This window comes from Haemophilus parainfluenzae, from assembly GCF_003252755.1.
Lineage (GTDB): Bacteria > Pseudomonadota > Gammaproteobacteria > Enterobacterales > Pasteurellaceae > Haemophilus_D > Haemophilus_D parainfluenzae_N.
Window position 1 is genome coordinate 1 of the sequence record NZ_QEPT01000002.1, and the last position, 56876, is coordinate 56876.

Annotated in this window: 60 protein-coding genes and 2 rRNA genes (1 of these 62 running past the window's edge); 35 read left to right on the forward strand and 27 right to left on the reverse strand. The window is 40.0% G+C overall.

The window, feature by feature from the left end; genetic code table 11:
• The 5 genes from DPV95_RS02210 to hemN all read left to right on the forward strand — a co-directional run.
• Positions 1 to 238, forward strand: a 23S ribosomal RNA gene (locus tag DPV95_RS02210); the annotation flags it as partial.
• A gap of 150 nt (positions 239 to 388) precedes the next feature.
• Positions 389 to 504 (forward strand): 5S ribosomal RNA (gene rrf, locus DPV95_RS02215).
• Positions 505 to 682: 178 nt separating this feature from the next.
• Positions 683 to 1240, forward strand: coding sequence for a Der GTPase-activating protein YihI (gene yihI / locus DPV95_RS02220; RefSeq protein WP_049384079.1), 558 nt, complete (start codon positions 683 to 685; stop codon positions 1238 to 1240).
• Positions 1241 to 1245: 5 nt separating this feature from the next.
• The gene (locus DPV95_RS02225) at positions 1246 to 1689 is read left to right on the forward strand and encodes a DUF2489 domain-containing protein (RefSeq protein ID WP_049384078.1); all 444 of its coding nucleotides are present in this window, start codon (positions 1246 to 1248) and stop codon (positions 1687 to 1689) included.
• Positions 1689 to 3056, forward strand: a complete 1368-nt coding sequence (hemN, locus tag DPV95_RS02230) for an oxygen-independent coproporphyrinogen III oxidase (protein WP_049384077.1) — start codon at positions 1689 to 1691, stop codon at positions 3054 to 3056. The genes DPV95_RS02225 and hemN overlap by 1 nt, the downstream gene beginning before the upstream one ends.
• Positions 3057 to 3108: 52 nt before the next feature.
• Here hemN and lysA read toward each other — a convergent pair whose 3' ends face one another.
• On the reverse strand, positions 3109 to 4359 hold the full coding sequence (gene lysA / locus DPV95_RS02235) for a diaminopimelate decarboxylase (protein WP_111406596.1): 1251 nt from the start codon (positions 4357 to 4359) through the stop codon (positions 3109 to 3111).
• A gap of 27 nt (positions 4360 to 4386) precedes the next feature.
• The gene (lptM, locus tag DPV95_RS10590) at positions 4387 to 4512 is read right to left on the reverse strand and encodes an LPS translocon maturation chaperone LptM (RefSeq protein WP_005697346.1); all 126 of its coding nucleotides are present in this window, start codon (positions 4510 to 4512) and stop codon (positions 4387 to 4389) included.
• A 95-nt stretch (positions 4513 to 4607) separates the two neighbouring features.
• Between lptM and cyaY the strand changes: the two genes are divergently transcribed.
• Both cyaY and recQ read left to right on the forward strand, forming a co-directional pair.
• Entirely contained in the window at positions 4608 to 4913 is a 306-nt protein-coding gene (gene cyaY / locus DPV95_RS02245; protein WP_070868500.1) for an iron donor protein CyaY, read from the forward strand.
• Positions 4913 to 6778: a DNA helicase RecQ gene (gene recQ / locus DPV95_RS02250; protein ID WP_111406597.1), complete on the forward strand. Its 1866-nt coding sequence runs from the start codon at positions 4913 to 4915 to the stop codon at positions 6776 to 6778. Before cyaY ends, recQ begins: the two co-directional genes overlap by 1 nt.
• Before the next feature lie 44 nt (positions 6779 to 6822).
• Here recQ and DPV95_RS02255 read toward each other — a convergent pair whose 3' ends face one another.
• The gene (locus DPV95_RS02255; protein WP_111406598.1) at positions 6823 to 8364 is read right to left on the reverse strand and encodes a YjjI family glycine radical enzyme; all 1542 of its coding nucleotides are present in this window, start codon (positions 8362 to 8364) and stop codon (positions 6823 to 6825) included.
• 190 nt (positions 8365 to 8554) lie between these two features.
• Between DPV95_RS02255 and yczE the strand changes: the two genes are divergently transcribed.
• The gene (gene yczE, locus DPV95_RS02260) at positions 8555 to 9220 is read left to right on the forward strand and encodes a membrane protein YczE (RefSeq protein ID WP_049368277.1); all 666 of its coding nucleotides are present in this window, start codon (positions 8555 to 8557) and stop codon (positions 9218 to 9220) included.
• Here the strand turns inward: yczE and DPV95_RS02265 are convergent.
• The 5 genes from DPV95_RS02265 to DPV95_RS02285 form a co-directional block, all read right to left on the reverse strand.
• Positions 9170 to 10201, reverse strand: a complete 1032-nt coding sequence (locus tag DPV95_RS02265; protein WP_111406599.1) for a glycosyltransferase family 9 protein — start codon at positions 10199 to 10201, stop codon at positions 9170 to 9172. The two genes, yczE and DPV95_RS02265, sit on opposite strands and share 51 nt — an antisense overlap.
• Complete coding sequence (locus DPV95_RS02270; RefSeq protein WP_049368275.1) at positions 10198 to 11442, reverse strand: O-antigen ligase family protein; 1245 nt, start codon at positions 11440 to 11442, stop codon at positions 10198 to 10200. Before DPV95_RS02270 ends, DPV95_RS02265 begins: the two co-directional genes overlap by 4 nt.
• 81 nt (positions 11443 to 11523) lie before the next feature.
• Positions 11524 to 12603: a class II fructose-bisphosphate aldolase gene (fbaA, locus tag DPV95_RS02275; RefSeq protein WP_005699675.1), complete on the reverse strand. Its 1080-nt coding sequence runs from the start codon at positions 12601 to 12603 to the stop codon at positions 11524 to 11526.
• A gap of 96 nt (positions 12604 to 12699) precedes the next feature.
• Positions 12700 to 13860 carry a phosphoglycerate kinase gene (gene pgk, locus DPV95_RS02280; protein WP_005696971.1) on the reverse strand — a complete coding sequence of 387 codons (1161 nt, stop codon included), beginning with the start codon at positions 13858 to 13860 and terminating at the stop codon, positions 12700 to 12702.
• Between the two features lie 98 nt (positions 13861 to 13958).
• The gene (locus DPV95_RS02285; protein ID WP_049368274.1) at positions 13959 to 14672 is read right to left on the reverse strand and encodes a ribonuclease T2 family protein; all 714 of its coding nucleotides are present in this window, start codon (positions 14670 to 14672) and stop codon (positions 13959 to 13961) included.
• A 75-nt stretch (positions 14673 to 14747) separates the two neighbouring features.
• Between DPV95_RS02285 and DPV95_RS02290 the strand changes: the two genes are divergently transcribed.
• The 7 genes from DPV95_RS02290 (at position 14748) to rpoH (ending at position 20746) form a co-directional block, all read left to right on the forward strand.
• Positions 14748 to 15008, forward strand: a complete 261-nt coding sequence (locus tag DPV95_RS02290) for a YfhL family 4Fe-4S dicluster ferredoxin (RefSeq protein ID WP_014064693.1) — start codon at positions 14748 to 14750, stop codon at positions 15006 to 15008.
• A 35-nt stretch (positions 15009 to 15043) separates the two neighbouring features.
• Complete coding sequence (locus tag DPV95_RS02295) at positions 15044 to 15196, forward strand: DUF1232 domain-containing protein (protein ID WP_005696968.1); 153 nt, start codon at positions 15044 to 15046, stop codon at positions 15194 to 15196.
• A gap of 142 nt (positions 15197 to 15338) precedes the next feature.
• A complete protein-coding gene (locus tag DPV95_RS02300) occupies positions 15339 to 16553 on the forward strand; it encodes an MFS transporter (RefSeq protein WP_049368273.1) in 1215 nt (404 codons plus the stop codon).
• A 134-nt stretch (positions 16554 to 16687) separates the two neighbouring features.
• Complete coding sequence (gene narQ, locus DPV95_RS02305) at positions 16688 to 18391, forward strand: nitrate/nitrite two-component system sensor histidine kinase NarQ (protein WP_049368272.1); 1704 nt, start codon at positions 16688 to 16690, stop codon at positions 18389 to 18391.
• A 9-nt stretch (positions 18392 to 18400) separates the two neighbouring features.
• Complete coding sequence (gene murB, locus DPV95_RS02310; RefSeq protein WP_049368271.1) at positions 18401 to 19426, forward strand: UDP-N-acetylmuramate dehydrogenase; 1026 nt, start codon at positions 18401 to 18403, stop codon at positions 19424 to 19426.
• A 19-nt stretch (positions 19427 to 19445) separates the two neighbouring features.
• A complete protein-coding gene (locus DPV95_RS02315) occupies positions 19446 to 19757 on the forward strand; it encodes a DUF2322 family protein (RefSeq protein WP_049368270.1) in 312 nt (103 codons plus the stop codon).
• A gap of 146 nt (positions 19758 to 19903) precedes the next feature.
• Positions 19904 to 20746, forward strand: coding sequence for an RNA polymerase sigma factor RpoH (gene rpoH / locus DPV95_RS02320; RefSeq protein WP_005697336.1), 843 nt, complete (start codon positions 19904 to 19906; stop codon positions 20744 to 20746).
• 48 nt (positions 20747 to 20794) lie between these two features.
• Here rpoH and plsY read toward each other — a convergent pair whose 3' ends face one another.
• The gene (plsY, locus tag DPV95_RS02325) at positions 20795 to 21394 is read right to left on the reverse strand and encodes a glycerol-3-phosphate 1-O-acyltransferase PlsY (RefSeq protein ID WP_049365261.1); all 600 of its coding nucleotides are present in this window, start codon (positions 21392 to 21394) and stop codon (positions 20795 to 20797) included.
• Between the two features lie 97 nt (positions 21395 to 21491).
• On the opposite strand from plsY, the gene folB reads away from it, so the two are divergent.
• Complete coding sequence (gene folB, locus DPV95_RS02330; RefSeq protein ID WP_049368269.1) at positions 21492 to 21848, forward strand: dihydroneopterin aldolase; 357 nt, start codon at positions 21492 to 21494, stop codon at positions 21846 to 21848.
• Between the two features lie 54 nt (positions 21849 to 21902).
• Here folB and DPV95_RS02335 read toward each other — a convergent pair whose 3' ends face one another.
• Positions 21903 to 22514: a cation diffusion facilitator family transporter gene (locus DPV95_RS02335; RefSeq protein ID WP_049368268.1), complete on the reverse strand. Its 612-nt coding sequence runs from the start codon at positions 22512 to 22514 to the stop codon at positions 21903 to 21905.
• A gap of 85 nt (positions 22515 to 22599) precedes the next feature.
• Here DPV95_RS02335 and DPV95_RS02340 point away from each other — a divergent pair, with 85 nt between their 5' ends.
• Positions 22600 to 22983, forward strand: a complete 384-nt coding sequence (locus tag DPV95_RS02340; protein WP_049368267.1) for a MerR family transcriptional regulator — start codon at positions 22600 to 22602, stop codon at positions 22981 to 22983.
• Positions 22984 to 23034: 51 nt separating this feature from the next.
• On the opposite strand, the gene DPV95_RS02345 is transcribed toward DPV95_RS02340, so the two are convergent.
• The 8 genes from DPV95_RS02345 to DPV95_RS02380 form a co-directional block, all read right to left on the reverse strand.
• A complete protein-coding gene (locus DPV95_RS02345) occupies positions 23035 to 24132 on the reverse strand; it encodes an NnrS family protein (RefSeq protein WP_111406600.1) in 1098 nt (365 codons plus the stop codon).
• A complete protein-coding gene (locus tag DPV95_RS02350; protein ID WP_178410690.1) occupies positions 24125 to 24817 on the reverse strand; it encodes an ATP-binding cassette domain-containing protein in 693 nt (230 codons plus the stop codon). The genes DPV95_RS02345 and DPV95_RS02350 overlap by 8 nt, the downstream gene beginning before the upstream one ends.
• Positions 24817 to 25614 (reverse strand): ABC transporter permease, encoded by a 798-nt coding sequence (locus tag DPV95_RS02355; RefSeq protein ID WP_111406601.1) that lies wholly within the window; start codon positions 25612 to 25614, stop codon positions 24817 to 24819. The genes DPV95_RS02350 and DPV95_RS02355 overlap by 1 nt, the downstream gene beginning before the upstream one ends.
• 21 nt (positions 25615 to 25635) lie before the next feature.
• Positions 25636 to 26613: an ABC transporter substrate-binding protein gene (locus DPV95_RS02360; protein WP_049368265.1), complete on the reverse strand. Its 978-nt coding sequence runs from the start codon at positions 26611 to 26613 to the stop codon at positions 25636 to 25638.
• Between the two features lie 134 nt (positions 26614 to 26747).
• Positions 26748 to 27107 (reverse strand): MmcQ/YjbR family DNA-binding protein, encoded by a 360-nt coding sequence (locus tag DPV95_RS02365; protein WP_049368264.1) that lies wholly within the window; start codon positions 27105 to 27107, stop codon positions 26748 to 26750.
• A 144-nt stretch (positions 27108 to 27251) separates the two neighbouring features.
• Positions 27252 to 27731: a PM0630 family protein gene (locus DPV95_RS02370; RefSeq protein WP_005696950.1), complete on the reverse strand. Its 480-nt coding sequence runs from the start codon at positions 27729 to 27731 to the stop codon at positions 27252 to 27254.
• 31 nt (positions 27732 to 27762) lie between these two features.
• Positions 27763 to 29172, reverse strand: coding sequence for a multicopper oxidase domain-containing protein (locus DPV95_RS02375; RefSeq protein ID WP_111406602.1), 1410 nt, complete (start codon positions 29170 to 29172; stop codon positions 27763 to 27765).
• A gap of 1 nt (position 29173) precedes the next feature.
• Positions 29174 to 29896 carry a 1-acylglycerol-3-phosphate O-acyltransferase gene (locus DPV95_RS02380; protein ID WP_049375653.1) on the reverse strand — a complete coding sequence of 241 codons (723 nt, stop codon included), beginning with the start codon at positions 29894 to 29896 and terminating at the stop codon, positions 29174 to 29176.
• An 87-nt stretch (positions 29897 to 29983) separates the two neighbouring features.
• On the opposite strand from DPV95_RS02380, the gene lpxH reads away from it, so the two are divergent.
• Positions 29984 to 30688, forward strand: a complete 705-nt coding sequence (gene lpxH / locus DPV95_RS02385) for a UDP-2,3-diacylglucosamine diphosphatase (protein WP_111406603.1) — start codon at positions 29984 to 29986, stop codon at positions 30686 to 30688.
• A 64-nt stretch (positions 30689 to 30752) separates the two neighbouring features.
• Here lpxH and glmS read toward each other — a convergent pair whose 3' ends face one another.
• The 6 genes from glmS to nudC form a co-directional block, all read right to left on the reverse strand.
• Positions 30753 to 32585, reverse strand: a complete 1833-nt coding sequence (gene glmS / locus DPV95_RS02390) for a glutamine--fructose-6-phosphate transaminase (isomerizing) (RefSeq protein WP_049368260.1) — start codon at positions 32583 to 32585, stop codon at positions 30753 to 30755.
• 50 nt (positions 32586 to 32635) lie between these two features.
• Positions 32636 to 33418, reverse strand: a complete 783-nt coding sequence (locus tag DPV95_RS02395) for a DeoR/GlpR family DNA-binding transcription regulator (RefSeq protein ID WP_049368259.1) — start codon at positions 33416 to 33418, stop codon at positions 32636 to 32638.
• A gap of 126 nt (positions 33419 to 33544) precedes the next feature.
• On the reverse strand, positions 33545 to 33817 hold the full coding sequence (locus tag DPV95_RS02400) for an HU family DNA-binding protein (protein ID WP_005696943.1): 273 nt from the start codon (positions 33815 to 33817) through the stop codon (positions 33545 to 33547).
• Positions 33818 to 33953: 136 nt separating this feature from the next.
• Complete coding sequence (locus DPV95_RS02405) at positions 33954 to 34544, reverse strand: YjaG family protein (protein ID WP_049368258.1); 591 nt, start codon at positions 34542 to 34544, stop codon at positions 33954 to 33956.
• 11 nt (positions 34545 to 34555) lie between these two features.
• Positions 34556 to 35620, reverse strand: coding sequence for a uroporphyrinogen decarboxylase (gene hemE, locus DPV95_RS02410; protein ID WP_111406604.1), 1065 nt, complete (start codon positions 35618 to 35620; stop codon positions 34556 to 34558).
• 10 nt (positions 35621 to 35630) lie between these two features.
• Entirely contained in the window at positions 35631 to 36425 is a 795-nt protein-coding gene (nudC, locus tag DPV95_RS02415; RefSeq protein WP_111406730.1) for an NAD(+) diphosphatase, read from the reverse strand.
• A gap of 147 nt (positions 36426 to 36572) precedes the next feature.
• Between nudC and DPV95_RS02420 the strand changes: the two genes are divergently transcribed.
• Both DPV95_RS02420 and DPV95_RS02425 read left to right on the forward strand, forming a co-directional pair.
• Positions 36573 to 37028 (forward strand): DUF3290 family protein, encoded by a 456-nt coding sequence (locus DPV95_RS02420; RefSeq protein WP_111406605.1) that lies wholly within the window; start codon positions 36573 to 36575, stop codon positions 37026 to 37028.
• Positions 37028 to 37663: a DUF421 domain-containing protein gene (locus DPV95_RS02425; protein WP_111406606.1), complete on the forward strand. Its 636-nt coding sequence runs from the start codon at positions 37028 to 37030 to the stop codon at positions 37661 to 37663. Before DPV95_RS02420 ends, DPV95_RS02425 begins: the two co-directional genes overlap by 1 nt.
• 42 nt (positions 37664 to 37705) lie before the next feature.
• Here DPV95_RS02425 and DPV95_RS02430 read toward each other — a convergent pair whose 3' ends face one another.
• The gene (locus DPV95_RS02430) at positions 37706 to 38920 is read right to left on the reverse strand and encodes an aromatic amino acid transporter (RefSeq protein ID WP_049368253.1); all 1215 of its coding nucleotides are present in this window, start codon (positions 38918 to 38920) and stop codon (positions 37706 to 37708) included.
• Positions 38921 to 39096: 176 nt separating this feature from the next.
• On the opposite strand from DPV95_RS02430, the gene DPV95_RS02435 reads away from it, so the two are divergent.
• The 8 genes from DPV95_RS02435 to murQ all read left to right on the forward strand — a co-directional run bounded on the left by DPV95_RS02435 (position 39097) and on the right by murQ (position 47775).
• Positions 39097 to 39960 (forward strand): YicC/YloC family endoribonuclease, encoded by an 864-nt coding sequence (locus DPV95_RS02435; RefSeq protein WP_005696936.1) that lies wholly within the window; start codon positions 39097 to 39099, stop codon positions 39958 to 39960.
• Between the two features lie 8 nt (positions 39961 to 39968).
• Positions 39969 to 40808, forward strand: a complete 840-nt coding sequence (gene ygfZ / locus DPV95_RS02440; RefSeq protein WP_049368252.1) for a CAF17-like 4Fe-4S cluster assembly/insertion protein YgfZ — start codon at positions 39969 to 39971, stop codon at positions 40806 to 40808.
• Between the two features lie 291 nt (positions 40809 to 41099).
• Positions 41100 to 42701, forward strand: coding sequence for a lactate permease LctP family transporter (locus DPV95_RS02445; RefSeq protein ID WP_049368251.1), 1602 nt, complete (start codon positions 41100 to 41102; stop codon positions 42699 to 42701).
• Between the two features lie 96 nt (positions 42702 to 42797).
• Positions 42798 to 43529, forward strand: a complete 732-nt coding sequence (locus DPV95_RS02450) for a (Fe-S)-binding protein (protein ID WP_049368250.1) — start codon at positions 42798 to 42800, stop codon at positions 43527 to 43529.
• 1 nt (position 43530) lies between these two features.
• Positions 43531 to 44943, forward strand: coding sequence for a LutB/LldF family L-lactate oxidation iron-sulfur protein (locus tag DPV95_RS02455; protein ID WP_049368249.1), 1413 nt, complete (start codon positions 43531 to 43533; stop codon positions 44941 to 44943).
• A 5-nt stretch (positions 44944 to 44948) separates the two neighbouring features.
• On the forward strand, positions 44949 to 45647 hold the full coding sequence (locus DPV95_RS02460; protein ID WP_005698323.1) for a LutC/YkgG family protein: 699 nt from the start codon (positions 44949 to 44951) through the stop codon (positions 45645 to 45647).
• 97 nt (positions 45648 to 45744) lie between these two features.
• Positions 45745 to 46863: an anhydro-N-acetylmuramic acid kinase gene (locus DPV95_RS02465; protein WP_049368248.1), complete on the forward strand. Its 1119-nt coding sequence runs from the start codon at positions 45745 to 45747 to the stop codon at positions 46861 to 46863.
• Between the two features lie 3 nt (positions 46864 to 46866).
• The gene (murQ, locus tag DPV95_RS02470) at positions 46867 to 47775 is read left to right on the forward strand and encodes an N-acetylmuramic acid 6-phosphate etherase (RefSeq protein WP_049368247.1); all 909 of its coding nucleotides are present in this window, start codon (positions 46867 to 46869) and stop codon (positions 47773 to 47775) included.
• Between the two features lie 62 nt (positions 47776 to 47837).
• On the opposite strand, the gene DPV95_RS02475 is transcribed toward murQ, so the two are convergent.
• Both DPV95_RS02475 and DPV95_RS02480 read right to left on the reverse strand, forming a co-directional pair.
• Positions 47838 to 49496, reverse strand: coding sequence for a phosphoglucomutase (locus DPV95_RS02475; RefSeq protein WP_049368246.1), 1659 nt, complete (start codon positions 49494 to 49496; stop codon positions 47838 to 47840).
• Positions 49497 to 49684: 188 nt separating this feature from the next.
• On the reverse strand, positions 49685 to 50254 hold the full coding sequence (locus DPV95_RS02480; protein ID WP_111406607.1) for a DUF5358 domain-containing protein: 570 nt from the start codon (positions 50252 to 50254) through the stop codon (positions 49685 to 49687).
• A gap of 144 nt (positions 50255 to 50398) precedes the next feature.
• Here DPV95_RS02480 and menB point away from each other — a divergent pair, with 144 nt between their 5' ends.
• From menB to DPV95_RS02515, 7 genes are all read left to right on the forward strand, one after another.
• Entirely contained in the window at positions 50399 to 51256 is an 858-nt protein-coding gene (gene menB, locus DPV95_RS02485; protein WP_005698319.1) for a 1,4-dihydroxy-2-naphthoyl-CoA synthase, read from the forward strand.
• 69 nt (positions 51257 to 51325) lie between these two features.
• Positions 51326 to 52315, forward strand: coding sequence for an o-succinylbenzoate synthase (menC, locus tag DPV95_RS02490; protein ID WP_049368245.1), 990 nt, complete (start codon positions 51326 to 51328; stop codon positions 52313 to 52315).
• Positions 52316 to 52375: 60 nt separating this feature from the next.
• On the forward strand, positions 52376 to 52828 hold the full coding sequence (aroQ, locus tag DPV95_RS02495; RefSeq protein ID WP_049368244.1) for a type II 3-dehydroquinate dehydratase: 453 nt from the start codon (positions 52376 to 52378) through the stop codon (positions 52826 to 52828).
• A 160-nt stretch (positions 52829 to 52988) separates the two neighbouring features.
• A complete protein-coding gene (gene accB, locus DPV95_RS02500) occupies positions 52989 to 53447 on the forward strand; it encodes an acetyl-CoA carboxylase biotin carboxyl carrier protein (RefSeq protein ID WP_049368243.1) in 459 nt (152 codons plus the stop codon).
• Positions 53448 to 53507: 60 nt separating this feature from the next.
• Positions 53508 to 54854, forward strand: coding sequence for an acetyl-CoA carboxylase biotin carboxylase subunit (gene accC / locus DPV95_RS02505; protein ID WP_005698310.1), 1347 nt, complete (start codon positions 53508 to 53510; stop codon positions 54852 to 54854).
• A gap of 140 nt (positions 54855 to 54994) precedes the next feature.
• A complete protein-coding gene (locus DPV95_RS02510) occupies positions 54995 to 56167 on the forward strand; it encodes a Slam-dependent surface lipoprotein (protein WP_111406608.1) in 1173 nt (390 codons plus the stop codon).
• 68 nt (positions 56168 to 56235) lie between these two features.
• A protein-coding gene (locus DPV95_RS02515) for a surface lipoprotein assembly modifier (RefSeq protein WP_111406609.1) crosses the window boundary here: on the forward strand, positions 56236 to 56876 show its beginning. The gene runs 808 nt beyond the window's last position; the window shows 641 of its 1449 coding nt (coding positions 1-641); its start codon is at positions 56236 to 56238; its stop codon lies off the right edge, out of view.

The window sequence follows — 56876 nt, forward strand, 5'->3', positions numbered from 1 at the left end:
GGACCGGAGTGGACGCACCACTGGTGTTCCGGTTGTGTCGCCAGACGCATTGCCGGGTAGCTAAGTGCGGAAGAGATAAGTGCTGAAAGCATCTAAGCACGAAACTTGCCAAGAGATGAGTTCTCCCAGATTTAAAATCTGTAAGGGTTGTTTAAGACTAAGACGTAGATAGGTCTGGTGTGTAAGCGGTGCGAGCCGTTGAGCTAACAGATACTAATTGCCCGAGAGGCTTAACTATACAACGCTCAAGGGTTTTGGGTGTTGTAGTGATAAAAAGACGAAACTCAGAGAATAAAGAGAAAGTTTTGAAGTAAATCAGCTTGTTTGGTTGTGAGCACTAGAGATAGTGAGAGCAGAAAGAGATAGAAGAAGTTATTAAAGGAATAATCCTGGCGGCGATAGAGCGGTGGTCCCACCTGACCCCATACCGAACTCAGAAGTGAAACGCCGATGCGCCGATGGTAGTGTGGGGCTTCCCCATGTGAGAGTAGGACACCGCCAGGTACTGAATGTGAACCCCGAGCTGAAGAGCTTGGGGTTTTTGTTTTTAGATTTGATTTTAATAAAGTAAAAGTGCGGTCAAAATCAGAATAGTTTTAGTAAAGATGTTTAAATCTTTTAATGAGAAAATAGAGGTGGAATGGTACAATCACCAAAATTTTTTATAGGATAAATAACACAAATGGCTCGTAAAAAGAAAACTCGTAAAATTAGCGATATTATGCCAATTCGTAAATCAGATAAGAAGCCTGAAGCACCGAAGCTATCAGGTAAAAAATTAACACGTTATGAATTAGACGCTAAAGCAAGAGAAGATAAGAAAAAACGTAAACATAAAGGTTTAGCATCTGGTTCTCGTCATAGTAATGCTGAGCAAAATAAACATAATCAAGTCGTTGAACAAAAAGATCCGCGTATTGGTAGCCGTAAAAAGGTTCCACTGATTGTTGAATTTGTGAATAAGCCTGAGAAAGGGATGACAATTCCAGCAGTAAAAGAACCGAAAAAACTTGCGCCTGAAGTTGAGTTAGAGCGTTTAGAAAATAATGAAATTCTAAATGAATTATTGGATGCCTTAGATGAAGGCAAAACGATTAGTAAAGCTGATCAACAATTTGTGGATGAATGCTTAGATCGTATTGCTCAATTAATGGAAGAATTAGGTATTCAAGATGAAGATGAGACAGAGGATGATCTCTATCGAACCTTCGAGAAAATTGATATCAACCAATTCAGATAATTGTCATGTGGTCGATTATTTTAAGTATTATTGCTTTGGGAATTATTGCTGGCGTATCATTTTATGCTTTCAAATTACTTAGGAAGTTATACCATCAAAACACTCTCATTAAACAGGCTAAAATAGCGCGTACAAAACGCCTAAAAGAGAGTATGGTAATTATCGCTAAAGCGATGCAAAATGGAGATTGTAACCATTCAGAAGGGGTAATTCGTTTATCAATGCTTTTACTCCCTTTTGGACAATCTTTGCAGCCATATCAAGCGATGTATGCACTTTATAATATTGTGAAAGAAATGCCTACGCATGAAGCTCGGAAAGCATTGTTAAAAAAAGAAAGAATGAAACTCGATCTTGAGCGAGAAAGTGCAGAAGCAAAATTTGAAGAAGAAATTATGTTGGAGTTACGTCAGTTTTTAAATGACGTAGAGAAATTTGGGGAAGCTTAATGTCTGAAATTATTTGGGATCTTGCGTTAATTCAAAAATATAACCAATCAGGACCTCGTTATACATCTTATCCGACTGCATTAGAATTTAATGAAAGTTACACAAACGAAGATTTTATTGCAGCGGCTAATCGTTATCCGGAAAGACCACTTTCCCTTTACGTACACATTCCGTTTTGTCACAAACTTTGCTATTTCTGTGGCTGTAATAAGGTAATTACTCGTCATCAACATAAGGCGGATATTTATCTTGATTACCTTGAAAAAGAAATCAAAGCGCGTTCAGAATTATTCAAAAATCGTGTTGCGACTCAAGTGCATTGGGGTGGCGGTACACCGACTTATTTGACAGAAGAACAATCTGCTCGTTTAATGAAGATGCTTAAAGATCATTTTACGATTGCGGATAATGCAGAAGTCAGTATTGAGATGGACCCACGCGAAATTGAGCTCGACATGCTTGATCATTTACGCAATATTGGTTTTAACCGAATTAGCATGGGTGTACAAGATTTCAATAAAGCGGTTCAAAAAGCGGTAAACCGTGAACAAGATGAAGAGTTTGTGAATGCATTACTTGTTCGTGCTCGTGAGTTAGGTTTCCAATCGACTAACCTTGATTTAATTTATGGATTGCCACTTCAAAATGTGGAAAGCTTTATGTTTACATTACATAAAGTGATTGAATTAAATCCAGATCGTTTAAGTATCTTTAACTATGCTCATTTACCAAGTCGATTTGCGGGACAAGCAAAAATTAAAGAAGATCAATTACCGCCACCGGAAACTAAATTAGAGATCTTACAGAAAACGATCGAAACCTTAGGTAATGCAGGCTATAAGTTTATCGGTATGGATCATTTTGCTAAACCCGATGATGAATTAGCGATTGCTCAAGAGAAAGGTGTTCTACATCGAAATTTCCAAGGCTATACCACGCAAGAAGAATGTGATTTGCTTGGTTTAGGTGTATCAGCCATTAGTTTATTGGGGGATACATATGCTCAAAACCAAAAAGAATTAAAACATTATTACCATGATGTGGAAAATTCAGGAATCGCATTACATAAAGGTTTAGCGATGACAGAAGAGGATTGCTTACGCCGTGATGTGATTAAGCAGTTGATTTGTAACTTTAAGCTTGATTTTGCACCAATTGAAAAACAATATAATATTGATTTCAAAAAGCACTTTGCTGAAGATTTACAGTTATTACAACCATTACTTGAAGATGGATTAATTTCTGAAACGGAAACAGGCTTACAAGTTTCGCCTAAAGGTCGCTTATTAATCCGTAATATTTGTTTATGCTTTGATACCTATTCAAGAGCTGCGGCAAAACGACAACAATTCTCTCGAATTATTTAGTCATACAAAAACGGTCAAGACCTATATCTTGACCGTTTTTCTTTCAATCTATTTATTTCGCGATGCTTTCTAGTGCCCATAACTCACTAAGATTTTCTCTGCGGCGAATTAAATGAGCCTTGTCCCCATCTACTAACACTTCTGCTGTACGTGGACGAGAATTATAGTTTGAAGACATACTTGCACCATAGGCGCCGGCAGAGCGTTGAGCAATATAATCCCCTTCAGCAATGGCGAGCTCGCGCTGTTTACCTAAGAAATCAGAGGTTTCACATACTGGGCCAACAACATCATAAATGGCTTTTTCACGCTCTAAAGTGCGGTCAATTTCAATTATATTCATATAAGCCTCATAGAGTGCAGGGCGAATCATATCGTTCATGCCAGTATCGGTAATCGCGAAGTTACGGCTTTCATTACTTTTTAAGTATTGAACTTTCGCCACTAAAATCCCTGCATTCGCCGCGATCGCTCGACCTGGTTCTAAAATAATTTCGAGATCTTTATAATTTTTTAATTTATTCAGTAACGCAGCAGCATAATCACTTGGATGAGGTGGTGTTTCATCAGTATAAGTTACGCCTAAACCGCCACCGAGATCTAAGTGTTTTAACGTGATGCCATCTTCTTTTAATTGTTCCATTAAACGAATGAGGCGATCCGTTGCATCTAAGAAGGGTTGTAATTCAGTCAGCTGAGAGCCAATATGGCAATCCATACCCGTAATTTTCACATGAGGTAAGGTTGCTGCTAATTTATATACCTCACGTGCTTCATCTACACTCACACCAAATTTATTTTCCTTTAACCCCGTAGAAATGTAAGGATGAGTATGCGCATCGACATCGGGGTTTACACGTAAAGAAATAGGCGCAATTTTTCCCATTTCACCCGCAATTTGGTTGATGTGATGTAATTCCGCAACAGATTCCACATTAAAACAACGAATACCTACTTCTAATGCTCGCATAATTTCTGCGCGAGATTTTGCCACGCCAGAAAAGACAACTTTTGATGCTTCTCCGTCTGCTGCTAATACGCGTTCTAATTCGCCTTGCGAAACGATATCAAAACCAGAGCCTAATTTTGCCATGACATTCAATATTCCAATATTAGAATTGGCTTTAACGGCATAACAAATTAAGTGTGGATGCTTTCCTAAAGCGGAATCAAAGGCATGCCAATGGCGTTCAAGTGTGGCACGAGAATAAATATAAAGTGGTGTGCCGAATTCTTCAGCGAGTTGTTTGACGGGCAAATCTTCAACATAAAGTTGCTCGTTTTTATATTGGAAAAAATCCATGACGAATCCTTTGAGTGCGGTCAGTTTTTATTGTGTTTTTTGTGTATTTTGAGGTTGTTCTTTTTCAGGGAAATATAATGGCCCTTTTACACCGCAACCTGTCGCTAAAGTACAGAATGCACTGAGTAATAAAATAGAAAGTAATTTTTTCATTTTTCAATCTCTCTAATAAGTAAAATCTGCCTTTGCCAACGAGGCGAAAGGCTTTATAATTCACGGCATTCTATCAGATTTAATCGGAAAATTTTATGAATGTTGCAGAATTTCACCAAAATATTGAACAGGTTTGGCAAAAAATTGAAGAAACGTTAGAGAATCAAGATTGTGATGTGGATTGCGAAACGCAAGGGTCGGTATTTACAATCACATTTGATGATCGCTCACAAATCGTCATTAATAAGCAAGAACCGCTTCTTGAGCTTTGGCTTGCGAGTCGCCTGGGTGGATTTCATTTTGCCTATAAAAACAATGATTGGGTGGCAAATGATGGTAAACGCTTTTGGGATTCTTTAACTGAGGCAGTTGCTGCTCACGGAGAAACGGTAACATTCTAATGGCCGAACTCGCGGAACATGCCCCGCAAAAAACAGACTTAAAAACGACCGCACTTAATACGTTGCGGTCTGTTTTTGGTTACCAATCTTTCCGCAAAGGGCAGGAAGAAGTGATTCATGCTGCGTTAAGCGGTCAGGATGCCTTAGTGGTGATGGCCACAGGAAATGGTAAATCCTTGTGTTATCAAATTCCAGCACTTTGTTTTCCAGGTCTCACATTAGTGATTTCGCCTTTGATTTCGTTAATGAAAGATCAGGTGGATCAACTCCAAGCAAACGGCATTGAAGCCGATTTTCTAAACTCTAGTCAGACGCCAGAACAACAACAGCAAGTTGCAAATAAGCTCATTTCAGGTCAATTAAAATTGTTGTATGTTTCGCCTGAAAAAGTGATGACAAACAGCTTTTTTCAGCTGATTTCTTATGCTCAAATTTCCTTTATCGCCATTGATGAAGCACACTGTATTTCGCAATGGGGGCATGATTTTCGTCCTGAATATACCCAACTTGGTGGCTTAAAAGCGGCGTTTCCAAATGCGCCAATTATGGCATTAACGGCAACAGCGGATTACGCGACGAGACAGGATATTCTCACTCATCTTAAATTAGATAATCCTCATAAATACATTGGCAGTTTTGACCGTCCGAATATTCGTTATACGTTGGAAGAAAAGTTTAAGCCGATGGAACAGCTTACGCGTTTTGTCTTGGTTCAAAAAGGAAAAAGCGGCATTGTGTATTGCAATAGCCGTTCGAAAGTGGAACGTATAGCAGAAACTTTACGAAATAAAGGCGTCTCGGCTGCAGCGTATCATGCGGGAATGGAAACTGCACTACGTGAACGCGTTCAGCAAGATTTCCAACGAGATAATGTTCAAGTTGTGGTTGCGACGATTGCGTTTGGCATGGGGATTAATAAATCCAATGTGCGTTTTGTCGCCCATTTTGATTTGCCGAGAAGCATTGAATCATATTACCAAGAGACCGGTCGTGCGGGGCGAGATGATTTACCTGCGGAAGCGGTACTTTTCTACGAACCGGCTGATTATGCTTGGTTACAGAAAATTCTGCTTGAAAAACCAGAGACGCCGCAACGTCAAATTGAGCAATATAAATTGGAAGCCATTGGTGAATTTGCTGAAAGTCAGACTTGTCGTCGTTTAGTGTTACTTAATTATTTTGGTGAATATCGTCAAACGCCTTGTCAAAACTGCGATATTTGTCTTGACCCGCCAAAGAAATATGATGGCTTAATTGATGCGCAAAAAGTGATGTCGACGATTTATCGTGTGGGTCAATGTTTCGGTGTGCAATATGTGATTGCGGTATTGCGAGGGATGCATAATCAAAAAATTGTAGAACGCCAACATGATAAGTTAAGTGTTTATGGCATTGGTAAAGATAAAAGCAAAGAACATTGGCAATCTGTGATTCGACAACTGATTCATCTTGGTTTTATTCAACAAGTGATCGGTGAGTTTAATAGTGCAACGCTTCAGCTCACAGAAAGCGCTCGCCCTGTTTTAAAAGGCGAAGTGCCGCTTGAATTGGCGATGCCGCGCATTTCATCCATTAATAAAATTGTGCATACGTCTCATAAAAATACGGTGGCAAATTACGATAAAGATCTGTTTGCTCGTTTGCGTTTCTTAAGGAAGCAACTTGCGGATAAAGAAAATATTCCACCGTATATTGTCTTTAACGATGCGACGTTGCAGGAAATGGCGCAATATATGCCAACAAGTAATATTGAAATGCTACAAATTAATGGGGTGGGGGCGATCAAATTGGAACGCTTTGGGCAGCCGTTTATGGCATTGATTCGAGAGCACAAAGCGATTTTAGAAAAGGCTGAAAAAGAATAAGTGCGGTCAAAAAACAAAGAATTTTTCGACCGTACTTTTTTTTTCTAGCTTGCACTTACATCTTGTTCATCGCGTAATTGACGGTCAAACACTTGTGCACAATCATCGGTACCCGAACCATACCAAGTGGTATCACGTAATGCTACTTCACCTTTGCGATATTTTTCCACTTCGCTTTTCTTCACCAAATAGCCCGTTACACGAATCAAATCGGTGTTTTTAAGGTAAGTGGTGATATAGCGGTAACCTTGTGTAAATGAACCATCGATAATATCGACAACAGCATCTAAATGATCCACATAGGTTTGGTCAAAGGCAAACAAATCACCGGTACCTGATGGGAAGTACTTATGGAATGGTGCTGATTGTTTTAAATGAGCTAATAATGTTGGTTCTTCACCTACACGAATGCGATGTGCTGGTGCATTACGTTTATCTTCTTCATGATTGCTAGCGCCTACTTGAGCATGTAATAAATAACGGTTGCCAGTGCGTTCAGCATACACGCCGTCATGGTTATCCGTGACTTCTTTTAATTTATCCATAATCAAGGTCGCAATTTCGTCACCGCGTTGGCTTTTACCAAAGGTTTCGTTTAATCCTTCTTGTTGCAATAAATGATTTGCCGCATCTGCGAGACCAACAATGGCAAACATTCCCGTAAAATTGGTCCGTTTGATAAAACCTTCTTTTTCGAGGAATGAGGTATTGAAGAAGTTGCTTTCTTCTACTACAAATTTATGGCGTTTATCCATGGTGGAAAGTGCACATTTTGCGACACGAGGTAAAAGCTCATTGACCATTTCATCCACGGTTTTACAGGCACGTGCAATGGTACCCAAACGTAGTCTGGTGAGGGTATAAGCGCCACCACACTCAGGAAGCGCGTTGTAGCAGCTTGCAATACCATATTGTTCGCCTAAATCAGAAATATAGTAAGCATCATTGGCAAACGACGGTTTAGAAACCAATAAGCAAGCTTTTGCCGCTAATTCTGCAAATTCACGACTTGTTTTGCTCTTATCGTAACGAATGGTCATATTGGGTGTTGGTGCTTCCAACTCAATCACCGCTTTTAAAATCAAACGCCCCGCTTTGGTGTCATAAGGTCCAATATTGGCATGACAGAATGAATCCGGCACAGTTTTATCCACATGATTTAAGAAGCGTTTAATTTTGATGTAGTCTTGTTTTTCATCGGTAATAAACGGATCAAGTAGCATGTCTAAACGCCCAATGTAAACTGGGAATGTGGTAATGGAGGGCACATGGGAATATAAAATCAATAAGCCATCTAATACTTCATCAAGATCTTTTGGTGGCGGCAATTCAAGGAATTCACAGCCTTTTTTAATATACACATTGTAATCCGGCAAAATATAGCGAGGGCGATAAATCGCATAGCCTTCATTTAAATCACAGATCATTTGATTCTGAAGGAATTGCCATTCTTCATCTGTGTAGCCTAATAATTCACGAGGATCAAATAATCGCTCGGCAATATTGCCTAAACACATGAGTTTTTGTTGATAGGTGAGTGTATTGGATTTTACGGTATCCAAAATATCTTGAAGAGATGCAAGCATAATAATGTCCTGATTAAAAAGGGTAGCTTATTTTAAGTCAGCGAATGAGTGATGACAATTTTGACAATGTGATCTGCATCACATTTATGATATTTATCAGTCAATTCGGTTATATCATATGACGTTAAAATGTTTGGGTTTTATTGGGTTTCCCATTATGATGTCGGCGTTAAACATAAACAGGAATAATATGAAAAAAGCACGGGTGATTCCTCACACTAGTTGGGCAGCCAAATCGCTATGGTCAGTCGAAGGTAAAACGATGTCGATGCTCTTATTTGCATTGGCAATTCTGGGCATTGGAGATGGCTTGATTGTGCTTGCTAATTTGGGGTCTTCACCTTGGACCGTGCTTTCTCAAGGTGTGGCATTACAAGCTAAGGTGAGTATCGGTTGGTCATCATTTTGGATTAGCTGTTTGGTGATGTTAGCCTGGATTCCCCTAAAATTAAGGCTTGGGCTTGGCACCATTCTGAATATTATTGTGATTGCCTTTTTCCTTGGCTTAACCACGAAAATTATGCCAGAACCAACCGCACTTTTTAACCGAATTTTATTCGGTGGAATTGGGCTTTTGCTTTATGGATTAGGAACGGCATTGTATTTAACCTGTCATCAAGGAGCAGGTCCGAGGGATGGTTTAATGGTGGGGCTTTGTCAACGCCTTCATTTAAAAGTAGGCATTGTGAGAACAAGCCTTGAAGTGTCGGTTTGTGTGCTAGGTTATCTCCTCGGCGGCACAGTTGGAATAGGTACCGTTGTTTTTGCCGCCGCAATAGGTTGGATTGTGCAGTTGTGCTTAAACTCAATTGCTCGCTTGCCACATCTTCCGCACGAAGGGGATAATCTCCACTAAGGCATCATCAATCGAAATTAAGCCTAAATTCATTTCGTCTTTCCCTTTTGGCGGGCAGAAAGCAAGATGTTTATCTGCATCATTAATCGGCTTCCAACGACGAGGCTGAGATGAGCGACTGTTTGGATAGAATCCAATTGTAGGTACATTAAATGCACTGCTTAAATGCAATGGTCCAGTGGAACCCGCAATGAATAAATCTGCACAAGCCAGAGAGTGTGCAAAATCCACTAACCCTTTATTCTTATCGTAAACAATCACATTTTGGCTATCGATTTTTGCTGCTAACTCATGGGCTTTTTCACTTTCACCTGGTCCTGCCGTTAAGATAATCTGACAATCAAATTCGCTTAACAAGCCTTGTATTAATTGAGCATATTGTGACAATGAGAGACTTGTTGCTGAACCACCTGTTCCGCTATGCACAAACACCCATTTTTTGTCTCCCAATAAACCGAATTGTTCTTGAAGAAAAACACGTTGATTTTTAACCGCACTTTCAGGAAGTGAAAGGTAAGGTGGTTTGGGTTCCACAATCGGCATGTTATGTTTCTTTAAGAACGCCCGAGCCAAATCTTGATTGTATTCTGCTTCAGATTTTTCTGAACGTGAACGGCGTTGTGTTAAACGATGGTTATAAAGGATTTGCACCCATTTTGTTGCGGGTGCAAGACGATAAGGAATCCTACTTTTCCAGGCTAATTTACCGTTATGGGTATTGGAAAAGAAGCTAATCATGCCATCAAATTGCTGCTCTTTGATTTCTTTAACAAGACGATTGAAGTCCGCTTTATCGTTTTTAGCACTATCAATGATAACATTATCTAAATAGGGGCAAATTTGAGCCAATGGGGCTGTATAAGCTGGCACAAGTGCAGTCAGTTTTAGCGTAGAATTTGAGGCTTTTAACATCGCAAAAGCCGGAAATGCTTGAACAAAATCGCCCAGTTTATCGTTACGAATGACTAAAATTTTCATTATTCTGCCTTCTGGTGTGTTCGTATTGCAGCATAAAACACAATTGTTAAGAAAAAGTAAAAAATAGTACCTGAATTATGTACCAAGAAACCTTGGCTTAAGCCATAAATCATCACAGATAAAACATGGGCAACGCCTAACGTTGCAATCAGCTTGACTTCATCATTCGTGGTATTCAGCTTTTTCATAAAGGCACGTAGAGGAATAAATAAAACAGCAAGCAAAGCAAGTAATCCGACAATTCCTCGTTTGGATAGGTCGTCTAAATATTGATTATGAGCATGAGTAAATTGTCCAATATTACCCGTAGCAATTTTTTCTTTCGTTTCTTGCTTACGTTTTTCTGTTGCGCCTTGAATACCCCAACCAAATAACGGCTTTTCTTTCGCCATTGCAATCGCACTTTTCCACATTTCAAAACGAGCACCTAGAGAGGTGTTGCCATTATTTTTGTCTAGATAAAGTTGGATATCTTTTTGAGCAACATTAATTCGTTCCATGATACGGTTATTTGGCATTTGACTAATGCCAATGCCCTCGACCACAATAATTCCAAAGAAAGTCAGGAAAAAACGTTTTGAAAGAGAATGACGATAAATATAAAGGATAACAATAAGTAAGACGGGTAATGCAACCCATCCACCTCGAGCGGTGGAAAGCAAACTTCCTACGATGCCACATAAACCACTAATAACACTAAGAGTGGTTAACTTTATGTCTTTTTTCTGATGGGCATAGAGGGCAATTATTAGGCTAAATATACCTAATGACATAGAAATATCACCCCCTTGAATATGCATAATTCGAGGATTTTGCTCGGGGCGTAGATTCAAGATAAATTTATCATAAAGTGCTACGCAAAGGGAAATAATACTACCAAGCGGAATAGAGTAACTCAAAACGCAAGTTTTGATAGGGTATTTTAATAATAAAAGTAAAACAGGAACAAAGAAAATGACGCGGCTTGCAGTATCAAGATCGCGCATTTTCCCCCCATTAATACTGAGAGAAAGCACAAAGGTAACAAAATAAAAAAGGTAGCTATAAATTAAATATTTATCAACTTTTGATAAGTTTAAAAGCGGTTTCTTGATTAAAGCATAAACGCCATAACCTAAACCGATTAACATCAGTAGAGCAGGTGCAGCATTATATCCCCCCTTGACAATAAATATCGAAAGGAAGAAAAGCGTTACCGCGAAGTTTATTAGGGTTACTAACCAATTTTGTTTTGTTATTTGCATAGATTATGGTCGATATTTAGGTTATGTAAAATAAAAAACCGCACTAGAAAGTGCGGTCTTATTTTAGTCTATTTTTATGGATTATAAAACATCAACGCAGTTTAAGTCTTCGAAAGATTGCTCTAAGCGTTTAGACATTGATTCTTCCATTTTACGTAACCAAACACGTGGGTCGTAGTATTTTTTGTTTGGTGCATCAGGACCTTCAGGGTTACCTAATTGACCTTGAAGATAAGCTTCATTTGCTTTATAGAAGTTTAAGATACCATTCCATGCAGCCCATTGAGTATCAGTATCGATATTCATTTTGATTGCACCATAGCTAATTGCTTCGCGGATTTCTTCGCGGCTAGAACCTGAACCACCGTGGAAAACGAAGTTGATTGGTTTTGCTGGTAGATTGCGTTCTTTTGCAACGAACTCTTGTGATGCACCTAAAATAGATGGTTTTAATTTTACGTTACCTGGTTTGTAAACACCGTGTACGTTACCGAATGCAGCCGCAACGGTAAAGTTAGGGCTTACAGGGTTTAATTGATCGTAAACATAAAGCACATCAGATGGTTGGGTATATAAACGAGATTCATCTACATCTGAGTTATCCACGCCGTCTTCTTCACCACCGGTAATACCAATCTCGATTTCAAGAGTCATGCCTAATTTATCCATACGAGCAAGGTATTCACGGCAGATTGCCATGTTTTCTTCCATAGGCTCTTCAGATAAGTCAAGCATGTGAGAAGAGAATAATGGACGACCTGTTTCTGCAAAGTGTTTTTCACCCGCTTCAAGTAAGCCATCGATCCATGGAAGTAATTTTTTCGCAGCATGGTCGGTATGCAGAATAACTGGGACACCATATTCTTTGGCTAAAGTATGAACGTGTTTCGCACCTGCGATCGCACCTAAAACGTCTGGACGAGCACCGCTTGTTGGTTTGATACCTTTACCTGCGTAGAAAGCTGCACCACCGTTTGAGAATTGGATAATTACTGGTGCTTTCACACGAGCAGCGGTTTCTAATACCGCGTTTACGGAGTCAGAACCCACGCAGTTTACTGCTGGGATCGCGAAGTTGTTTGCTTTGGCATAAGCAAAGATTTTTTGTACATCCTCACCTGTTACTACGCCAGGTTTTACGATATCTAATAATTTAGCCATAGTTGTGTTTCCTTTTGTTTTGGAGGATTTATTCCTCCGTTTGAAGAGTCAATATTTATCCCCTCTATGAGCACAGAGGGGATAGAAAGCATTTAATTAACCGTTCGCACGTTTTTCAAGAATTTCTACTGCGGGTAATACTTTACCTTCAACGAATTCTAAGAATGCGCCACCACCGGTAGAGATGTAAGAGATTTTATCTGCAATACCGAATAAATCGATAGCTGCTAAAGTATCACCACCACCTGCGATAGAGAATGCATCGCTGTTTGCAATCGCGTGAGAAATGATTTCAGTCCCTTTACGGAAGTTAGGGAATTCAAACACGCCAACTGGACCATTCCATAAAACGGTTTTTGCATTTTTGATGATTTCAGCTAATTGTTCTGCAGATTTATCACCGATATCGAAGATAGATTCATCATCTTTCACTTCGGTTACTGATTTTTCTGTTGCAGGAGCAGTTTCAGAGAATTCAGTACCAACACGTACATCAACTGGAACTGGAATATCAGTGCTTGCGGCTAATTCTTTTGCTACAGGGATTAAATCTGCTTCATATAACGATTTACCCACATTGTGGCCAGCTGCCGCGATAAAAGTATTCGCAATACCACCACCCACGATAATTTGGTCAGCAATTTTTGAAAGAGAATTTAATACTTCTAATTTAGTGGAAACTTTTGAACCGCCTACGATCGCAACCATCGGACGAGCAGGTTCTTTTAATGCTTTACCTAATGCATCTAACTCAGCTGCAAGTAATGGACCTGCACAAGCAACTGGTGCAAATTCCGCTACGCCGTAAGTTGACGCTTGTGCACGGTGAGCTGTACCGAATGCATCCATTACGAAGACATCGCAAAGTGCGGCATATTTTTTACCTAATTCAGGATCGTTTTTCTTCTCACCTTTGTTTACACGTACGTTTTCTAAAACAACGATTTCGCCTTCTTTAACATCCACACCGTTTAAGTAGTCTTGTACTAAACGCACATTGAAACCTGCGTCTTTTAAGTAATCAACAACCGGTTGTAAAGAGTCTTCAGGTTTGAATTCACCTTCAGTTGGACGACCTAAGTGAGAGGTAACCATCACTTTTGCGCCTTTCTCTAAAGCCAGTTTTAACGTCGGGATAGTCGCACGAATACGCGCATCAGATGTCACTTTGCCATCTTTTACCGGTACGTTTAAGTCCGCGCGAATAAATACACGTTTACCTTTTAAATCTAAGTCGGTCATTTTGATTACTGACATAAGCTTTCCTCTTGGGTTAGTTAAAATTAAACTGGGATATTATACCTAGATCTTACTAGGTTGTAACGATGTAGATCAAATAAAAAAGCGAATTATGCTTATTTAGGGCAATCGATTACTTGCCATTGGCGGTCGTAGCAAATGAATAATTCATTATGGCTCGCGCCTAAATAAGCGTCTTTTAGTTGTGGATTATTCTGCTTCATCCATTGAAATAATTCTTTACGGCTTAATTGTTCGTTTGGCAAGGAGAGTGATTCAAATAATGCTTTCTCTTGTTTGAAATAAGCTTCCGCTGAATCAAATGCACAGCTGCCGTGTTTTTCCCATTCGCCTTGCAATAATTTTGCGCCTGGCGAGATTGAAAGATAAGGTTCGAGGGTCTCAACTGGAAGTGGTGCTAAATCACCTTTACAAAAACGGGGATGATCCGTAACAGAACGTGCATTCGCATTTTGTGGCCATAAGCCATGCACCACCCAGCCAAATTGATTTTTTGTACTACATTGATATTGCGCTGAATCAGGTAAATTATTGCCATATTGCGCACGTTGTTTTTCACAGAATGCAGGCGACCAAGATAAGGCCAACATATAGTAATCAACAGGGGCGTTTTTATTTTGTCCAATGGCATCATCGCGCATGATGACATCATAATTTCCAAAATCTTTGGTATTTTTGACCGCACTTTGGCTTTGTTGTTGTGTAGTTGTTGGGGCGGGGTTTGTGTCTTTTTTGTGTTCAGTGAAATATTGCCAAATACTAAATGCAGCAAGGGCAATAAGGGAAAGAGTAGAAACCTGTTTTTTCATAAAAATCCTGTTTAAATTTTGTCAATTTTGCTTTTGTCGGCTATAATTCGCCGCTTTCTCATATAAAGGAATGGTATGGCGTTACTGATCACAAACAAATGCACAAACTGCGATATGTGTCTCCCCGAATGCCCGAATGAAGCAATTTCAATCGGCGAGGAGATCTATGTGATCGATCCTGTACTTTGTACGGAATGTGTCGGTCATTATGACACGCCAACCTGCCAAAAAGTTTGCCCGATTACAAACTGCATCAAGCCAGATCCTGAGCATCAAGAAAGCGAAGAGCAGCTTTGGGAACGTTTTGTGATGATTCACCATTCGGATAAGTTGTAGAATTTACCTGATCTTTTTCTTTTCGTCCAATGACTATGAATAAAACGAAGTTAATTAAAATCGCCATCATTCTGATTTATTTGTTCAGCCCCATTGATATTTTGCCTGAAGCGGTGCTTGGTCCGTTAGGTTTAGTAGACGATGCGGCAGCCATTGCCTTATTAATTCGAATTTTATTGAAAAAATAAAAACTTGAATAAAATCAACCGCACTTTGTTTTTCTCATTCTTGCAAAATTCCGTCAATTTCTCTAAACTACGCGTCGGAAAATTTCTTTCCTCATCATTTCACTTTAAACGCTACCCGTGAGTAGCAAAAGGGACCTCAATCATGACAAACGTCAATCAATATGGCTGGAAAGCCTTGGTTGGATCAGCTGTCGGCTATGCGATGGATGGATTCGATCTTCTTATTCTTGGATTTATGCTTAGTGCCATTTCGGCAGATCTTAATTTAACCCCCGCACAGTCTGGCTCATTAGTCACTTGGACGCTTGTTGGCGCTGTGGTGGGCGGTATCGTATTTGGCGCATTAAGTGATCGTTACGGGCGTGTCCGTGTGCTGACTTGGACCATCGTACTCTTCGCCGTATTCACTGGTTTATGTGCAATCGCACAAGGCTACTGGGATTTATTAATTTATCGTACCATTGCAGGCATCGGTTTAGGCGGTGAATTTGGTATCGGTATGGCATTAGCCATTGAAGCTTGGCCAGCCAAACACCGCGCAAAAGCGGCTTCTTATGTGGCATTAGGTTGGCAATTCGGTGTGTTAGCCGCTGCATTACTCACACCGGTATTGCTTCCACATATCGGCTGGCGCGGCATGTTCGTTGTCGGTATCTTTCCAGCGTTTGTGGCTTGGTATTTACGTACCCGCTTACACGAACCTGAAATTTTCTCACGAAAACAGACCGCACTTTCTACCCAAAAAACATCCAAACTGGAATCTTTCAAACTCTTAATTAAAGACAAAGCAACCACAAAAGTGAGCCTTGGTGTGGTAGTGCTAACTTCCGTACAAAACTTCGGTTACTACGGCATTATGATTTGGATGCCAAACTTCTTATCTAAACAACTTGGCTTTAGTTTAACGAGATCAGGTTTATGGACGGCTGTTACCGTATGCGGCATGATGGCAGGGATTTGGATTTTTGGTCGTCTAGCCGATAGAATCGGACGTAAACCAAGTTTCTTATTATTCCAACTTGGTGCAGTGATCAGCATCATCACTTACTCTCAATTAACTGACCCAACCGCTATGTTGGTGGCTGGTGCATTCTTAGGGATGTTTGTCAACGGTATGATGGGCGGTTATGGCGCATTAATGGCAGAAGCTTATCCAACAGAAGCACGTGCAACGGCACAAAATGTGTTGTTTAACTTAGGCCGTGCTGTTGGTGGTTTTGGACCTGTTGTTGTCGGGGCGATTGTCTCTGCGTATTCATTCAGCATTGCGATTGCTTTCTTAGCAGTGATTTATGTGATCGACATGGTGGCGACAGTCTTCTTAGTGCCAGAATTAAAAGGCAAAGAATTGAGCTAAGTGCGGTTAAAAAAATTCAAGTTTTTGAAAACATCGATGTCAAAGCCGATGTTTTTTATTTGTGAAAAATCAGCCAATTTCAACCGCGCTTTGTGCTAAACTATAGACACTTTTCCCTATGTTGAAGAATTATCGTGTACGCTAAACGTTCAGTTTCTACCCGTATTGCTAAATATTTATTTGTGGTCATTATCTTCATGGGCATTATTAGCTCATTGAGCTTGCTTGTGATGGCTAGTAATAAATCGGATGCGGAAGCGATTAATATTTCCGGTTCTTTGCGTATGCAGAGTTATCGACTATTAACGGAAATGGAACGTTCACCGGATACGGTTGAACAGAATTTAGTGCGTTACCAAGATAGTCTCAACGCTCACGTCTTGCTTACTGTGCAGAATCAGCTTTTTGCGCCTTCAGGGATAAAAGCGTCTTATCAAAAAATCCTTCAACGCTGGATGATGATGTCTGATTTAGCGAGTAGCCATCAAATCGAGAAATATCATGCTGAACTAAAAAGTTATGTGCAAGATGTGGATGATTTCGTGTTGGAATTACAACGTTTTGCTGAAAAGAAATGGATCATTGCGGTTTCGGTGCTGTGTATTTCTATGTTGCTTATTTTAGCCATGGTGTCTTATGTCATTTGGTATATGAAGCGTGAAGTCGTGAAACCGCTAGAGCTGATGACCAAAGCCAGTATGCAAGTACAAATGGGGCAGTTTAATCATATTCCGCTAGATACCGCGAGCAATAATGAACTGGGGGTTTTAGCGAAAGTGTTTACGCAAATGTCCTCGGAGTTAGGGCGACTTTACTCACGTTTAGAAGATGCCGTTAATGAGAAAACACAAAAGTTGCGTCAAACGAACCGCTCTTTAACCACATTGTATCAAAGTTCACAGTTACTTACGCCCACGAAGATTAATGATAAAATTCTCAGCCAAGTGCTCAATCATATTCGTGTTAGCGAACATTTACGCTACATCGAGTTAGAAATTTTCGGCTCAGAACATTGGGAAATTTCTTTTGGTCAAAAAGATCCTAAACAATCACTTCAAGTTGAAGAACTTTCTATTGAAAATGAAAACTTGGCGGTGCTCTCGTGGCAAGCCGGTTTGCCTTGTCCTGATCCACGCATGATGAAAAATTTAGGGCAAATGGTGGCAAAAGCGTTGTATTCACATAAAACGCAACGCCAACAAGAGCAACTTTTGCTGATGGAAGAGCGGTCAATTATTGCGAGAGAATTACATGACTCATTGGCGCAAGTGCTGTCTTTCTTACAAATTCAATTAACTCTATTAAAGCATAATTTGAAGAAAGAAGACGAGGAATCAAAAGAGAAAAGCATTGCGATCATTAGAGAATTTGAGCAAGCCTTATCAGATGGTTATTCTCAATTACGAGAATTATTAGCGACCTTCCGTTTAACGGTACAAGAAGCCAACCTACAGGTTGCTTTGGAGCAAGTTATCGAAAGCTTGCGTTCGCAAACGAAGATGCAAATGACTGTGGACTGCAGTTTGCCATCCCAAAGTTTAAATCCACAAGAATTAGTGCACGTTCTGCAAATTGTGCGTGAAGCAACATTGAATGCGATCAAACACTCAAAAGGTACGTTGATTGAGGTGAAAGCGCATATCAATGCAGAAGGGGAATACGAGATTCTTGTGCAAGATAATGGCGTTGGGATTCCAACGTTAGACGAGCCAGAAGGGCATTATGGTTTAAATATCATGACTGAACGCAGTCGCCAATTAAATGCTCAGCTTACAATTTCAAAAAGGGAGCAAGGTGGTACGATGGTTAAAATCACGCTTCCTCACACGTTTTTTTAAGGAAAGTTAATGCAAAGTTTACAACCGTTTCACACCTTCAATATTCCGGCAAATGCACGTGAAATCATTGAAGCTACATCGATTGAACAAATCCAACAAGCTTGGCAAAAAGCGCAAGCTGAAAATCTCCCTGTCTTATTTTTAGGTCAAGGCAGCAATATGCTGTTTTTAGAAGATTTTCAAGGGATGGTGATTATTAATCGTTTATCGGGTATTCAGCATACAGAAGATAGCGATTACCATTATTTGCATGTTAATGGTGGTGAAAATTGGCACCAGTTGGTGGAGTGGTCGCTTTCACAAGGCATTAATGGTTTAGAAAACCTTGCACTCATTCCAGGCTGTGCCGGTTCAGCACCGATTCAAAATATTGGTGCGTATGGCGTAGAGTTTAAAGATGTGTGCGATTATGTAGATGTGCTAAATCTCAACACAGGCGAAGAATTCCGCTTACAGGCGAACGAATGTGAATTCGGTTATCGTGAAAGTATTTTTAAACATCGCTATGCGCAAGGTTATGTGATTACGGCAGTGGGATTGAAATTAGCAAAAAATTGGCAACCAATTTTAAAATATGGCTCATTAGTGAATTTTGATCCTCAAACGGTAACAGCAAAGCAAGTGTTTGATGAAGTGTGTCATATTCGCCGCAGCAAATTGCCTGATCCAAAAGAATTTGGCAATGCGGGCAGTTTCTTCAAAAATCCTGTGGTGAGTGCCGAGCAATTTGCAAAAATCCAAAAACAGGTCGAAAATCTACCGAACTTTCCACAAGCAAACGGTTCAGTGAAACTTGCTGCGGGCTGGTTAATCGATCAATGCCATTTAAAAGGTTTTCAAATCGGTGGCGCAGCTGTTCATCAACAGCAGGCTTTAGTGCTGATTAATAAAGGCAATGCCACTGGACAGGATGTTGTGAAGCTTGCACATCATATCCGTCAAACCGTGGCAGATAAATTTGGTGTGTATTTACAGCCTGAAGTGCGTTTTATGGGCGCAAATGGCGAAGTGAATTCAGAGCAAGCCATTAGTTAATGTATAGAGGAAGGCAATCATGAACTTTAAAGATATTTTAGAGACCTTACCAAGCATTGAGCATTTAACAGGTTTAGACATATTAAACGGTGAAACGGTGATCCATCATATTCCGGCAGCACCAGGTAAACTTGGCTCGCTCCGTCTTTATAATGCCTTAGCAGAAAAATTTAACGGGAAATTAGACCGCACTTCTGCACAACAAGGCATTGAATGGTTTGCTGAACACGTTGAAGATGCGAAACAAAATCCTGGAAAACACCCGAATATTGATCTATTGTTTAAGGTTGTGGCAGAAGATGTAGTTTATTCGCTTGTGCCATTAAACTAAAATGAAAAATTTTTAGTGATTAATTTGAACTTTTAATCGTTAAAAACTGTCAAATAAAACAAATTGAGGTATAATGGCAATAGTTGTTATACAATAACAAATAAGTAATGAGTCGGGGCCTAGCTCCGCATGCTGTGAGGAGAAGAATGAATAAAGAAACTCAAATGATGTTAGTACCTCAAGGTAGCATCGAAGGTTATATTCGAGCAGCAAACGAATATCCGATGCTAACTGCAGAGGAAGAAAAAAGCTTAGCAGAACGTTTGTATTATGACGGTGATATTGAAGCAGCGAAAAAATTAGTTTTATCACACTTACGTTTTGTTATTCATGTTGCGCGTGGTTATTCTGGTTATGGATTGCCACAAGCAGATTTAATTCAAGAAGGTAATATCGGATTAATGAAAGCGGTAAAACGTTTTAATCCAGAAGTGGGCGTTCGCCTTGTATCTTTTGCGGTGCATTGGATCAAAGCTGAAATCCATGAATATGTCCTTCGTAACTGGCGTATTGTGAAAGTCGCGACCACGAAAGCACAACGTAAATTGTTCTTTAACCTACGTAAAACCAAACAACGTTTAGGTTGGTTCAATGAAAACGAAGTGGATATGGTGGCAAATGAGCTTGGTGTGTCAAAAGAAGATGTCATCGAAATGGAATCCCGTATGACAGGGGCTGATGTCGGTTTTGATTTGCCAACAGACGATGATGACGAAGCTTATGTACCTTCTTTATATTTAGAAGATAAAAGCTCAAACTTTGCGGCAGAACTTGAAAGTGAAAACTTTGAAGAGCAAGCCACAGAAAAATTAGGTACAGCATTAGCTAACCTTGATGAACGTAGCCAAGAGATTATCAAAGCACGTTGGTTAGATGATGAGAAAGCAACCCTTCACGATCTTGCAGCAAAATATAATGTGTCTGCAGAACGTATTCGTCAGCTTGAAGCCAACGCATTGAAAAAACTTAAAAGTGCGGTTGATTTCTAAGCTGTTTTGATAAAAAGAAAACCTGTCGATTATCGACAGGTTTTTTATTTATTTCTTTTTGGATTTTCCCCACATTTTATCTTCTTGGCCTCGCCATAAGCGCTGAATATTGTCGTGGTGACGATAAATCAGCAAACAGCAAACTAAGGCTACGGGGAAGGTAAATTCCGGTTTAAGCCACCAAACATAAAATGGTACGAGAAGCGCCGTAATGACCGCACTTAATGAGGAATAACGGCTAATTAAGAAGACCAACAACCACGTACCTAGTGTTGAACCGGCGACGCCCCAAGAGATGGGCGCAATCGCACCAAATGCGGTTGCGACACCTTTTCCGCCTTTAAACTGAAAGAAAATAGGGAAAATGTGTCCTAAACAGGCTCCTAATGCCACCATGCCTAATTCAAATTGCGTGAGTCCTAAATAATACCCCGCCCAAACCGGTAGCATCCCTTTTAACATATCGCAAATTAATACCGCGAGTGCCGCCCAACGTCCTCCAATACGCAATACATTGGTCGCACCAGGGTTATGAGAACCGTTTTTTCGTGGGTCAGGCAAGCCAGCTACCTTACAAATCAAAATTGCACTGGAAATCGATCCCAGTAAATAAGCAAAAATCATATAAAAAAGGGCAAATAGGCTCATTTAGTGCTCCACAATTTTGATTGTATTTGAAAAACTTGTTCGTTATTTTAACCAAACTTGATAGCATAAGCCCACTATATTTTTACAGGAATGAGAGATGGATCGTATTTTTATTGAAGAATTAGTCGTCTTCGCACAAATTGGCGTGTATGACTGGGAACAGCAAATTAAACAAAAGCTTGTTTTTGATTTGGAAATGGCATGGGATTGTCGAAAAGCTGCAGAAATGGATGATGTGCAATACTGCCTCAATTATGCCGAAGTGAGCCAATTTATTTTAGATTATGTTCAAGCTAAGCCATTTTTATTGATTGAGCGAGTGGCTTATGAAGTAGCAGAGCAATTACAACAACGTTTTGGGATTTCATGGTTACGTCTGAAATTAAGCAAACCTAAAGCGGTTGCTCAAGCAAATAATGTCGGAATTATTGTAGAACGAGGCGAATTGAAATAATCGCGGAAAATTGACCGCACTTTGTTAATCTCAAAACAAAGTGCGGTTCATTTTTTAGATGTTTTTAAGCGCCAAACGGAACGCACTCATCCCACTTTTTAATACCAGTACGCTTAATATCATGCTTGCTAGCGGATCAACCCATAACCATCCCAGAAAATAGGCACTGAGACCCGAAAGAATGGCAATAATGGAACCGAATAAATCGGTCAGTACATGTAGATACGCCGCTTTGATATTGAGATTATCATGATCGCTGTTCAACATGATCTTTGCAACGAGAAGATTCACCAATAATCCGAGAGATGCCACGCCAAGCATTGGTAGTGCCATCATTTCGATGGGATTTTGCCAGCGTTGAATCGCCTCAAATAAAATCATCAATGCCACGACAATCAATGAGCCGCTATTAAGTAAAGCAATGTATCGTTGTTTTTGAGCAGATAGAAACAACGCTAACAAGGCTAAAAATAACGATAAACTATCATTTGCCATGTGTCCCGCATCAGCCATGAGTGCCAAACTGTTAAACCAGTAGCCACCAATAAATTCGACAACCATAAAGCCCGTAATGATGGCAAAACTGAGTGCTAAGATTTTTTTATCTTGTGGAATATGCTCATGAGATGAGTGGTCATGATGTTCATGGGAATGGTGGACGGACATAATGCTCCTTATTGTGTCTTTGATTAACTTGGGATAAAGTATAAAGTCCGTAGCAACTACAAGGTCAAGACTTGATTTTAGAAAGATGAAGATTCATGAACTCAGCAAACAAAGCGGTATTCATTTAGAAACGATTCGCTATTATGAAAAAATGGGGTTAATGCCGGAGCCTAAACGGCTGGCAAATGGTTATCGAGATTATGATGAAGCCAGTTTGAAGCAATTAAAATTTATTAAAACCTGCCGAGCGTTGGATTTTAGCTTGGCCGAAATTAAATATTTTAATGCGTTGAAAACGCAGCAATCTCAACATTGCGAAGTGGATAGCATGTTGGCGAAGCATTTGGTTTCAGTCGAAGAAAAAGTTGCCGAACTGACTGAAATTAAACATTTCCTACAGAGTTTAATTACCGAAGATGATCATCAAGCTGCAGATTGTAAAGCAATGGCTCAATTAAAAGCCTATTAAGTGCGGTCTAAAAAATATCAAAAATCCGCACGTTGATGTGCGGATTGGTCATTATTCTGGATCATCTGTAAACGCGTTTTTTCGGAATATTGGCACAAAGGTTGCGAGATACAGCACAAACACAATGGCAATTAAAATAGCCGGAATTGTGATAAAAAACAGCTCGTCCACATACATTAAACAAGCTCGGGAAAGTGCCGCCGTGAAAAGACAAAGTACAGCAAGGCGACAGAGTTTTGGGTAATCCAGTTTCGTAAAGCCACTATGCCATAATCCCGCGGTGAGCCAAATCATCATCATACTGCCGAGAATGCCGCCGAGTGTCACCATGTGTAATGGATCGGCAGTCGGTTCATCAATTAATTTATTGATGCCGATCCACAAATAACCAATCGCGGCAAACAGTTGAAGGAAATAATAAGTGCGCACGTAATGTTTACGTAGCAGTTCGTGATGATGTAATTCGCGTAACTTGGCAAGTAAGATAAAGCCAACTGCAAAGGCAGTAAAAGCGGTAGTTTGCGCAGGCAACCATAATTCTACAGCAGCATGAAGCAACAAGAATGTGATCGCGATATTTTTATACACGACATTTGGGATAAATACGGGATCTTTCAATGTACTTTCTTTCAGTGCCTCTGCGCCTAATAGAATGCTTACCCGAATCGATACAAACATCACTGCTGCCATATTCAAATGCACTTGTGCTCGCAATAATTTCAGACTATCAGTCATGGCGTAAGCAGTCTGACAAACCATAAATGCCGCAAGTAACATCAGTAAAGTAAAATTGTTGGTATTGCGATCCAACCAAAATAGCCAAGCACAAAAGAGTAACAACGCGAGCCAATAAGCTGCCACTAAAAACGAGGCGGTTTGCGGGGAAAATGGCAATAATACCAATCCTGCAAGCAAGAGCACCGCTAAAATCGTTGCAATAGGTTTTAAATTACCTTTGTAATTTGTCCATTCGAGCATGGAAGCCGTCAGAAAGCCGCCGTATGCGGCTGGCAGCATAAATTCTAAGAATATTTTGCGGTGTAGGATGAGATCATCGGGGCTGATGAAAAAGCTCAATGCACCAACAATCGCAAGAATGGCTGCACCAACAAAGAAGGGTCGCATCGGATGGGTAAAGAAATTATTCATAGTAATGGATTCCTTGAAATTCGCGTGCGACTACGGTTTCTTCAAAGGCTGAATTACGTTCGGATAATGGCGTTGGCAAGGTAATCACATTTTGAACATCCATCCCTTTTGGAGAAAGCTGCATAATCTCTCGGCTTAATCGAGCCGCTTCAAAGCGATCGTGCGTCACTAAAATGCAAGCCATGCCTTGTTGCTCAATTTTTTCCACTAACATAGCGGCTAAAATATCACGTAAATCGCGATCCAAACCGACAAAAGGTTCGTCCAATAAGGCTAAATCACAGCCGCATAGTAATAGACGCAAAAATGCCACGCGTTTTGCCATACCGCCCGATAATTCGGTCGGGTATTTATTCAAATCACCCGAAGAAAGCCCGATCTTTTCTGCCAGCGCAATGATTTCATTTTCATTAGGATTATCCATAAAAATGGCGATATTCTGCATAGCAGTGAGATTTTCTAATAGACGATTTTCTTGAAACAGAAATCCGGTTTTACGGAATGTATTCTTGATTTCGCCCGATTTTGGCGTTTCCAAACCTGAAATTAAACGCAGTACCGTAGTTTTGCCACAGCCACTAGGACCGAATAAAGTTTTCACTTCGCCTGGTTGTAAATCCATACTGAAATCGCGCACGATGGGATCCCGGAGAATTTCAAAACGCACATTCTTTAAACTCAGCATTATCTTCTCCACGGCATAAACAGGATTTCCAATGGCTTGGTAATCAAATATTCAAAGAGGGAAACAAACACAATCACCAACAACACATAAGCCATGACCGTTGAAGTATCTAACATGGCTCTGGCATCGGCAATCTGTGCTCCTACCCCCTCATTGGCACCCAAAAGCTCTGCCATAATTACCACTTTTACGCCCATTGCAACCGCGACGCCAATGCTGGAAATCACATAGCCCGTGAGATGGGGAATATACAAATAGCGGATTTTTTTCCACAATCCAAGCTTGTACGCATCAAACAATTCTTCATGTTGTTTGTTTACACTTGCCATGCCCATGGCAGCACTGGCAAAGGTCAGCGGGGCGACTAATACGATAATGGTAAATAGCACGCTAGGATTGCCAAAGCCAAACCAAAATAAGGCCATCACAACCCAAATAATTGGCGGCATGGCTAACAAAATCGTAATGACGGGTTTAAGCAATGCCATAGCGGTTTTAAAGCTGCCCGCAATCAACCCTGCAGCTAAGCCAGCGACTAATGCAATGGTAATACCTACCACAGAACGCCATAACGAAATACCGATTTCGTTTTGTTGGAAATGATCGAGCAGCTCAAGGGCTTTTTGAAAAACATCCGCGGGAGCAGGCAGCATAAATTCACCAAATATCGCACTGCCCCAAGCCCACAAAGCAACAACCATCATCGCTACACTCAAGCCGGTAAAACCGCTCCAGAGGTAGTCGATGATGTAAAACAGGACTGGTTGTGGTTTACGGATTTTGTCAGTTTTAATCATGTTATGTGATTCAGTTTCAAATTAAGCCAAGAAGAATTTATCATCCGGCAATTTACCACCTAATAGTTTTGGATTGAATTCCATCAAAGTTTCATAGAATTGCATGATTTCATTTTTCAGTTCACTGGCTTTGGTCACCGTTAAGCGCGCACCGTCTAAGCCCATTTCAATAGCGGCTTCTGGTGCTGGCAGATAATTAGCGCCAATTTCAGCCGCACTTTTGCGGTTCGCCATAATCCAGTTTAACGCATCACTTAAATCTTGGTGAAGTAGATCAAACTCAGCCTTGTGTGCGTGGAAGTATTCTTCGTTAGCAATAATGCCCGCCATTGGAATAAGCGGTTTCGTGTTAAACGCTTGACCCCATTCTTTCACTAAATCAAAGCCGCGTACAATCTCCGTACCAACAATTTTAGCTTTCAGCACAACGGCACTCGCCATCGGTTCTGGCAAGATGGCCGCATGGAAATCTTTAAGCAAGAACAAACCAATTGCTTCAGTTGGTGTTGCCGCATAGGTGATATCCACTTTATTAATATCAATATTCAGTTTTTTCAGTAAAGCTTGTAATACGATGTCTGGCATATCGTTTTTAAATGGCACAAGGATTTTTTTACCCACTAATTCTTGCGGTGAAGTAATGGCACTACCTTTGCACATCAATTGCGTAATCCCATTGGTGAGAATATTCACCATGCCAACTTGTTGCCCTTGATTACGTAAATTCACACCCACATTACTCGGGCTCATCATCACTTTAAATTGTCCACTTGCCACGCCTGCGCGCAACTGATCAGGTGAACGCCAAATTTCTAATGCGACATCCGCTTGTTTGGCTAATTTACCTTGTGCTGCCGCCACTGCAATGGTCACACTTGGCATCGCGGGTGCGCCATAAATGGTAAATTGTTCTTTTGTTGCCGCAAAGAGAGAAGGCGACATACCCGCTGCCGTAAGTGCTGCACTCATTCTTAAAAAATCACGTCTATTCATTGTCATGGTTATCTCCTTAATAATAAAACAGACCCAATGTCTGTATTTTGATAATGGTTTTCATTTATTATCTTACTAGCTGTGACTAAAGTAAAGAAAGACAAAAGTGCGGTCAGATTTTTAGGTGTTTTTAAATTCTTCTACTTTGTTAAGTCGTAGCTCCAATCCAACAACTTGAAGATTTCCTCGATTTCTACGCCATGGTCTAACATAATTGTTAGCCAATGGGTTTTGTTCATATGGTAAGCTGGTAAGAAATTAGGTGATTGCTGTAAGATGCTTACCATATCGGGTGGACATTTGAGATTGATGAAATCTGTTGTGCCTTCTTCTTGTAAACCCAATCTAATCTTCGTAATTTTGCCGATAAGTGCATACCATTTTCCTTTACCATTGCCATGACGCAAGATTGCATATTCTGGAAATTTCGACCAAAGATATTCTGGCTGCGTAGCATATTGTTTGGTAGCATAATCAAATATTTGTTGTACTTGATTCAAGTTTTGCTCCTTGAATAATGAGTTGGTTTGTCATCGTTCTTAGAATAAACAAAGACCGCCTGAAAATTGAATTTCAGGCGGCTTTTTAGACTTAAGTTACCAAATATTACCATTTAAAGTGCAGTCATTTTTGGATATTTTTAATTACTCAGTTACATAGAAAACTTGTTTTTCAAATTCATGTTTTCCAATTTTTACAGTAAGTACATATTTACCGGTAGGGTCCCATCGACCGAATTCCCAGCAATTTGTTACATATTTCCCATTTTCTAACGGTTTGGCAGTATAAGTAATGCTGTGAGTTTTTTTATTAGGGGATGATGTTATTTGCCCATTAGGCGCTTCGTTGAACTCCATTTGACTTTTAGCCTGCGCTTTGAATGTTTCCGTCACATTGACTTTTTTTCTGAAATGTCCTGTTGCAATCCAACATACTTTCTCATTTTTATTAGAACGAGAAATTTCTTTTTTATGTAAATCGACTGAGGGCATTTGGGTTCTATCAAAGATAGAAAGATAAATATGAGGCTCGTCAGCTTGTTGTTTAGTGTCTTTTGATTGTTCGGTTACAGCGAGGGCCGCGATTGGAAATATTGTTGCTAAGAAGAAGGTTAGTTTTTTCATTTTTGATTCCTTTTTATGTAATAAGTTGGTTTTATTGAATAACCATTATTCCGATACACCCCATATCAGCTAACATCAAATTTGATGCACCAAATAAAAAAGGATGGCTATTTGATGAAGGTTGCTCAAATTTTACTAAAATTTGTACTTTCTTTTTCACCCAAACGGTGTCTTTCCAAACAAGTTCAGTTGGACTGATATTGACGTCATCTTGATTTTCAATAACAAATTTTGCACCCTGAATGGTAAAACCGACAGGCAACGAGCTGTTGATAATCCAACGTTCGACAGTACCGACTTTCGCTGAAACATCAACTCGACGCGGATCAAAACGTTGTTTGTTAATTAAGCCGTTAGTCACATCTAGTTCAAAGGTGCGTTCTTGGGCGATTTTACTTTCGAGCATAGCCGTGGCATCAGTATTGAATGACTCATTCATTTTTTTGTTGAATGCAGAGATTTCACCAAGTGGACGAAGTTCTAAAACAGTGTTATCGGCAAAATCATTACCTGAACTGAAGACATTTTTGATTTTATCGAAGAAACCACGTTTAGCCCCAGAGATGAGCGATACGCCTTCTCTTTCGCTTAAATTGACTAACACTTCGGCACGTTCACCTGGTGCAAGAATAAGAGAATTAATCGCTTTACCTTGAGGTAGAAAACCTAAATCTCTCGCAATGAGCAACATGTCTTGTTCATTATCTAAACGGAGATCATAGGCTCTTGCTAATGAAGCATTGAGTAAGCGTAAACGTATCCAACCGCGAGGGACGTCAAGATAAGGCGCTTCTTGTCCATTAACAAGAAGACGATTACCGACAAAGTGCGGTTGATTTTGCTTAAATAATTGTAATCCGTCACCATTAAATTCCATGTCTTGTAAGATTAATGGAATATCGTCCACACCGTATTTATGAGGTAGCTGTGACTTTAAGCTTTGATCATCTTCAATCAACCACATCCCCACAATGCCACGATAGGTTTGATAAGCCGAGTTAGCCAGGGTTGCAGAGCGATACCAGCAAGTCGCGGCAGGTTGTTCTATCGGGATAATCGGTGCCCAAGATTCTCCTTTCTTTAAGACTTTTGCGGCGCCACCAAATAATTCGCCACTGGCTTGCAATCCTTGAATGGAGAGGGCAATGTTTTGTGGCAAATTGTTGTGATAATTGAGTTTTGCAAAAGAACCCGATTTGATGCGAATAGTGGGCCCAAGATAATTGCCGTTAAAGCCCCAGACACTGACACTATGGGAGCCATCTAATTTGTAGCCGGTTTCTTCCATATTAAGAATAATTGGGCGACCACGTTTCGCTTCCATCAACGGCGGAATGGTTAATTTTTCACGAGACGCTGCCAATACCGATTGAGGTGTGGCAACAAGTGCGGTTGAAATTGCGGTAGTTTTTAATAATTGGCGACGAGAAAGACGCAACATATTATTTTCCTTGTGCAATTTCAGCATCGAGTTCAGCGATGCGTTTTTCCATCAAATCGTGACAGTAAGTAGCAAGTTCGCGAACATTGTCTTTTGTGTAGGATGAAATATCAATTGGCTCCATCATTTCACAAATCACCTTACCATTATCCCAACGATTTAAATCAATTTTGTTATGTGTCGTCGAGCACACCACAGGCACGATTGGTACGCCAGCTGCAATCGCGGCATGGAATGCGCCTGTTTTGAATGGCAATAAACCACGACCACGGCTACGAGTGCCTTCAGGGAACATCCAAATTGACAGATTGTCTTTATTGATACGACGAGCAAGTTCCGTCATGGTGCTGTGTGCTTTAGAGCGATTTTCACGATCTAAGAAAATATTGCCCGTCACCCAATATAAAATGCCGAAAAAAGGAATCCAAATTAAACTTTTTTTACCTACACTTACCGTGCGAGGCAATACCATGTAAGAGATGGTCACCATATCGAAATTATTTTGGTGGTTACCGATGTAAATACAACGCGGCATATTCTCTTTATTTTGTGGAAAACGGTGTTCTACTTTTAAGCCAAATAAAGGGTATAAACGACCAAACCAGCGAGCCATAACGCCCACATTACTTGGATTTTTAAAACGAATAAAGGAATAGATCGTACCGAGCACACAAATTAAAATACAACAAAGTGCAACGATGAGAATTCTGGCGATTTTTAACATAGAAAATACCTAATTAAAATTTTTGGAAAGTATAGCAAATTACACAAAAATGTGTGCTAATCTAATGAAAAAAATGACGGAATAGTTATGAAACCCATTTATTTTATTGCAGATCTTCATTTGAGCGAAACGCATCCAGAATTAACCGCACTTTTTAACGATTTTATGCAAAACAAAGCACAAGAAGCACAAGCGGTTTATATTTTGGGAGATCTTTTTGATTTTTGGATTGGTGACGATGAAACTTCACCTTTAATTTCACAAGTAAAACAGTCGATTAAAAACCTGACAGAAAAGGGCATCGCTTGTTATTTCATCCATGGTAATCGAGATTTTCTGATAGGGAAAAAATTTGCACAAGATTGTGGTTTAACGTTATTGCCTGACTATCATTGTGTTGATCTTTATGGTGTGAAAACCTTAATTTGTCATGGTGATACCTTATGTATTGATGATGTGAAATATCAACAATTTCGCCGAAAGGTGCATCAAAAATGGCGACAAAGATTGTTTTTATGTTTGCCATTAAAAGTGCGGTTAAAAATTGCAGAGAAAATTCGCGCGAAGAGTAAACAAGATAAGCAATATAAGCCACTGGATATCATGGATGTGAATTTATCGTTTACGGCACAAACGGTGAAAGAATTTGGCGTGAAATGGTTAATTCATGGTCATACGCATCGAGAAGCCATTCATCAGGAAAAAGGGTACACGCGAATTGTGTTAGGCGATTGGCGAAAGGATTATGCCTCAATTCTGGAAGTAACAGAAAACGGTTATCGGTTTATTTAAACAAAAAGCACAGGATTAAACCTGTGCTTTTTTGTATTAAAACGTGCTGATTTTCAACTGCACTTTATTCTACGGTTACCGATTTCGCTAAGTTACGAGGTTGATCCACGTCGGTTCCTTTTATTAATGCCACATGGTATGACAATAATTGCATCGGAACGGTGTAGAAAATTGGCGCAATAATTTCATTCACTTTTGGCATAGTGATAATTTTCATGCCTTCGCTTGGTGTGAAGCCTGCTTCTTTATCAGCGAACACATAAAGCTGACCACCACGAGCACGTACCTCTTCAATGTTTGATTTCACTTTTTCAAGCAATTCATTGTTTGGTGCGACCACGATAACCGGCATATCTGCATCGATTAAGGCTAATGGACCGTGTTTTAATTCACCCGCCGCATAAGCTTCAGCATGAATATAAGAAATTTCTTTTAATTTCAATGAAGCTTCCATAGCGATAGGGTAGAACTCACCACGACCTAAGAAAAGCGCATGATTTTTCTCTGCGAAGTCTTCTGCTAATGCTTCGATGTCTTTATCAAACGCAAGGGCTTTTTCAACTTCAGCTGGAAGTGATTGTAACGCTTTTACAATTTCCACTTCTTGTTCATTTGAGATGTTGCCTTTTACTTTACCAATTGCAGTGACTAACATTAATAATGCGGCCAACTGAGTGGTAAAGGCTTTTGTTGATGCCACACCGACTTCAACGCCTGCACGAGTCATGAAGGCGAGATCCGATTCACGTACTAAAGATGAACTTGATACGTTACAGATCGTTAAGGCAGCCATATAACCTTTTTCTTTTGCAAGACGAAGTGCGGCAAGGGTATCTGCCGTTTCACCTGATTGAGAGATGGTTACTAATAAGCTATTTGGACGTGTGACAAATTTGCGGTAACGGAATTCAGACGCGATTTCAACATCACAGCTCACGCCAGCAAGTGCTTCAAACCAGTAACGAGCGGTCATTCCTGCATTATATGAGGTACCACAAGCCACGATTTGAATGTGTTCAACTTTTTCTAAAATTTCAGCTGCGCCATTACCAATAGCATCCACGATCACGTTATTATGAAGAACACGACCTTCCATTGTGTTGATTAATGCATTTGGTTGCTCATAAATTTCTTTTTGCATGAAATGGCGGAATTTGCCTTTTTCTGCTGCGTCATTTTCAAGGTTAGATTCGTGCACTTCACGTTCTACTTTCTGACCATTTGCATCATAAATATCCACGGTACGACGTGTGATTTCTGCGATATCGCCTTCCTCTAAATAGATGAAACGACGAGTTACGCTTAATAACGCGAGTTGGTCAGATGCAAGGAAGTTTTCGCCGATCCCTAAACCAATCACCAATGGGCTACCTGAACGAGCAGCAACTAAATGTTCTGGATGCTCACGATCTAATACCACCATACCGTATGCGCCAGTAAGTTGTTTTACCGTTTTTTGGACAGCTTCAAGAAGAGTTGAGGATGTACGCATCTCCCAATTAACAAGGTGAGCGATCACTTCGGTATCGGTCTGAGAATTGAATACATAGCCACGTGATTTTAGTAATTCACGTAATTCTTCGTGGTTTTCGATAATGCCGTTATGGACGACAGCAAAGTTACCTGAAGTATGCGGATGAGCATTGGCCTCAGACGGTTCACCATGAGTTGCCCAACGCGTGTGAGCGATCCCTGTACCACCGATTAATGGTTTTACCGCAACTGCTTCATCAAGGGCTTTTACTTTACCCAAGCAGCGCACGCGGTGTAATTCATGGTTTGGATCCACAACAGCCACACCTGCAGAATCATAACCACGATACTCTAAGCGGTGTAAACCGTTAATTAAAATTTCTGCTACATCACGTTGTGCTACCGCACCAACAATACCACACATAGTTTTTCCTTATTTACTAAAATTAAAAGTCTTGTTTTTCTGACCGCACTTTATGCTACGTCTACACAAATTACTTCTACGCATTGGGCCATGATGGCGTCTTTGTCAGCCTGAGATAATTTGTTATCGGTAATCAGCACATCAATTTGCTGCCAGGTTAATTCCACATTTGGCATTTTTCTGCCAATTTTTTGTGATTCCACCATCACAATCACTTCACGAGACACTTCAGCCATCACTTGGCTTAAGCGAACCAGCTCATTAAATGTTGTTGTACCACGTTCTAAATCAATGCCATCTGCACCAATAAATAATTGGTCAAAATCATAAGAACGTAGGACTTGCTCGGCAATATTGCCTTGGAAGGATTCGGAACGTGTGTCCCAAGTGCCTCCCGTCATTAAGAGCGTTGGTTCATTTTCGAGTGAACGTAATGCGGTGGCCACCGAAAGCGAATTCGTCATCACAACCAAGCCTTGCTTGCGATTAAGTTGTTTAATCAAGGCGGCGGTTGTGCTGCCACTATCCACAATAATGCGATTGTGATCACGAATACGTTCTGCGGCAGCCTTTGCTAAGACTAACTTTCGTTGCGAAAGTTCATCATCTTGTTCTTCTTCGATGATTTCTGGTGGCATTAAAATGGCACCACCGTATTTACGAAGAAGGAAACCATTACTTTCTAATGCAGTGAGATCTTTTCGAATCGTCACTTCAGAGGTGTCAAATAACTGTACTAGCTGTTCTACACTGACTTCACCTTGTTCCTGCAGAAGTTGCATGATGGCATGTCTGCGTTGTTGGGTATTTCGGTGTTGAATGTTTCGTTTCATTATTTATATCCCGTAATAAGTTTCGGTTCGGAATTATATAAGCAAAATGATGATTGTAAAGCTAAAATTTAGGCAACAAAAAACCCTGACAAAGCAGGGTTCAATTAAAGTCCGTTTTAAGACAAATTATTTGATTGCGTCTTTTAATGCTTTACCAGATACGAATGCAGGAACTTTAGATGCCGCGATTTTGATTTCTGCACCAGTTTGTGGGTTACGTCCAGTACGTGCTGCACGTTTGTTTACTTTAAATGTACCGAAACCGATTAATTGAACAGGTTCACCTTTTTTAAGGCTACCAGTGATAGCAGCTAAAGTAGCTTCTAATGCAGCTTTAGCTTGTTTTTTATTTAATTCAGCAGCACTTGCAATTGCATCGATTAAATCTGTTTTGTTCATAAATTTGTACCTTTTGTTAAATTAAAATTTGACTCTGTTAAGTTAGAGGCCTGTAACCAACTATGGCTTGGAAAAGGATAATCTAACTTTCTAGGAAATAAAAGCCCGATTTGCAAAAATTGTGACAAATCTCACGTCATTGCTCAATTTTTATACCAATATTGGAGATTCCCTCCTGTTTGATCTCATTTCGGAGGGATAAAATCAGGTCTACATCGCGTTTTTCACATTCTTTGAGTAAGCGATAGATTTGCCATTGAAGGTCAAGTTCCTCTTCAATTTCTTCACGGCTTTTTAGTTCGCTCTCAGAAAGATCACGATTTTCTTGTGTTTCTAACAAAGAACAAACCGTACCTAACGAAATTTGACTAATTTGAATCGCTTTTTCGAGCGTCTCGCCAGCGATAATAGCATGCAATAATTCACCTAATGCTTCACAAGCATCGAGAGCGGGTACCACGCCAAAGAAGTCATAATCATTCACATCAGGAATAATTTCTTCGAGCTTCTCTAATTGGTTTTCGAAATTGATTTTTGCTCCTTTGACCGTTAGAAATTCCCACACTAAATTTAAAATGTTGTGATAGGTCTTTTCTGCTTGCTCCTGTTCGGTCATTTGACAAAACAGGGCAAAGTTCGGTGCCATGCGTTCGCATAAGCAAGCCATAAAGGTCAGATGTTGCCAGCTTTCAACATTTTCCAAGCGCTTGTGAATTGGATTTCGCATTTTTTTCTCGCTTATTTATGATAGGCTTTTGAGAATTCATGAATGGCATCCACGAAGATTTTTGGTGCACTTTCTGGCACATCTTGGTGGATTCCATGGCCTAAGTTAAATACATGGCCGCTACCTTGACCAAAATCAGCTAAAATTGACTGCACTTCTTGCTCAATACGCTCTGCAGGTGCATATAACACACTTGGATCCATATTGCCTTGTAGTGCCACTTTATGGCCCACACGCGCTTTCGCATCCGCCAAATTAACTGTCCAGTCTAATCCGAGTGCATCACAGCCTGTATTTGCCATGGCTTCTAACCATAAGCCGCCACCTTTAGTAAATAAAGTCACCGGTACTTTACGACCATCGTGTTCACGAATTAAACCATCGACGATTTTGTGCATATATTGCAGAGAGAAGTCTAAATATTCACGATGACCTAATACACCGCCCCAAGTATCAAACACCATGACCGCTTGTGCACCTGCTTTGATTTGTGCGTTTAGGTATAAAATCACGGAATCCGCCACTTTATCTAATAAAAGATGCAAAGTTTGCGGTTCGGCATACATCATTTTTTTGATTTTATTGAAGGTTTTGCTGCTACCACCTTCAACCATATAAGTTGCCAGTGTCCACGGGCTACCAGAGAAACCAATCAGTGGCACTTCGCCTTTTAGTTCGAGACGAATTGTGCGCACAGCATTCATCACATATTGAAGTTCGCCTTCAGGATCAGGAATCGGTAAATTTTCGACCGCACTTTTATTTTCAATTGGACGGGCAAATTTCGGGCCTTCACCTGCACCAAAACTTAAGCCTAAGCCCATCGCATCAGGAATAGTTAAAATATCTGAGAACAAAATAGCTGCGTCTAAAGCATAGCGACGAAGTGGTTGTAAGGTGACTTCACAAGCTAAATCCGCATTGCGGCAAAGAGACATAAAATCGCCTGCTTCTGCACGTGTTGCTTTATATTCAGGCAAATAGCGTCCCGCTTGGCGCATCATCCATACGGGGGTCATATCCACTGGTTCACGTAATAAGGCTTTTAAATAACGATCATTTTTTAATTCAGACATGGGCTTTCCTTTATTTATTTTGTTCCGCTTTGCAAATCTCAAGCGTAGCATTAATTAATTTGAGTGCGATAGTACCCGTTGGCGGTAATTCTGGCAAGGGGGCAGCGCTAGAAAACCATTGTGCATCATGCAGTTCTGTTTCTTGCAGTTGAATTTCCCCGCTGTCGTAATCAGCTAAAAAACCCACCATTTGTGAGTTCGGGAATGCCCAAGGTTGGCTACCGAAATAGCGAATATTCTTCACGCGAATACCAGTTTCTTCAAACACTTCACGATGAACGGCATCTTCAAAGGTTTCGCCCACTTCCACAAAACCGGCTAGCGTGGTGTAAATACCTGCTTTGCCTGGCGTGTAATGACGTTTATGGTTGGCTAATAAAATCTCTGTGCCACGGCGAACGGCGACAATAATCGAAGGGCAAATAACGGGATAAGTACGATAGCCACAACTTGTGCATTGAACCGCTAGCTCATCGTGAGTTTGTTCCGCTTTTTGACCGCACTTTCCGCAGAATTGGTGGGTTTTCAAAAAATGATTGATTTCCACGCCTCGGCTTAACAAATGAAAATCTTCAGTTGGTAAAGACAACAAACTCCGCAGGGAAAGGTATTCTCGTTCATCTTGATCATTTTCTGCCACAAGCCATAAAGGTTGTGATTTCCATTTCCCGAGCAACATTGCTTTTTGCGTTGTGAGGCCGAGTTCCTTTGCTGTTCCGAAAGGCAGATCATTTTCCTGCCAATAAAGTGTCGATCCTTTGGTGAACAGCCAATATCCCTGATCTTCGGGCTGAATTGCTTTCATATTTTTCTCTTTTTGTTTCAAAAGTGCGGTCATTATAAAAGGGATTTTTCGGAAAAACGAATTTAATTTCTGTGATAAAAATAGCTAGTCAGTTTTCGTTGTGCTACAGTAGCAACCTGTTTTTCTCTTTAAAATTAGGAATGACAAATGTCTTTTTTCTCTTTTGCTTTTTTAGAAAATTCGATGTCTTTTGAAGGTTATTTTAAATATATCGCCATTTTTGTCTCGTTAGGTGCATTGCTTGTGGTGACAAGCTTATATTTACGTCATCGGTTACAAACCAAATATCGCGATCTCAGTATTATCTTTCTTTTATTAATTATTTTCTTGCTCGGTGTGCAATATAAGCAATATGAGCAAAATGAAGTCTATGCAGCTGATATCTCTAGCGTGGTGACATTTTTAAATTCGGTGAAAGATAGTCAAAATTTACAGAAAGAAGATATTCGTACCAATAGCCGTACATTAACGAACGGCATGATTTTAAATATTCGGGATCAGTATTTCGAAGTCCATTTTAATAATGATTTTTCAGCGTATACCTTATCCCCAATTAACTTAGTAAACCCTAATGTTACTGTGATTGATAAGGAGGATAAATAATGGATGGCTACACATTATTAGGCTTGAAATTGGCCATGGGTATTATTGGACTGGTACTCCAAATTAACTTAATGGGAAAAGGTAACCTTGCACCGACTTCCGCGATGGATCAGGTACAAAACTATGTGCTAGGTGGCATTATTGGTGGTGTGATTTATAGCGATAGTATTGGGGTATTCCAGTTCTCTCTCGTGCTCGTGCTTTGGACATTATTGGTTTTTACCCTCCGTTTTATCAAAAATCATAACAAATTAGTTAAATCTTTGATTGATGGTAAACCTGTTTGGGTGATTTCAAACGGCAAGGTAAAAACTGCTGAATGTATGAAAAACAGTATTACTGCTAATGACCTCATGTTTAAGTTACGTGCTGCCGGTATTTATGAAATCAAAACGGTTAAACGTGCGGTATTTGAACAAAATGGACAACTTTCGATTATTCGATACGGTGATGATGATTTACGTTATCCATTAATTATTGATGGACAATTAGATGATGATGTTTTAGAAATTATTGATCGTGATGAAGAATGGGTTAAAGCTGAGTTAGAAAAACAGAACATAACGATTGAGCAAGTGTATATTGGCGAATACTTGAATGGTCAGTTAGTGGCACATGTATATGAAAACAAATAAAAGAGACCGCACCTTAAAAGTGCGGTCTTTTTTTCGCTCATTTTAACCGACAACAAAAGGTAAATAACCCGCTCGGATGGCAAAAGGAATTGAAGTAATAATCACCCCAAGCACCAATACAAGTACTAACAATGCTTTACCGCCCCACACTCTGTATGGCAAGTTAGGATGAATCGCACGTGCTTTCCAAACTAATGCTACCGGTAAAACCACTGCGTAGAACGCAAACATTTGACCAGCATAACCCAGAGCGAGAATAAAACCTTCCGGATAGAAAAGGGAGAAAAGCACTGGTGGAATAAAGGTCATTAAACCCAATGAAATGCGCCCTGCATGAATATTAAAAGATTGTTTGAGCAAGTCTTCAATACATTCTAATAAACCTAATGCCACCCCTAAGAATGAAGTGACCAATGCTAAAGTGGAGAAGATTTTTACCGCATTCGCAATAATTGGGCTTTGGGTGATTTCTAAGGTTGCTTTCACCAAGCCATTTAACGTGGCGTCTTCACGTAAAATTTGTAAAAACTCATTTTGGCTGAGTAAGCCGTGCGTAGAAAGCTGCCATAAAAAGTAAGCAAATAATGTGATGCCAGAACCCACTAAAATCGCAATGCGTAAGGATTTTACATTACCGTCTAAGTATTTATTTAAACTTGGAATGGAACCGTGGAAACCAAATGCCGTGAAAAATACAGGGCTTGCAGAAATAATTAAAGCGTTATCAATTGGCATCGCCATTAAGTTATCAAATTTGATGTTCGGTAGCATTAACGCGAGCACTAAGATAAAAGCAGCAATCATCACAAAGAATAATACGCGATTGATTTTGTCCACACTGTGTGTGCCGATGACAATAAAACTACCGAAGAAAATGGTGAATACAAGCACCGCGATTTTGTTCATGGTGTCTTTATCGCCCATGGCTGGGAGTAAATCCATTAATAAGGAACCACCACCACTTACGTAAGCGGCAATTAAGGCATATAAGAAGACAATTAAAACAGCGGTGGAAATAATTCGCCCTGCTTTACCAAAATATTGTGCAGCAAGTGTACCGATCCCTGCATCGCTGTCAGCGGTTTGATACAGTTCAACGAATAAAAGTGCGGTGAAAGTGAGCACCGCCCACAAGCCAATTAATAAGAAAACCGTCGCCGTTAAGCCAATCCCTGCAGAGGTGAGCGGCATTGCCAGCATCCCCGCACCAATCATGGTTCCAGCAACAAGTAAGGTACTTCCTACAGTCTTGTTCATTTTACTTTCCTTTAATTGTAATAATAAGTTTACGATGATTGTATTTTAATCTTTACACTGTGTAAAGTAGGGAAAACAAAATTCTTCTACAAAATGTACGGTAGAAATGACCGTACTTTCCCGATAAAATAGCCGGCAAATCAATTAAGACGAGAGACAATAGTAGGAGAGCGCTTATGATTTATAGTATGACAGCCTTTGCACGCCTTGAAATCAAGAAAGCTTGGGGCGATGCAGTTTGGGAAATTCGTTCGGTTAACCAACGTTATTTGGAAAACTTTTTCCGCTTGCCAGAGCAATTTAGAGGCTTGGAAAATGCTTTGCGTGAGAAACTTCGTCAAAATCTCACTCGCGGTAAAATTGAATGTTCATTGCGTATTGATAGCAAAAAACAAGCAGCGGCTGAACTCAATTTAAATAAAGAGTTGGCGAATCAAGTTATTCAATCTTTACAATGGATTAAGGCGCAAGCTGGTGAAGGGGAAATCAATTTAGCAGATGTATTGCGTTATCCTGGCGTGGTGGAAGCGGCTGAGCAGGATTTAGATACCATCAGTCAAGATTTGTTGACAGCTTTTGATGAGTTGTTGGTGGAATTTATTGCAATGCGTGGCCGTGAAGGCGAAAAATTGCAAGCCATTATTCAACAACGTCTTGATGGCATCACCGTGGAGGCTGAAAAAGTGCGGTCACAAATGCCAGCGGTTTTACAATGGCAACGTGAGCGTTTATTACAGCGTTTTGAAGAAGCGCAGATTCAACTTGATCCACAACGTGTCGAACAAGAAATGATTTTATTGGCGCAACGTGTGGATGTGGCGGAAGAATTAGATCGTTTGCAAATGCACGTGAAAGAAACCAATAATATCTTGAAAAAAGGCGGGGCAGTGGGCCGTAAATTGGACTTTATGATGCAAGAGTTGAATCGTGAATCTAACACGTTGGCATCAAAGTCCATTAATGCAGACATCACTGCTTCCGCCGTGGAATTAAAAGTATTAATCGAACAAATGCGTGAGCAAATTCAAAACCTTGAATAGGAAAAATCATGGCAACATTTATTTCATTAAACCACTATGATTTGGTAGAGGTGGCGGGTGTGGATGCGGAGAAATATCTGCAAGGTCAATTAACTTGTGATGTGGTGCATTTAGCAGCTGGTACTTCAACGCTTACAGCACATTGTGATCCGAAAGGCAAAATGAACTCGTTGTTCCGCTTAATTAAGCTTTCAGCAGAGCAGTTTTTGATTTTAATGCCGAAAGCTTTATTGGCTCCACTCGATCATTTAAAAAAATATGCGGTGTTTTCAAAAGTCACTTTCCAAGTGTTGGATTGGCAAATTGTCGGCTTGATTGGTGAAAAGTACGGTCGAATTCATGCGCAGATTGAATTAGATATTGATGAAAATCGCGCAATTTTGATCAATCCTACATCGTTAGATGTCACCTTTAATGGCGATAAAAAACAATGGCTTTGTGCGGATATTCAAGCAGGCCTACCAAGCTTGAGTGCGGAAACGCAAAATGAATTTATCCCACAGGCATTAAATCTACAAGCTATCGAACAAGCGATTTCTTTTACTAAAGGCTGTTATATCGGGCAAGAAACTGTCGCGCGTGCCAAATATCGTGGCGCCAATAAACGAGCGATGTATGTGCTTTCGGGGGAAACCACAGTTACCCCGAAAATCGGTAGCGAAATTGAAATGCAGTTAGATACGGCTTGGCGTAAAACGGGCTCGATCGTAAGTGCGGTCAATTTTGACGGTGTTTTATGGTTACAAGTGGTGATGAACAACGATTTAGAAGAAGGGACGCATTTCCGTTTACCTGAAGATGGAACAGTTCTGAAAATTGAATCTCTTCCTTATTCCATAAACAACTAAATATATTGTCTTTTAATCTATTTTAAACTTAAAAATCCTTGGCGAAGTCAATCTTTGCAAAGGATTTTTTTATTATGCCTTTTGTAATGAAAATTTGTTTTCTAGCACAATTTCTGTATTTTTGTCAGATTTTTTGAATAGTTAAAAAAATGTTACAAGGATAAAAGGGAAATGTTAAAAAATTATGAGATCTTTGTCACATTTTCAATAAATTTCACTTAATAGGGTATAGGTTTTTTCTTTAAAACCCATAGAATACGCACAATTTTTAGTTATGTAAGAGGAGTAAGTATGACCCTATCTTTTATTCTTAGTGTTTTTCCGATCATCCTGTTGATCTATTTAATGGTAAAGCGTAATGCATTACCTTCTTATGTTGCATTACCTTGGATTGCAACTTTAGTAATGGGGGTTCATCTTCTTCATTTTAATACTGATATAGTGACAATTAGTGCGAATGTGACTGCAGCAATTGTGGCTGTTCAAACGCCAATTACTGTTATTTTTGGCGCAATTCTCTTTAACAAATTTTCAGAAGTATCTGGCGCAACTGATACGATGCGTAAATGGTTAGGCAATATTAACCCAAACCCAGTTGCACAATTAATGATTATCGGTTGGGCATTTGCTTTTATGATTGAGGGGGCAAGTGGCTTTGGTACACCAGCAGCGATTGCAGCGCCAATTTTAATGGGGTTAGGTTTTAATCCATTAAAAGTCGCCATGTTAGCTTTAGTGATGAATTCGGTTCCGGTTTCTTTTGGGGCGGTAGGTACACCAACTTGGTTCGGTTTTGGTCCATTAAAATTAGATTCAAAATCGATTCTTGAAATTGGTTCGATGACAGCGTTTATCCACTCCATTGCGGCATTAGTGATTCCATTGATGGCATTACGCATCATGGTGACCTGGAAAGAAATTCGTCAAAATATTGTTTTCATTTATATCAGCGTATTCTCTTGCGTGATTCCTTACTTCTTAATTGCACAATTTAACTATGAGTTCCCATCATTAGTTGGTGGCGCAATTGGTCTCTTTATTTCTGTGTTTGTGGCAAATAAAGGTATTGGTTTAGAGAAAGTTGAAAACAAGTTAGATAATAATGCTGTTAGCGCAGGCCAAGTTGCTAAAGCATTACTACCAACCGGTTTATTAATTTTATTCTTAATCGTTACACGTATTCCTGAGTTAGGCTTAAAAGGCTTAATGAATAACAAAGATGTGTGGTTCTCCACAGCGTTAGGTTCATTAGGCACATTTGAAGTCAGCAAAGGTTTAATTTTTAGTTTGAAAAATATCTTCGGTTCAGAAGTGAGTGAAAGCTATAAACTTCTTTATGTACCTGCTTTAATTCCATTTGTAATTACTGTATTAATTTCATTACCAATTTTCGGAGTGAACTTCAGTAGAACAAAAGGCATTTTTAGTACAAGCTTAAGCCAAGTAAAAAATCCATTTATTGCCTTAATGGGGGCCTTAGTGATGGTAAACTTGATGTTAGTGGGTGGCGAGCATTCTATGGTAAAAATCATAGGTCGTACCTTTGCAGAAGTTACCGGTAGTGACTGGACAATCTTCTCATCCTTCTTAGGTGCTGTAGGCGCATTTTTCTCAGGTTCAAATACCGTATCTAACTTAACATTCGGTAGCGTACAATTATCGACAGCAGAAACCACAGGTTTATCTGTGACTTTAATTCTTGCGTTACAATCAGTAGGTGGTGCGATGGGTAATATGGTATGTATTAATAATATCGTAGCAGTTTCTTCCGTATTGAATATTCAAAACAAAGAAGGAACAATCATTAAGACTACGATTGTACCTATGGTAGTTTACGGTATCATTGCAGCCCTTTGTGCAAGTTTTTTAATTCCGCTATTCTATGCGCTCTAAAATAGAGGCAAAAAGCAACCGCACTTTGTGGGCGGTTGCTTAACTTTTATCGAATATTTTACTTTTTATTTTCTATTATTGTTGGAGTAATTATTTATGAACGTAAATTTCTACGTTACTTGTATAGCCGACGTAGTAAAGAGCGGTGTGGCAAAAAACACCGTATTACTACTGGAAAAACTCGGTTGTAATGTTATCTTCCTTGAAAAACAAGGCTGTTGTGGGCAACCGGCATTAAACAGTGGTTACACCAAACAAGCCATCTCAGGCATGAAAAACTTAGTCGAAACCTTTGAAGTGAACGATTATCCCATCGTTGCCCCTGCAGGTTCCTGTGTTTATGCTATCAAAAACTATCCTGACTATTTCACTAAAGTTGGTGAGTTAGATTGGGCTGAGCGAGCGAAAAAGGTCGTTTCACGTTTCTGTGATTTAACGGATTTCATCGTCAATAAATTAGGTGTAACAGATGTTGGCGCCTATTTGCCAGGTAAAGCGGTTTATCATCCTTCTTGTAGTCTTACTCGTAAATTAGGCATTGTTGATGAACCAATCACTCTCTTGAAAGGTGTAAAAGGGTTAGATCTTCTTCCTATTCATAATCAACAAACTTGCTGTGGCTTTGGTGGAACTTTCTCTGTGAAAATGGCAGAGATTTCTGGCGAAATGGTGAAAGAAAAAGTTGAGCATATTGAAGAGGTTGAACCACAATATTTAATCGGTGCAGATGTAAGTTGTTTATTAAATATTGGTGGTCGTTTACAACGCGAAGGCAGCAAGATCAAAGTGATGCACATTGCGGAAGTATTAATGCAAGGGGAGAAATAAGATGTCATTGAAAACCAGTAATCTTCCTTTTAAAGCGCGTGTCGATCATGAAGTGCATAACACCATCATGCGTAAAGCGGTGGTGAAAGCTCAAGAAACTATTGGGGCTAACCGTCAAAAAATGGTGGACGAATTAGGTCATTGGGAAGAATGGCGTGATTTATCTAAACAGATTCGTAACCATGTTTTAGCTAATTTAGATGCTTATTTGTATCAATTAAGCGAAAAAGTGATGGGAAATGGCGGTAAAGTGTATTTTGCTGAAACGGCTGAAGAAGCGAGTGCTTATATTCGCAAAGTAGCATTAGAGAAAAATGCGAAGAAAATCGTAAAATCCAAATCCATGGTGACAGAAGAAATCGGTTTAAACGAAGTGCTTGAAAAAGAGGGCATGCAAGTGATCGAAACCGATTTGGGTGAATATCTATTACAAATTTCAGGTGATAAACCATCCCATATCGTTGTGCCTGCAATTCACAAAGATCGTCACCAAATCCGCAAAGATTTATCTGAAAAACTCGGTTATGAAGGTGAGGAAACGCCTGAAGATATGACGCGTTTCGTACGTGAAAAAATTCGTCAAGATTTTTTAGAAGCTGATATCGGTATCAGTGGTTGTAACTTTGCTGTAGCGGAAACTGGCTCAGTTTGTTTAGTGACAAACGAAGGTAACTTACGTTTAGCGACGACCTTACCAAAAACACATATTGCCGTGATGGGAATGGAGCGTTTAGCGCCGACTTTCCAAGAGGTGGATGTGTTAATTACGATGCTTGCTCGTAGTGCGGTAGGGGCGAAATTAACTGGTTATAACACTTGGTTAACCGGTCCTCGTCTTGCTGGTGAAACCGACGGTCCTGAAGAATTCCATTTGGTTATTGTGGATAATGGCCGTTCAGATATTTTAGCGTCTGAATTCCAAGAAGTTTTACGTTGTATCCGTTGCGGTGCTTGTTTGAATACCTGTCCGGCATATCGTCAAATCGGTGGTCATGGATATGGTTCTATTTACCCAGGTCCAATTGGTGCAGTGATTTCTCCGTTACTAGGTGGCTATGATGAATTCAAAGAATTGCCGTATGCTTGTTCTTTATGTAATGCGTGTAATTCGGTCTGCCCGGTGCGTATTCCATTAGCGCAGTTAATCTTAAAACACCGTGAGAAAATGGTAGAGTTAGGTAAAACTCCCGCGATGGAACGTTTATCTATTTTTGGTTTCACTACAGCCAATGCCAACCCAACACTATGGAAAACAGGTGTGAATATCGGTGCAAAATTAGCGGGTAAGCTGATCAAAAATGGGAAAGCACCAATTACATTTGGTGCATTGGGTGAATGGACAAAAGCACGAGATTTACCACAAGCAGATGGCGAAAGCTTCCGTCAATGGTTTAATAATAGAGAGAGAGGGTAATAAGCATGGATTTACAAAATCGCGAAAATTTTCTTAATAAATTAGCGGCGAAAATGGGTAAAGCCCGTGCTATCATACCTGAACCGATGGATGCACCAGTCAATACATACCCAACTGAGCGTTTAACCCATTTAAGTGCGGTTGATTTAGCGAATGAATTTATCAATTCTGCGAAAACCATGATGGTGGATGTAAATGTGTGTAGAGAGTCTGATGCAGTACAAACCTTACTTGCTCTCTGTGAAAAATATGGCGGTGGTGATGTTGTACTTAATTCCGATGAAAGATTGACCGCACTTGGTATTCCTGCGGCGCTTGAAGCGAAATATACTTGCCATACATGGTCACCAGAAACGGCACAAGATAATATTAGTTTTTCTGAAAAAGCTAATCTTGGTGTGGTTTATGCAGAATATGGTTTGGCGGAAACTGGCGGAATCGTCTTATTCTCTAGCGCAGATCGTGGACGTTCAGTGAGTTTATTACCTGAAAAATCGATTGTTGTTGTACGTAAAAGCCAAGTACTTCCACGTGTTGCACAAGTGGCGAAAGTATTACACGATAAAGCACAACAAGGCGAGCGTATGCCATCTTGTATCAATATTATCTCAGGTCCAAGTTCAACGGCAGATATTGAATTGATTAAAGTGATTGGCGTACATGGCCCAGTAGCAAAAATCTATTTAGTCATTGACGACTTATAAGAATCATCCATGATGAAAAGAGAGAACTACAATGTTCTCTCTTTTTTTATTTTTTTAAAATCCGCTATAATTCTGAAAAACTCACGAATTGAATATTATGACTTATTATCTTGGCATTATGTCTGGCACCAGTCTTGATGGTGTAGACATTGCTCTTACTAACATCCATTCGAATCAAACCAAATTAATTGCGGCCGATTTTACGCCGATGCCGGAAAATTTACGCGAAAAAATGACCGCACTTATTCAATCTGGCGAAACCACGTTACAAGCATTGGGTGAGCTTGATCATCAATTTGGTTTGCTTTATGCGGATTGCGTAAATACCTTTTTACATAAACATCAGCTAAAACCAGAGCAGGTTGAAGCTATTGGCTGCCATGGTCAAACAGTGTGGCATTCCCCAAAAAGTCAATTCCCGTTTACCATGCAAATCGGTGATATGAATTTATTAGCCGCTAAAACAGGTATTACGGTTGTTGGTGATTTGCGCCGTAAAGATATGGCGTTTAGTGGACAAGGGGCGCCTTTAGTACCCGCTTTTCATCAAGCGGTATTTTTTGATCCTAACTGGGCAACGGTGGTGCTTAATATTGGCGGTATTAGCAATATATCGTTATTGATACCCGAACAGCCTGTCATTGGCTTTGATACGGGAACCGGTAATACCTTGCTCGACCAATGGATCGAAAAACATCAAGACAAAGCTTACGACAAAAATGGTGAATGGGCGGCTTCAGGTCAGGTGAATCCAGATTTGTTAGCGGTATTATTAGATGAAGATTTCTTTCAGCTTCCACCACCGAAAAGCACGGGGCGTGAATTATTTAATTTGGCTTGGCTAGAGAATAAAATTCAAAAAATAACAGGCAAAACGACCGCACTTTTACCACAAGATGTGCAAGCCACCTTGGCTGAATTTACCGTGCAAAGTATTGTATTAGCCCTTAATAATATTCAGACGACATTACCATGCAGATTACTTGTTTGTGGCGGAGGTGCTAAAAATCAGGTGATCATGAATGGTTTAAAACAGGCATTACTAAATTGGCGTATTCAACTGACGACGGAATTAGAACTTGATATCGATTATGTGGAAGCGGCAGCTTTTGCTTGGTTGGCCTATCGTCGTATGCATAATTTGCCCGCTAATTTACCGAGTGTGACGGGTGCCACAAGTGCGGTCAGTTTAGGGGCGATTTTTCCAAAGGAATAAACCATGGCAGAAAATTTATTACAAACCCTTTCAACTTTAATTACTGAACAACGGAATCCCAATTCCATGCATGTGGATAGCTTGTCTGCATTGGAAATTGTGCAGTTAATGAATAAGGAAGATAAACAAGTGCCTTTGGCAATTGAAAAATGCTTACCTCAAATTGCCCAAGCGGTCGAATGTATTGTTGCTGCATTTCAACAAGGTGGTCGATTAGTCTATATTGGCGCTGGAACCAGTGGTCGATTAGGCGTACTTGATGCTTCTGAATGCCCGCCAACATTTGGTGTGTCACCTGAAATGGTGAAAGGTATTATTGCAGGCGGCGAGCGCGCATTACGTCATCCAATTGAAGGTGCCGAAGACAGCAAAACGCACGCCGTGGTTGACTTACAAACCATTCAATTTTCCTCAAAAGATGTCTTGGTTGGTATTGCTGCGAGTGGCCGAACACCTTATGTGATCGGTGCATTGGAATATGCGAAAAGTTTAGGTTCAGTGACCGTTTCGATTGCAAGTAATCCGAATTCAGCGATGGCGAATATTGTGGATATTGCTATTGATACGGTAGTGGGGCCAGAAGTGCTGACTGGTTCGAGTCGCTTAAAATCAGGCACCGCCCAAAAATTAGTACTGAATATGCTGACTACGGCTTCCATGATCTTAATGGGCAAATGCTATCAAAACTTAATGGTGGATGTGCAGGCAAGTAATGAAAAGCTGAAAGCTCGCGCCATTCGTATCGTCATGCAAGCCACGGATTGCGATAAGGCTCTTGCAGAAGAGACATTAAAGCAGGCTGATCAAAATGCGAAATTAGCGATTATGATGATTTTGAGTGGACTAGATCGTGCTCAAGCAGAAGCGTTATTAGAAAAACATCACGGCAAGTTACAACTTGCATTGAAATAAGTAAAAATAAAAACGCTAGGCATCAAGCCTAGCGTTTTTTTATTATTTAATAGTTTGCTCAATTAGCAATCTTGTTTGCCGTAAGCATCTTGACGCAGAATTTGACGAACGCCTTCCTCAAATTGTGCTAAAACTTGATCCGCGTCTTTTGAATCTTTACCGCGAGCATCAAGATAGAACTTGATTTTTGGCTCAGTACCAGATGGACGAGCGATTAAGCGGCTACCATTTTCTAATACGAATACAAGGATGTCGCTTTGACGATCTGTTTTAGTATGGTCGATAAATTGTGCCACTTTAACACCACCTACTTCAGCTGGAGGCGTGTTACGAAGTGCGGTCATTAATTTACCAATTTCAGATAAATCGCTTACACGAATAGAAATTTGCCCACTTACATAAGCACCGAATTCTTGCGTGAAGTCATTAGCGTAATCTGCTAAGGTTTTGCCTTGTGCTTTTAAGTGACGCACTAAATCTAAGAACACGATAGCTGCAGAAATACCGTCTTTGTCACGTACTTTATCTGGGTCAACTAAGTAACCAAGCGCTTCTTCGAAACCGAATAATAAGCCTTGAACTTTACCGATGTATTTGAAACCGGTTAAGGTTTCTTCTGATTGGAAGCCGTATTTTTTCGCAATTTCAGCAAGCGCTGGAGAAGATACTAAAGAACACGCTAATACGCCTTTCTCACCTTTTGCATGATATTGTTTTGCCAAATACCAACCTAAGAAACAACCTACTACGTTGCCGTGTAAAGGTTTCCAGTTACCTTGTGCATCTGGAACAGCCACCGCTAAACGGTCTGCATCTGGGTCATTAGCAATAATGAATTCTGCATTGTGTTCTTTTGCTACTTTAATGGCTAAATCTAATGCACCTTTTTCTTCCGGGTTAGGGAAGTTTACTGTTGGGAATGTGCCATCTGGCCATACTTGTTCCGCCACAATATGAGGTTGTGGAAGACCCGCTTTGGTTAAGGTTTTGCTTAACACTTCATAGCCTACACCGTGCATTGCGGTATAAACGTAGTTAATGTCTACTTGAGGTTCTTTAGCAAGAGAAGCAGTTTTTTCAATATAAGCGTTAACCACTTCATCATCTAGCACAACATAATCTTGACTACGTGGTAAATCTTTTACATTGCCTGCTGCTACTTTGTCGATTAATGCCGCGATATCTTTATCTGCAGGAGAAACGATTTGGCCACCGCCGTTCGCTTTACCTAAGTAAACTTTATAGCCGTTATCTTCTGGTGGGTTGTGACTTGCAGTCACCATGACACCTGCGGTGGTATCAAAATATTGGATTGCGTAAGCTAATACTGGCGTTGGTAATTTACGTGGAAGTAAATAAGCTTTCACGCCTGCACCCGCCATGATTTCAGCGGTATCACGTGCGAAAACATCAGAGTTTTTACGACCATCGTAACCAATCACGATGGAAGGTTGTTTGTCGTAATCTTTTAAATAATCTGCTAAACCGCCCGCAGCTTGTGCCACTAAAACACGGTTCATACCCATAGGGCCTGCTTGTAATGGTCCACGAAGCCCTGCCGTACCAAACTGTAAACGGCCACTAAAGCGAGCTTGTAATTCAGATTGTGCTTTTTCATCACCATTTTTCGCCGCCGTTAAAAGTGCGGTTAATTCTGCGTGAGTTTCTGCATCAGGATCTTGATTTAACCAGTTTTGTGCAATATCAAAAAGCGTTGTCATGATGTTTTCTCCTTGTAAAAACTAATTCCTGTTAGACTAGCTGAAAATGGCTTTAATTTAAATGACTATTTTGTTTTTTTACTGAAAATTTAAGCTTTTTTTGATCGCAACCGTTTTCTCAGATATAAAAACGGCGTAAAAATATTTACGCCGTGAGTGAGATATAAATTTATATAAAATAATAAAAATTAGAGAAGAAGGGCTGAACCCCATTTAATAATATCAAAGAAGAATTTGTTTTGATTGGTGGCAATACCATCACCCGTTTTCTTCAATGTACCATCATCATTTTTCGTTTCATCTACCATGCCATTTACATATTGGCCTTTCACGACATCTAAGTCTTCTTTTGCCTGAGTACGTAAAATTTGGCAAGCTTTTGGCTCTAATGCATCGACATCACCAATTTCTGCGCGGAACTTCTTAAATTGATAGGTCGCGTAATTCATCGATTTTTCATCTTTTTGAATCATTTTTACATAGTCTTCACCGATGATTTTTTCTAACGGATAGAAAAAGACATATTGGGAATGAATATAGCTATCTTCTTTGGCAAAATGTTGTTGCTGAATTCGAGTTAAATTCGGATAGATACATTGTTCAGCTTGTTTACTTGCGATAGCCCATGTTTTTGCATTGGCATCAGACAGAAGATAGTCTGCTTGTGCGAATTCAGCAGGAATAGTTGATTGTGATGAACCGAATAAACTACAAGCATTCAATAGCATAATGCTGCTTAAAAAAATAATTTTTTTCACTTAAATTTCCTTACTAAAGTTGGAATGGCGGAATTTTAACAACAACGACATAATTGTAAAGTCTTCAATAATTGATTTTCTTTCCCGAACTAAAAAACTTCCGCTATAATGACCGCACTTTTTACACTTATAAAGGAAAGAACAATGCAAAATCCAAAAGATGATGTTTTATATGCACCAGTTGAGTGGGTTGATCATAGCGAAGGTTACACTGATATTCGTTTCCACAAATCGACTGATGGTATCGCAAAAATCACTATTAACCGCCCAGAAGTGCGCAATGCATTTCGTCCGCAAACAGTTAAAGAAATGATCCATGCATTTTCTAACGCGCGTTTCGATGAAAAAATTGGCGTGATTGTGTTAACCGGTGAAGGCGAAAAAGCATTCTGTTCTGGTGGTGACCAAAAAATTCGTGGTGACTACGGCGGTTACAAAGATGAAAGCGGTGTGCATCATTTAAATGTATTGGATTTCCAACGTGATATTCGTACTTGTCCAAAACCAGTGGTAGCAATGGTGGCTGGTTACGCAATTGGCGGCGGTCACGTACTTCATATGTTATGTGATTTAACCATTGCAGCAGACAATGCGATCTTTGGTCAAACTGGCCCTAAAGTAGGCTCATTTGATGGTGGTTGGGGTGCAAGCTATATGGCCCGTTTAGTCGGTCAGAAAAAAGCCCGAGAAATTTGGTTCTTATGTCGCCAATATAATGCGCAAGAAGCATTAGATATGGGCTTAGTGAATACCGTCGTGCCTTATGCTGATTTAGAAAAAGAAACCGTGCGTTGGTGCCGTGAAATGTTACGTAATAGCCCAATTGCATTGCGTTGCTTAAAAGCTGCATTGAATGCAGACTGCGATGGTCAATCAGGTTTACAAGAGCTTGCGGGTAACGCAACCATGTTGTTCTATATGACTGAAGAAGGTCAAGAAGGCCGTAACGCGTTTAACGAAAAACGCGCACCAGACTTCAGTAAATTCAGACGTAATCCTTAATTTGAATATAAAAGTGCGGTTGAAAATCAGAGTGTTTTTAACCGCACTTTTGTCATCAAGGAGAATAAGATGGAAACCAAATCATTTAATCTTTATCGTTATTCTATTCCAGTCGACAGCCAATTGATTTTACGTGGACGTTTTTTAAAACGCCGTGAAGGTTTGATTGTACGTGTTGCTTGCAGCCGTGATGGCTGGGGGGAAATTGCACCTTTACCTGGGTTTAGCGAAGAAACTATCGAACAAGCGCAAGAGCAAGCGATTGAGTGGTTGACGAATTGGTGTCATGCAAGCTGCGAAGCGCCAAGAGTCCCACTTGACGGTTGTCATCCCTCCGTTGCTTTCGGTATTAGCACAGCGATGGATGAGATGAAACGTTATTTAAATGAGGAAGGTAACTATCATACTGCACCGTTGTGCTATGGCGATCCTGATGAGTTATATGCCGAACTTAATCAAATGTCAGGTGACAAAGTCGCTAAAATCAAAGTCGGTATGTATGAAGCGAATCGTGATGGATTGATTACGAATATGTTTCTAGAAGCTATTCCTGATTTGCAATTACGTCTAGATGCGAATCGTCAATGGACATTAGAAAAAGCCTTAAAATTTGCGGAGAAAGTAAAACCGCAACATCGATCTCGCATTCAATTTCTGGAAGAACCTTGTAAAACACGTGAAGAGAGCCGTCAGTTTGCAGCTCAAACAGGTATTAATATTGCTTGGGATGAAAGTGTGCGAGAGCCAGATTTTCTTTTAGAAAAAGAACCGCATTTAAGCGCCATTGTAATTAAACCAACATTGATTGGCTCACTGCAAGATTGTCAAAAGCTGATTGCACAAGCTCATAGTTTAGGTATAAAAGCGGTGATCAGCTCGAGTATTGAAAGTAGCCTTGGATTGACACAACTCGCTCGTATCGCTGCGCAATATACGCCTAACGTGATGCCGGGATTAGATACGTTGAATGTAATGCAACATCAAATATTACGTGCGTGGCCAGGCTCAGATTTACCGATAATTGATTTAAATTCTGAATTTATTACCAAAATTGTATAGAGATACGACCACCATTACATAAAAAATCGCTATAATTCGCACACGTTAAAGGATGTGAAAATGTCAAAAAAATTCAATATTTTGCTGTTAAATGGCCCGAACTTAAATATGTTGGGCGCAAGGGAACCAAAACATTATGGTTCACTTTCATTATCTGCCATTGAAGAAAATGTGGGTAAACTTGCTGCGCAGCATGATGTGAATTTGGAGTGTTTCCAAGCAAATAGCGAAGAAAAGTTAATTGATAAGATTCATCAAAGTTTTCAGAAGGTGGATTTTATTTTAATTAATCCGGCAGCTTATACGCATACCAGTGTTGCATTGCGCGATGCGTTGCTTGCGGTGTCAATTCCTTTTGTTGAAATTCATTTGTCTAATGTACATAAACGCGAGCCATTCCGTCATTATTCTTACTTTAGTGATGTGGCTGAAGGGGTAATTTGTGGCTTAGGTGCAAAAGGCTATGAGTTTGCTCTCCAATTTGCGTTAGATTTTTTAAATAAAAAAGCATAAAATTTCACAAAATTTACAGATTTTCGCAGAAATGTATCGCAAAGTTCATGATTTTGCGGTAATCTTGCCGACACAAAAAATAGGTTTCAAAATGATCGCACTTTGGGAATCAATTCTGAAAGTGCGGTTGATAATTCATTATTATTTTTAGGAAGAACGTATGGACATTCGTAAAATCAAAAAACTGATTGAATTAGTAGAAGAATCGGGTATCACTGAATTAGAAGTGCAAGAAGAAGAAGGTACGGTACGTATTAGTCGTGTGGCACCAGCAGTTGCACCTGCTGCAATTCAATATGCAGCGGCGCCTGTAGCTCCAGTTGCAGCTCCTGCAGCTGCTCCTGCGGCAGCAGCGCCTACTGAAGCACCTGCGGCTGAAGTGTCAGGGCACCAAGTGCGCTCACCAATGGTAGGTACATTCTATCGTAGCCCAAGCCCGGAAGCGAAAGCTTTCGTAGAAGTGGGACAAACAGTCAAAGTAGGCGATGCGCTTTGTATCGTTGAAGCAATGAAAATGATGAACCGTATCGAAGCTGATAAAGCTGGTGTGGTTAAAGCAATCTTAGTAAATGATGGCGAAGCGGTTGAATTTGACCAACCATTAATCGTTATCGAATAATCCCTATCAATCTGAAATGGCGAGCTTTCTCGCCATTTTTTCACCCAAGTGGAAATTGTTATGTTAGAAAAAGTTGTGATTGCTAACCGTGGTGAAATTGCACTGCGTATTTTGCGTGCCTGTAAAGAATTAGGCATTAAAACCGTGGCGGTTCACTCTACCGCTGATCGTGATTTAAAACACGTATTACTTGCAGATGAAACAGTTTGTATAGGACCTGCGCCATCTGTAAAAAGTTATTTAAATATTCCTGCTATTATTGCTGCTGCAGAGGTAACGGGTGCGGATGCGATTCACCCTGGCTATGGTTTCCTTTCTGAAAATGCGGATTTTGCAGAGCAAGTTGAGCGTTCTGGTTTTATTTTTATTGGCCCAACTGCAGACGTCATTCGTTTGATGGGGGATAAAGTTTCTGCAATTAAAGCAATGAAAAAAGCGGGCGTACCTTGCGTACCGGGTTCAGATGGCCCAGTAGGTAGCGATATAGCGAAAAATAAAGAAATTGCAAAACGTATTGGCTATCCAATTATTATCAAGGCGTCTGGCGGTGGCGGCGGTCGTGGTATGCGCGTGGTACGTAGCGAAGATGCACTTGAAGAATCCATTGCGATGACAAAAGCAGAAGCAAAAGCAGCGTTTAACAATGATATGGTTTATATGGAAAAATATTTAGAAAATCCACGCCATATTGAAATCCAAGTTTTAGCGGATACACACGGTAACGCAATCTATCTTGCAGAGCGTGATTGCTCTATGCAACGTCGTCACCAAAAAGTCGTAGAAGAAGCACCCGCACCAGGTATTACCGAAGAAGTCCGTCGTGATATCGGTTCTCGCTGTGCGAAGGCTTGTGTTGAAATTGGCTATCGCGGTGCAGGTACCTTTGAATTCTTGTATGAAAATGGCGAATTCTATTTCATCGAAATGAATACCCGTATTCAAGTAGAACACCCAGTAACAGAAATGATTACCGGTGTGGATTTGGTGAAAGAACAATTGCGTATTGCGGCTGGTTTACCACTTTCTTATAAACAAGAAGATATTAAAGTGAAAGGTCATGCAATTGAATGTCGTATCAATGCAGAAGATCCAAAAACATTCTTACCATCTCCAGGTAAAGTGGCACACTTGCACTCACCAGGTGGTTTAGGCGTTCGTTGGGATTCTCATGTGTATGGCGGTTATACCGTTCCTCCGCATTATGATTCTATGATCGCAAAATTAATCACATACGGTGATACTCGTGATGTAGCTATTCGTCGTATGCAAAATGCATTATCTGAAACGATTATTGATGGTATCAAAACAAATATCCCACTTCATGAACTTATTCTTGAAGATGAAAACTTCCAAAAAGGTGGCGCAAATATCCATTATTTAGAGAAGAAATTAGGAATGTATGATTAAAATGAAACGGCTAATTCAAGATGGATTGGCCGTTTTTTATTAAGTCTAGTTAATTTTATCTCAATGATTTATAAAATGTATTTGAAATGATATAAAATCCCTATATAATTTGTGACTATTTTTTTGCTTAAGGAAAAACAATGAAATTTAATCTTTCGAAATTCAGCTTAACTATTCTTACAACGGTAATGCTAGCTTCCTGTGGAAGTGGTGGCGGTGGTAATAATCAATTAGTGAGTCAACCCAAACCCACTGAGCAGTCCAAACCTGCTGAGCAATCCAAACCTGCTGAACAATCCAAACCTGCTGAGCAATCCAAACCTGCTGAGCAATCCAAACCTGCTGAGCAATCCAAACCTGCTGAGCAATCCAAACCTGCTGAGCAATCCAAACCTGCTGAGCAATCCAAACCTGCTGAGCAATCCAAACCTGCTGAGCAATCCAAACCTGCTGAGCAATCCAAACCTGCTGAGCAATCCAAACCTGCTGAGCAATCCAAACCCACTGAGCAGTCCAAACCCACTGAGCAGTCCAAACCTACTGAGGAATCCAAACCAGCTGAGTCATCAAAACCAATTGAACAGCCAACTCCTGGAATGCCTGAACGTTTGCCAACTAATACTGGTTTAGCATTTTCTATAAAAACAGAAGATGAGGGAAATATTGCGGGAAATATTAATACAATTAAGAATGAACAGGAGCTCATTGCTACTAATAATTTTGCTAGTATCAATGTTGATGGCAAAAATATTCCTATTGATTTTAAACTTGAACCAAGTCAAGATTGGACAAAAGAAGGGGCGTTTATCGAGAAGCTGAATTTAGCACCACATATTTGTTGTGGAAAATACACAGATGTTCGCTTTGGTGCAATTGCAAGTCATTCATTTGGGCAAGATGATATTCTTTTTTATAATGGAAATCCTTCAAACAGTGTGCCAGAATCAGGGGAAGTTACTTACAAAGGTGAAAGTATAATGGCGGATAAAGGGAATCATGTATTTGGTGGTTATAGAAAAGGTACCTCTGAATTTAAGGTTAATTTTGGTGACAAAAAATTATCAGGAAGTTTAAACGTTGATAGTCCTAAATATGATGTTGAATCAGGGGAAAGTAAATTTAATAACGTCAAAGTTGACATTAATGCCGATATTTCAGGCAATAAATTTTACGGTACTGCAAAATCCTCCTCTTTTGTTTCAGAAGCTGTATCAGAGGGCAAGTTTTATGGGGATGGAGCTAAAGAACTAGGTGGAATGGTAAAAGCTAAAGATAATTCTTGGGTTGGAGCCTACGGTGCAAAAGCACAATAAGAAATTCTATTTCATTATTATTTAAAGCAAGCTTCGTGCTTGCTTTATTTTCTTTATGGGAATAAAAAATGATTCCACAATCTAAACTTGTTTTATTCTTAAGCTCGTCTTTATTGCTGAGTTCTTTCTCTTTTGCAGCAGGGAAGTCTCCTAAACCTCGTGATGAACGATTTGATGATCAACTTGAATTTGCTAAACCTAGTTTATCCTCTGCAAATCCACAAGTATCAGATAAACGGAAAGATAAACATACGCTTTCTATTGCGAAAGAAGAATTGTCGAAACATCCAGATTTGATTGTGCGTGGATTGATCACCGCGGTGTTGCAAAATAACGGTGAAGCCGTTCAACTATTATTGCCGTTGTATCAAAATCTGCCTAAACAAGATCCATTTTTACTTGAATGGGCGAATGCGATTAATGCTCGCGAAGAAAGGCGTTTTTCGGAGGCGGTAACTCGTTATCGTACGCTATTTTCTCAAGATTCGACCATTCTACCGTTACGTTATCAGTTAGCACAAGCTCTCTTTTTAAACAATGATAATGAGGCTGCTAAAGATCAATTCCAAAAACTGAGAGCTGAACAAGTTTCATCAGAGTCTATCATCATGATCGACCAATATCTTTCAGCACTTAACCGCCGAGATCAGTGGAAGTTTCGAGGTGGTTTGAGTTTCTTGAATGAAAGTAATATTAACAATGCGCCAAA

What these genes read in the sequence shown, in the direction of transcription:
- DPV95_RS02290 (WP_014064693.1), top strand. Translation starts at nt 14,748, where the DNA reads ATGGCGTTACTGATCACAAACAAATGCACAAACTGCGATATGTGTCTC.
- DPV95_RS02340 (WP_049368267.1), top strand. Translation starts at nt 22,600, where the DNA reads ATGAAGATTCATGAACTCAGCAAACAAAGCGGTATTCATTTAGAAACG.
- fbaA (WP_005699675.1), bottom strand. Translation starts at nt 12,603, where the DNA reads ATGGCTAAATTATTAGATATCGTAAAACCTGGCGTAGTAACAGGTGAG.
- DPV95_RS02285 (WP_049368274.1), bottom strand. Translation starts at nt 14,672, where the DNA reads ATGAAAAAACAGGTTTCTACTCTTTCCCTTATTGCCCTTGCTGCATTT.
- hemE (WP_111406604.1), bottom strand. Translation starts at nt 35,620, where the DNA reads ATGTCTGAATTAAAAAATGATCGTTATTTAAAAGCCTTATTACGTGAA.
- DPV95_RS02455 (WP_049368249.1), top strand. Translation starts at nt 43,531, where the DNA reads ATGTCATTGAAAACCAGTAATCTTCCTTTTAAAGCGCGTGTCGATCAT.
- cyaY (WP_070868500.1), top strand. Translation starts at nt 4,608, where the DNA reads ATGAATGTTGCAGAATTTCACCAAAATATTGAACAGGTTTGGCAAAAA.
- DPV95_RS02445 (WP_049368251.1), top strand. Translation starts at nt 41,100, where the DNA reads ATGACCCTATCTTTTATTCTTAGTGTTTTTCCGATCATCCTGTTGATC.
- accB (WP_049368243.1), top strand. Translation starts at nt 52,989, where the DNA reads ATGGACATTCGTAAAATCAAAAAACTGATTGAATTAGTAGAAGAATCG.
- murB (WP_049368271.1), top strand. Translation starts at nt 18,401, where the DNA reads ATGCAAAGTTTACAACCGTTTCACACCTTCAATATTCCGGCAAATGCA.
- ygfZ (WP_049368252.1), top strand. Translation starts at nt 39,969, where the DNA reads ATGGCAACATTTATTTCATTAAACCACTATGATTTGGTAGAGGTGGCG.
- DPV95_RS02430 (WP_049368253.1), bottom strand. Translation starts at nt 38,920, where the DNA reads ATGAACAAGACTGTAGGAAGTACCTTACTTGTTGCTGGAACCATGATT.
- DPV95_RS02475 (WP_049368246.1), bottom strand. Translation starts at nt 49,496, where the DNA reads ATGACAACGCTTTTTGATATTGCACAAAACTGGTTAAATCAAGATCCT.
- DPV95_RS02420 (WP_111406605.1), top strand. Translation starts at nt 36,573, where the DNA reads ATGTCTTTTTTCTCTTTTGCTTTTTTAGAAAATTCGATGTCTTTTGAA.
- menB (WP_005698319.1), top strand. Translation starts at nt 50,399, where the DNA reads ATGCAAAATCCAAAAGATGATGTTTTATATGCACCAGTTGAGTGGGTT.
- DPV95_RS02345 (WP_111406600.1), bottom strand. Translation starts at nt 24,132, where the DNA reads ATGAATAATTTCTTTACCCATCCGATGCGACCCTTCTTTGTTGGTGCA.
- aroQ (WP_049368244.1), top strand. Translation starts at nt 52,376, where the DNA reads ATGTCAAAAAAATTCAATATTTTGCTGTTAAATGGCCCGAACTTAAAT.
- murQ (WP_049368247.1), top strand. Translation starts at nt 46,867, where the DNA reads ATGGCAGAAAATTTATTACAAACCCTTTCAACTTTAATTACTGAACAA.
- yihI (WP_049384079.1), top strand. Translation starts at nt 683, where the DNA reads ATGGCTCGTAAAAAGAAAACTCGTAAAATTAGCGATATTATGCCAATT.
- DPV95_RS02300 (WP_049368273.1), top strand. Translation starts at nt 15,339, where the DNA reads ATGACAAACGTCAATCAATATGGCTGGAAAGCCTTGGTTGGATCAGCT.
- DPV95_RS02510 (WP_111406608.1), top strand. Translation starts at nt 54,995, where the DNA reads ATGAAATTTAATCTTTCGAAATTCAGCTTAACTATTCTTACAACGGTA.
- folB (WP_049368269.1), top strand. Translation starts at nt 21,492, where the DNA reads ATGGATCGTATTTTTATTGAAGAATTAGTCGTCTTCGCACAAATTGGC.
- DPV95_RS02295 (WP_005696968.1), top strand. Translation starts at nt 15,044, where the DNA reads ATGAATAAAACGAAGTTAATTAAAATCGCCATCATTCTGATTTATTTG.
- DPV95_RS02270 (WP_049368275.1), bottom strand. Translation starts at nt 11,442, where the DNA reads ATGCAAATAACAAAACAAAATTGGTTAGTAACCCTAATAAACTTCGCG.
- DPV95_RS02435 (WP_005696936.1), top strand. Translation starts at nt 39,097, where the DNA reads ATGATTTATAGTATGACAGCCTTTGCACGCCTTGAAATCAAGAAAGCT.
- DPV95_RS02355 (WP_111406601.1), bottom strand. Translation starts at nt 25,614, where the DNA reads ATGATTAAAACTGACAAAATCCGTAAACCACAACCAGTCCTGTTTTAC.
- DPV95_RS02380 (WP_049375653.1), bottom strand. Translation starts at nt 29,896, where the DNA reads ATGTTAAAAATCGCCAGAATTCTCATCGTTGCACTTTGTTGTATTTTA.
- rpoH (WP_005697336.1), top strand. Translation starts at nt 19,904, where the DNA reads ATGAATAAAGAAACTCAAATGATGTTAGTACCTCAAGGTAGCATCGAA.
- DPV95_RS02395 (WP_049368259.1), bottom strand. Translation starts at nt 33,418, where the DNA reads ATGAAACGAAACATTCAACACCGAAATACCCAACAACGCAGACATGCC.
- DPV95_RS02405 (WP_049368258.1), bottom strand. Translation starts at nt 34,544, where the DNA reads ATGCGAAATCCAATTCACAAGCGCTTGGAAAATGTTGAAAGCTGGCAA.
- plsY (WP_049365261.1), bottom strand. Translation starts at nt 21,394, where the DNA reads ATGAGCCTATTTGCCCTTTTTTATATGATTTTTGCTTATTTACTGGGA.
- DPV95_RS02450 (WP_049368250.1), top strand. Translation starts at nt 42,798, where the DNA reads ATGAACGTAAATTTCTACGTTACTTGTATAGCCGACGTAGTAAAGAGC.
- DPV95_RS02465 (WP_049368248.1), top strand. Translation starts at nt 45,745, where the DNA reads ATGACTTATTATCTTGGCATTATGTCTGGCACCAGTCTTGATGGTGTA.
- nudC (WP_111406730.1), bottom strand. Translation starts at nt 36,425, where the DNA reads ATGAAAGCAATTCAGCCCGAAGATCAGGGATATTGGCTGTTCACCAAA.
- DPV95_RS02335 (WP_049368268.1), bottom strand. Translation starts at nt 22,514, where the DNA reads ATGTCCGTCCACCATTCCCATGAACATCATGACCACTCATCTCATGAG.
- DPV95_RS02360 (WP_049368265.1), bottom strand. Translation starts at nt 26,613, where the DNA reads ATGACAATGAATAGACGTGATTTTTTAAGAATGAGTGCAGCACTTACG.
- yczE (WP_049368277.1), top strand. Translation starts at nt 8,555, where the DNA reads ATGAAAAAAGCACGGGTGATTCCTCACACTAGTTGGGCAGCCAAATCG.
- DPV95_RS02255 (WP_111406598.1), bottom strand. Translation starts at nt 8,364, where the DNA reads ATGCTTGCATCTCTTCAAGATATTTTGGATACCGTAAAATCCAATACA.
- recQ (WP_111406597.1), top strand. Translation starts at nt 4,913, where the DNA reads ATGGCCGAACTCGCGGAACATGCCCCGCAAAAAACAGACTTAAAAACG.
- lpxH (WP_111406603.1), top strand. Translation starts at nt 29,984, where the DNA reads ATGAAACCCATTTATTTTATTGCAGATCTTCATTTGAGCGAAACGCAT.
- lptM (WP_005697346.1), bottom strand. Translation starts at nt 4,512, where the DNA reads ATGAAAAAATTACTTTCTATTTTATTACTCAGTGCATTCTGTACTTTA.
- DPV95_RS02460 (WP_005698323.1), top strand. Translation starts at nt 44,949, where the DNA reads ATGGATTTACAAAATCGCGAAAATTTTCTTAATAAATTAGCGGCGAAA.
- glmS (WP_049368260.1), bottom strand. Translation starts at nt 32,585, where the DNA reads ATGTGTGGTATTGTTGGTGCGGTAGCACAACGTGATGTAGCAGAAATT.
- lysA (WP_111406596.1), bottom strand. Translation starts at nt 4,359, where the DNA reads ATGGATTTTTTCCAATATAAAAACGAGCAACTTTATGTTGAAGATTTG.
- DPV95_RS02425 (WP_111406606.1), top strand. Translation starts at nt 37,028, where the DNA reads ATGGATGGCTACACATTATTAGGCTTGAAATTGGCCATGGGTATTATT.
- DPV95_RS02315 (WP_049368270.1), top strand. Translation starts at nt 19,446, where the DNA reads ATGAACTTTAAAGATATTTTAGAGACCTTACCAAGCATTGAGCATTTA.
- pgk (WP_005696971.1), bottom strand. Translation starts at nt 13,860, where the DNA reads ATGTCAGTAATCAAAATGACCGACTTAGATTTAAAAGGTAAACGTGTA.
- DPV95_RS02225 (WP_049384078.1), top strand. Translation starts at nt 1,246, where the DNA reads ATGTGGTCGATTATTTTAAGTATTATTGCTTTGGGAATTATTGCTGGC.
- DPV95_RS02375 (WP_111406602.1), bottom strand. Translation starts at nt 29,172, where the DNA reads ATGTTGCGTCTTTCTCGTCGCCAATTATTAAAAACTACCGCAATTTCA.
- DPV95_RS02400 (WP_005696943.1), bottom strand. Translation starts at nt 33,817, where the DNA reads ATGAACAAAACAGATTTAATCGATGCAATTGCAAGTGCTGCTGAATTA.
- accC (WP_005698310.1), top strand. Translation starts at nt 53,508, where the DNA reads ATGTTAGAAAAAGTTGTGATTGCTAACCGTGGTGAAATTGCACTGCGT.
- menC (WP_049368245.1), top strand. Translation starts at nt 51,326, where the DNA reads ATGGAAACCAAATCATTTAATCTTTATCGTTATTCTATTCCAGTCGAC.
- DPV95_RS02370 (WP_005696950.1), bottom strand. Translation starts at nt 27,731, where the DNA reads ATGAAAAAACTAACCTTCTTCTTAGCAACAATATTTCCAATCGCGGCC.
- DPV95_RS02350 (WP_178410690.1), bottom strand. Translation starts at nt 24,817, where the DNA reads ATGCTGAGTTTAAAGAATGTGCGTTTTGAAATTCTCCGGGATCCCATC.
- hemN (WP_049384077.1), top strand. Translation starts at nt 1,689, where the DNA reads ATGTCTGAAATTATTTGGGATCTTGCGTTAATTCAAAAATATAACCAA.